52 protein-coding genes (2 of these 52 cut by a window edge) are annotated in these 57,671 nt (G+C 64.6%); 31 read left to right on the forward strand and 21 right to left on the reverse strand.

What is annotated here, in order from left to right:
• Nucleotides 1–220 carry the start of a tRNA (adenosine(37)-N6)-threonylcarbamoyltransferase complex dimerization subunit type 1 TsaB gene (tsaB, locus tag ABJ363_03275; protein MEP4377997.1) on the reverse strand. 503 nt of this gene lie to the left of the window's left edge, so 220 of the gene's 723 nt are visible here — the first part of the coding sequence; it begins with the start codon at nucleotides 218–220; its stop codon lies off the left edge, out of view.
• Between the two features lie 83 nt (nucleotides 221–303).
• On the opposite strand from tsaB, the gene ddpX reads away from it, so the two are divergent.
• Both ddpX and ABJ363_03285 read left to right on the forward strand, forming a co-directional pair.
• Nucleotides 304–885, forward strand: coding sequence for a D-alanyl-D-alanine dipeptidase (gene ddpX, locus ABJ363_03280; GenBank protein MEP4377998.1), 582 nt, complete (start codon nucleotides 304–306; stop codon nucleotides 883–885).
• A 116-nt stretch (nucleotides 886–1,001) separates the two neighbouring features.
• A complete protein-coding gene (locus ABJ363_03285) occupies nucleotides 1,002–2,054 on the forward strand; it encodes a polysaccharide deacetylase family protein (protein MEP4377999.1) in 1,053 nt (350 codons plus the stop codon).
• A 49-nt stretch (nucleotides 2,055–2,103) separates the two neighbouring features.
• Here ABJ363_03285 and ABJ363_03290 read toward each other — a convergent pair whose 3' ends face one another.
• Entirely contained in the window at nucleotides 2,104–3,108 is a 1,005-nt protein-coding gene (locus tag ABJ363_03290; protein MEP4378000.1) for a glucosaminidase domain-containing protein, read from the reverse strand.
• Nucleotides 3,109–3,235: 127 nt separating this feature from the next.
• On the reverse strand, nucleotides 3,236–3,790 hold the full coding sequence (locus ABJ363_03295) for a NifU family protein (GenBank protein MEP4378001.1): 555 nt from the start codon (nucleotides 3,788–3,790) through the stop codon (nucleotides 3,236–3,238).
• A gap of 310 nt (nucleotides 3,791–4,100) precedes the next feature.
• Between ABJ363_03295 and ABJ363_03300 the strand changes: the two genes are divergently transcribed.
• Nucleotides 4,101–5,324, forward strand: coding sequence for an adenylate/guanylate cyclase domain-containing protein (locus tag ABJ363_03300; protein ID MEP4378002.1), 1,224 nt, complete (start codon nucleotides 4,101–4,103; stop codon nucleotides 5,322–5,324).
• 38 nt (nucleotides 5,325–5,362) lie between these two features.
• Here the strand turns inward: ABJ363_03300 and trpS are convergent, their stop codons facing one another.
• From trpS to mutS, 6 genes are all read right to left on the reverse strand, one after another.
• Nucleotides 5,363–6,394 carry a tryptophan--tRNA ligase gene (gene trpS / locus ABJ363_03305; GenBank protein ID MEP4378003.1) on the reverse strand — a complete coding sequence of 344 codons (1,032 nt, stop codon included), beginning with the start codon at nucleotides 6,392–6,394 and terminating at the stop codon, nucleotides 5,363–5,365.
• A gap of 95 nt (nucleotides 6,395–6,489) precedes the next feature.
• The gene (gene murJ / locus ABJ363_03310) at nucleotides 6,490–8,037 is read right to left on the reverse strand and encodes a murein biosynthesis integral membrane protein MurJ (protein MEP4378004.1); all 1,548 of its coding nucleotides are present in this window, start codon (nucleotides 8,035–8,037) and stop codon (nucleotides 6,490–6,492) included.
• A 122-nt stretch (nucleotides 8,038–8,159) separates the two neighbouring features.
• Nucleotides 8,160–9,389 (reverse strand): MFS transporter, encoded by a 1,230-nt coding sequence (locus ABJ363_03315; protein MEP4378005.1) that lies wholly within the window; start codon nucleotides 9,387–9,389, stop codon nucleotides 8,160–8,162.
• 29 nt (nucleotides 9,390–9,418) lie between these two features.
• Nucleotides 9,419–12,175: a [protein-PII] uridylyltransferase gene (locus ABJ363_03320; GenBank protein ID MEP4378006.1), complete on the reverse strand. Its 2,757-nt coding sequence runs from the start codon at nucleotides 12,173–12,175 to the stop codon at nucleotides 9,419–9,421.
• Nucleotides 12,176–12,232: 57 nt separating this feature from the next.
• Nucleotides 12,233–13,495, reverse strand: a complete 1,263-nt coding sequence (locus ABJ363_03325; protein MEP4378007.1) for an MFS transporter — start codon at nucleotides 13,493–13,495, stop codon at nucleotides 12,233–12,235.
• Nucleotide 13,496: 1 nt separating this feature from the next.
• Nucleotides 13,497–16,226 (reverse strand): DNA mismatch repair protein MutS, encoded by a 2,730-nt coding sequence (gene mutS / locus ABJ363_03330; GenBank protein ID MEP4378008.1) that lies wholly within the window; start codon nucleotides 16,224–16,226, stop codon nucleotides 13,497–13,499.
• A gap of 181 nt (nucleotides 16,227–16,407) precedes the next feature.
• On the opposite strand from mutS, the gene ABJ363_03335 reads away from it, so the two are divergent.
• From ABJ363_03335 to phoB, 8 genes are all read left to right on the forward strand, one after another.
• Entirely contained in the window at nucleotides 16,408–18,756 is a 2,349-nt protein-coding gene (locus ABJ363_03335) for an NADP-dependent malic enzyme (protein MEP4378009.1), read from the forward strand.
• Nucleotides 18,757–18,844: 88 nt separating this feature from the next.
• Nucleotides 18,845–20,242, forward strand: a complete 1,398-nt coding sequence (gene phoR / locus ABJ363_03340) for a phosphate regulon sensor histidine kinase PhoR (GenBank protein ID MEP4378010.1) — start codon at nucleotides 18,845–18,847, stop codon at nucleotides 20,240–20,242.
• A gap of 249 nt (nucleotides 20,243–20,491) precedes the next feature.
• On the forward strand, nucleotides 20,492–21,457 hold the full coding sequence (locus ABJ363_03345; protein ID MEP4378011.1) for a PstS family phosphate ABC transporter substrate-binding protein: 966 nt from the start codon (nucleotides 20,492–20,494) through the stop codon (nucleotides 21,455–21,457).
• Between the two features lie 93 nt (nucleotides 21,458–21,550).
• Entirely contained in the window at nucleotides 21,551–22,933 is a 1,383-nt protein-coding gene (gene pstC / locus ABJ363_03350; GenBank protein MEP4378012.1) for a phosphate ABC transporter permease subunit PstC, read from the forward strand.
• Nucleotides 22,926–24,230 carry a phosphate ABC transporter permease PstA gene (gene pstA / locus ABJ363_03355; GenBank protein ID MEP4378013.1) on the forward strand — a complete coding sequence of 435 codons (1,305 nt, stop codon included), beginning with the start codon at nucleotides 22,926–22,928 and terminating at the stop codon, nucleotides 24,228–24,230. Before pstC ends, pstA begins: the two co-directional genes overlap by 8 nt.
• 61 nt (nucleotides 24,231–24,291) lie before the next feature.
• Nucleotides 24,292–25,098, forward strand: a complete 807-nt coding sequence (gene pstB, locus ABJ363_03360; GenBank protein ID MEP4378014.1) for a phosphate ABC transporter ATP-binding protein PstB — start codon at nucleotides 24,292–24,294, stop codon at nucleotides 25,096–25,098.
• A gap of 32 nt (nucleotides 25,099–25,130) precedes the next feature.
• Nucleotides 25,131–25,841, forward strand: a complete 711-nt coding sequence (gene phoU / locus ABJ363_03365) for a phosphate signaling complex protein PhoU (GenBank protein ID MEP4378015.1) — start codon at nucleotides 25,131–25,133, stop codon at nucleotides 25,839–25,841.
• Between the two features lie 35 nt (nucleotides 25,842–25,876).
• On the forward strand, nucleotides 25,877–26,584 hold the full coding sequence (phoB, locus tag ABJ363_03370; protein ID MEP4378016.1) for a phosphate regulon transcriptional regulator PhoB: 708 nt from the start codon (nucleotides 25,877–25,879) through the stop codon (nucleotides 26,582–26,584).
• On the opposite strand, the gene ald is transcribed toward phoB, so the two are convergent.
• Complete coding sequence (gene ald, locus ABJ363_03375) at nucleotides 26,581–27,696, reverse strand: alanine dehydrogenase (GenBank protein ID MEP4378017.1); 1,116 nt, start codon at nucleotides 27,694–27,696, stop codon at nucleotides 26,581–26,583. The genes phoB and ald overlap by 4 nt on opposite strands.
• 106 nt (nucleotides 27,697–27,802) lie before the next feature.
• Between ald and ABJ363_03380 the strand changes: the two genes are divergently transcribed.
• On the forward strand, nucleotides 27,803–29,635 hold the full coding sequence (locus ABJ363_03380) for an extracellular solute-binding protein (protein MEP4378018.1): 1,833 nt from the start codon (nucleotides 27,803–27,805) through the stop codon (nucleotides 29,633–29,635).
• A 7-nt stretch (nucleotides 29,636–29,642) separates the two neighbouring features.
• On the opposite strand, the gene ABJ363_03385 is transcribed toward ABJ363_03380, so the two are convergent.
• Complete coding sequence (locus ABJ363_03385) at nucleotides 29,643–30,431, reverse strand: ZIP family metal transporter (GenBank protein MEP4378019.1); 789 nt, start codon at nucleotides 30,429–30,431, stop codon at nucleotides 29,643–29,645.
• 33 nt (nucleotides 30,432–30,464) lie between these two features.
• The gene (locus tag ABJ363_03390; protein MEP4378020.1) at nucleotides 30,465–31,475 is read right to left on the reverse strand and encodes an adenosine kinase; all 1,011 of its coding nucleotides are present in this window, start codon (nucleotides 31,473–31,475) and stop codon (nucleotides 30,465–30,467) included.
• Between the two features lie 150 nt (nucleotides 31,476–31,625).
• Here ABJ363_03390 and ABJ363_03395 point away from each other — a divergent pair, with 150 nt between their 5' ends.
• From ABJ363_03395 to ABJ363_03410, 4 genes are all read left to right on the forward strand, one after another.
• Nucleotides 31,626–32,321, forward strand: a complete 696-nt coding sequence (locus tag ABJ363_03395) for an EI24 domain-containing protein (GenBank protein ID MEP4378021.1) — start codon at nucleotides 31,626–31,628, stop codon at nucleotides 32,319–32,321.
• A gap of 135 nt (nucleotides 32,322–32,456) precedes the next feature.
• Nucleotides 32,457–32,954 (forward strand): polymer-forming cytoskeletal protein, encoded by a 498-nt coding sequence (locus tag ABJ363_03400; protein ID MEP4378022.1) that lies wholly within the window; start codon nucleotides 32,457–32,459, stop codon nucleotides 32,952–32,954.
• Nucleotides 32,929–33,066 (forward strand): hypothetical protein, encoded by a 138-nt coding sequence (locus ABJ363_03405; GenBank protein ID MEP4378023.1) that lies wholly within the window; start codon nucleotides 32,929–32,931, stop codon nucleotides 33,064–33,066. Before ABJ363_03400 ends, ABJ363_03405 begins: the two co-directional genes overlap by 26 nt.
• 4 nt (nucleotides 33,067–33,070) lie before the next feature.
• Nucleotides 33,071–33,505 carry a hypothetical protein gene (locus tag ABJ363_03410; GenBank protein MEP4378024.1) on the forward strand — a complete coding sequence of 145 codons (435 nt, stop codon included), beginning with the start codon at nucleotides 33,071–33,073 and terminating at the stop codon, nucleotides 33,503–33,505.
• 38 nt (nucleotides 33,506–33,543) lie between these two features.
• On the opposite strand, the gene nth is transcribed toward ABJ363_03410, so the two are convergent.
• The gene (gene nth / locus ABJ363_03415) at nucleotides 33,544–34,179 is read right to left on the reverse strand and encodes an endonuclease III (protein ID MEP4378025.1); all 636 of its coding nucleotides are present in this window, start codon (nucleotides 34,177–34,179) and stop codon (nucleotides 33,544–33,546) included.
• 169 nt (nucleotides 34,180–34,348) lie between these two features.
• Here nth and ABJ363_03420 point away from each other — a divergent pair, with 169 nt between their 5' ends.
• Nucleotides 34,349–34,837: a DUF2244 domain-containing protein gene (locus tag ABJ363_03420; GenBank protein ID MEP4378026.1), complete on the forward strand. Its 489-nt coding sequence runs from the start codon at nucleotides 34,349–34,351 to the stop codon at nucleotides 34,835–34,837.
• Here the strand turns inward: ABJ363_03420 and dapB are convergent.
• The 3 genes from dapB to dnaK form a co-directional block, all read right to left on the reverse strand.
• Nucleotides 34,834–35,652, reverse strand: coding sequence for a 4-hydroxy-tetrahydrodipicolinate reductase (gene dapB / locus ABJ363_03425; protein ID MEP4378027.1), 819 nt, complete (start codon nucleotides 35,650–35,652; stop codon nucleotides 34,834–34,836). The genes ABJ363_03420 and dapB overlap by 4 nt on opposite strands.
• 89 nt (nucleotides 35,653–35,741) lie before the next feature.
• The gene (gene dnaJ, locus ABJ363_03430; protein MEP4378028.1) at nucleotides 35,742–36,878 is read right to left on the reverse strand and encodes a molecular chaperone DnaJ; all 1,137 of its coding nucleotides are present in this window, start codon (nucleotides 36,876–36,878) and stop codon (nucleotides 35,742–35,744) included.
• 97 nt (nucleotides 36,879–36,975) lie between these two features.
• Nucleotides 36,976–38,940 carry a molecular chaperone DnaK gene (gene dnaK / locus ABJ363_03435; GenBank protein MEP4378029.1) on the reverse strand — a complete coding sequence of 655 codons (1,965 nt, stop codon included), beginning with the start codon at nucleotides 38,938–38,940 and terminating at the stop codon, nucleotides 36,976–36,978.
• Nucleotides 38,941–39,132: 192 nt separating this feature from the next.
• Here dnaK and ABJ363_03440 point away from each other — a divergent pair, with 192 nt between their 5' ends.
• Both ABJ363_03440 and ABJ363_03445 read left to right on the forward strand, forming a co-directional pair.
• Entirely contained in the window at nucleotides 39,133–40,065 is a 933-nt protein-coding gene (locus tag ABJ363_03440; protein MEP4378030.1) for a DUF1848 domain-containing protein, read from the forward strand.
• Complete coding sequence (locus tag ABJ363_03445; protein ID MEP4378031.1) at nucleotides 40,062–40,973, forward strand: FkbM family methyltransferase; 912 nt, start codon at nucleotides 40,062–40,064, stop codon at nucleotides 40,971–40,973. The genes ABJ363_03440 and ABJ363_03445 overlap by 4 nt, the downstream gene beginning before the upstream one ends.
• Here the strand turns inward: ABJ363_03445 and grpE are convergent, their stop codons facing one another.
• Nucleotides 40,974–41,657: a nucleotide exchange factor GrpE gene (grpE, locus tag ABJ363_03450; protein ID MEP4378032.1), complete on the reverse strand. Its 684-nt coding sequence runs from the start codon at nucleotides 41,655–41,657 to the stop codon at nucleotides 40,974–40,976.
• A gap of 64 nt (nucleotides 41,658–41,721) precedes the next feature.
• Nucleotides 41,722–42,765, reverse strand: coding sequence for a heat-inducible transcriptional repressor HrcA (gene hrcA / locus ABJ363_03455; GenBank protein MEP4378033.1), 1,044 nt, complete (start codon nucleotides 42,763–42,765; stop codon nucleotides 41,722–41,724).
• A 218-nt stretch (nucleotides 42,766–42,983) separates the two neighbouring features.
• Between hrcA and rph the strand changes: the two genes are divergently transcribed.
• From rph to hemW, 3 genes are read left to right on the forward strand one after another with little or no spacing between them, the layout of a single operon-like run.
• The gene (rph, locus tag ABJ363_03460) at nucleotides 42,984–43,703 is read left to right on the forward strand and encodes a ribonuclease PH (GenBank protein MEP4378034.1); all 720 of its coding nucleotides are present in this window, start codon (nucleotides 42,984–42,986) and stop codon (nucleotides 43,701–43,703) included.
• Between the two features lie 29 nt (nucleotides 43,704–43,732).
• Nucleotides 43,733–44,344: an RdgB/HAM1 family non-canonical purine NTP pyrophosphatase gene (gene rdgB, locus ABJ363_03465; protein MEP4378035.1), complete on the forward strand. Its 612-nt coding sequence runs from the start codon at nucleotides 43,733–43,735 to the stop codon at nucleotides 44,342–44,344.
• On the forward strand, nucleotides 44,344–45,507 hold the full coding sequence (gene hemW, locus ABJ363_03470) for a radical SAM family heme chaperone HemW (protein MEP4378036.1): 1,164 nt from the start codon (nucleotides 44,344–44,346) through the stop codon (nucleotides 45,505–45,507). The genes rdgB and hemW overlap by 1 nt, the downstream gene beginning before the upstream one ends.
• Nucleotides 45,508–45,536: 29 nt before the next feature.
• On the opposite strand, the gene ABJ363_03475 is transcribed toward hemW, so the two are convergent.
• Nucleotides 45,537–46,916 (reverse strand): penicillin-binding protein activator, encoded by a 1,380-nt coding sequence (locus ABJ363_03475; protein ID MEP4378037.1) that lies wholly within the window; start codon nucleotides 46,914–46,916, stop codon nucleotides 45,537–45,539.
• Between ABJ363_03475 and rsmI the strand changes: the two genes are divergently transcribed.
• From rsmI to gshB, 5 genes are all read left to right on the forward strand, one after another.
• Nucleotides 46,910–47,848, forward strand: coding sequence for a 16S rRNA (cytidine(1402)-2'-O)-methyltransferase (gene rsmI / locus ABJ363_03480; GenBank protein ID MEP4378038.1), 939 nt, complete (start codon nucleotides 46,910–46,912; stop codon nucleotides 47,846–47,848). The genes ABJ363_03475 and rsmI overlap by 7 nt on opposite strands.
• A gap of 10 nt (nucleotides 47,849–47,858) precedes the next feature.
• Nucleotides 47,859–48,227: a YraN family protein gene (locus tag ABJ363_03485; GenBank protein ID MEP4378039.1), complete on the forward strand. Its 369-nt coding sequence runs from the start codon at nucleotides 47,859–47,861 to the stop codon at nucleotides 48,225–48,227.
• Between the two features lie 71 nt (nucleotides 48,228–48,298).
• Nucleotides 48,299–48,994, forward strand: coding sequence for a BON domain-containing protein (locus tag ABJ363_03490; GenBank protein ID MEP4378040.1), 696 nt, complete (start codon nucleotides 48,299–48,301; stop codon nucleotides 48,992–48,994).
• An 8-nt stretch (nucleotides 48,995–49,002) separates the two neighbouring features.
• Nucleotides 49,003–49,824 (forward strand): transglutaminase-like domain-containing protein, encoded by an 822-nt coding sequence (locus ABJ363_03495; protein MEP4378041.1) that lies wholly within the window; start codon nucleotides 49,003–49,005, stop codon nucleotides 49,822–49,824.
• 100 nt (nucleotides 49,825–49,924) lie between these two features.
• The gene (gshB, locus tag ABJ363_03500) at nucleotides 49,925–50,878 is read left to right on the forward strand and encodes a glutathione synthase (protein ID MEP4378042.1); all 954 of its coding nucleotides are present in this window, start codon (nucleotides 49,925–49,927) and stop codon (nucleotides 50,876–50,878) included.
• Between the two features lie 261 nt (nucleotides 50,879–51,139).
• Here gshB and ABJ363_03505 read toward each other — a convergent pair whose 3' ends face one another.
• On the reverse strand, nucleotides 51,140–51,745 hold the full coding sequence (locus ABJ363_03505; protein ID MEP4378043.1) for a VOC family protein: 606 nt from the start codon (nucleotides 51,743–51,745) through the stop codon (nucleotides 51,140–51,142).
• A 118-nt stretch (nucleotides 51,746–51,863) separates the two neighbouring features.
• On the opposite strand from ABJ363_03505, the gene ABJ363_03510 reads away from it, so the two are divergent.
• The 4 genes from ABJ363_03510 to ABJ363_03525 all read left to right on the forward strand — a co-directional run bounded on the left by ABJ363_03510 (nucleotide 51,864) and on the right by ABJ363_03525 (nucleotide 56,236).
• A complete protein-coding gene (locus ABJ363_03510; protein ID MEP4378044.1) occupies nucleotides 51,864–52,724 on the forward strand; it encodes an amidohydrolase family protein in 861 nt (286 codons plus the stop codon).
• 396 nt (nucleotides 52,725–53,120) lie between these two features.
• On the forward strand, nucleotides 53,121–54,647 hold the full coding sequence (locus ABJ363_03515; GenBank protein MEP4378045.1) for a YifB family Mg chelatase-like AAA ATPase: 1,527 nt from the start codon (nucleotides 53,121–53,123) through the stop codon (nucleotides 54,645–54,647).
• A gap of 202 nt (nucleotides 54,648–54,849) precedes the next feature.
• The gene (locus ABJ363_03520) at nucleotides 54,850–55,386 is read left to right on the forward strand and encodes a cupin domain-containing protein (protein ID MEP4378046.1); all 537 of its coding nucleotides are present in this window, start codon (nucleotides 54,850–54,852) and stop codon (nucleotides 55,384–55,386) included.
• Entirely contained in the window at nucleotides 55,370–56,236 is an 867-nt protein-coding gene (locus ABJ363_03525; GenBank protein MEP4378047.1) for an alpha/beta hydrolase, read from the forward strand. Before ABJ363_03520 ends, ABJ363_03525 begins: the two co-directional genes overlap by 17 nt.
• Nucleotides 56,237–56,668: 432 nt before the next feature.
• Here the strand turns inward: ABJ363_03525 and ABJ363_03530 are convergent, their stop codons facing one another.
• Nucleotides 56,669–57,671, reverse strand: the 3' portion of a protein-coding gene (locus tag ABJ363_03530) for a succinylglutamate desuccinylase/aspartoacylase family protein (protein MEP4378048.1). The gene runs 50 nt beyond the window's last position; the window shows 1,003 of its 1,053 coding nt (coding positions 51–1,053); its start codon lies beyond the right edge, outside the window; its stop codon occupies nucleotides 56,669–56,671.

Raw genomic sequence — 57,671 nt, forward strand, 5'->3', positions numbered from 1 at the left:
TGTAGCCGCCCGGCCCAATGGAGACGGCGATGAGGTCCAGGCCCTGAAAACCCGTGTCGGCCACAACGTCGCGTGCCATCGGCATCAGCGCCTCGGCATGGCCGCGCGCCATCGCCTCCCAACGGTGCCGCCCGACCGCGCCGTCGGTCCAGAGTGCCGCGGAACAGGCGTTCCCCGCGGCGTCCAGGGCCAGGATGGTCGAAGTGGAAGTCGGGTACATTGTCCTGCTTTACGGCGAATCCGTACAACGATCTACCATCGCGCGGCGGTCGCGGCAAAGGCGGCCTGCCGGAGGACATGCCCATGACTGACACCCCGACCTTGCCCGCGGCATATGTTGAGATCGACCCGCAGACCTATGATGTCGATATTCAACTGGCCTATGCGACGGTCGACAATTTCACCGGGCGCCCCGTCTACGCAAATGCCCATTGCTTCCTGCATGCGGACGCGGCGGCGCATCTGGCGCGCGCGACCGAACTCGCCGGCCGCCTCGGTTATCGGATGCTGATATTCGATGCCCTGCGGCCGAGCGAGGCCCAGTGGGTCTTGTGGAACCACACGCCCGACCCCGACTTCCTGGCCGATCCGCGGCGCGGGTCCCCGCACAGCCGGGGGGTCGCGGTGGACCTGACACTGATCGACAACAGCGGCGTGCCTCTCGACATGGGCACCCCGTTTGATGCGTTCACGCCCCTCTCCCATCACGGCGCCGAGGTGGCGCCCGAGGCCCAGCGCAACCGGCATCTGCTGCTCGGCATCATGTCGACCGCCGGTTGGGATTTTTATTCCAAGGAATGGTGGCACTTCCAGTTGTTCGACCCGCGGCGCTATCCGCTGGCGAAGGATCGCGACCTCGACAAGCCGATGATGGGGTCACAATGATACCGCGACGGCGGAAGACACGGTTTTTCACGGACCTTGCGGCGCAATTCCGCGGGACGGTAACGTTTCGGAAAGACGACATCCGGTCTCATGGTGCAGTGATTGTGGGGACACGCGTGACCAGACGGGCGATCGATTTGTACAAGCAACGCGCGAAAGCTGCGATTTCCTCGATCGTGGTCGCCGCAGCCCTTTGGCTGAGCCTGTCCGTGCCGGCGAGCGCGGCCGATTCGGCCGTCATCCTGATGTATCACCGGTTTGGCGAGAACGCCTTTCCGTCGACCAACATTCGCATCGCCCAGCTCGAGGCGCATATCGCGGAACTGACGTCCGGTCCCTACACCGTCATGTCCGTACCCGACATCGTGGCCGCGATCCGCGAAGGCCGGGAACTTCCCGACCGAACCGTCGGGATTACCATCGACGACGGGTATCGCTCGATCTACACCGAGGCGTGGCCCCGGTTCCGGCGCGCCGGTTTTCCGTTCACCGTCTTCCTCTCGACCGATCCCATCGATCGCGGGTTCCCCGACTTCATGACCTGGGATCAGGTGCGCGAGCTGCAGGCAGCGGGCGTGACGATCAGCGGGCACACCTCGACACATCTGCATATGGCCGCCAACTCGGTCGAACGCAACGAGACAGATATCGCCCATTCGAATACGCGATTCGTCGATGAACTCGGCGCCGTGCCCAAGCTGTTCGCCTATCCGTTCGGAGAAGCCAGTAGCCGGGTCGAACAAATCGTGCGCGCGGCGGGTTACACCGATGCCTTCGGCCAGCACTCCGGCCCGCTCGACGCCTCGTCCGGGCGCTATTACATGCCCCGCTTCGCATTGAACGAAGCTTTCGGCGACATGGACCGTTTTCGTCTCGTGGCGAATGCCTTGCCGATACCCCATAGCGACATGACGCCGGCCAACCCCACACTCACCCAGAATCCACCCATCTTCGGATTCACGCGCACTGCGGACGCACCGCAGATCAACGGCCTCGCCTGTTACGCCGCAGACCAGGGACAGGTCAGTGTCGAGGAAATCGGGCCGCGGGTCGAAGTCCGGATGAACGGTCTGTTTCCGACCGGCCGCGCCCGGATCAACTGCACCGGACTGGGCCGCGACGGGCGCTGGCATTGGCTTGGAATGCTGTACTACGTGCCCCGGTCCTAGGCCCCCGGGACGGCAGGATTCCTGGCGGCAGGCACCTCACAACCGGTACCTATCGCGATTCGATCCCCTCGAGATCGAACGGCTCGGTCGATAATTGTGCGACCTCGAAATCATCCAGCCGGTTTGTCCGGATCAACCCGAGCAGGGCATCGACATAGGCTTCGCGGCGCTCGGAATAGCTGACAAGTGTCTGCGCAAGTTCATGGGCATCGAGCTGCGTGTCACGTGCGCGCATCTGCGCGCGGACGACCCGATAGTCTTCGTAGGCATAGTGACGGTTGAGATTGAGCACATAGCTCCGCACGCTATCGAGCAGGCTCTCGAACGCACGAACCTCAAAACGTTCGCCATCCGCGCGTTCCTCGGGCACGAAGCCGGCGCCCTCGCTCCAGGCCCGCTGACCGTAGAGCGCATTGCCGTCCCGCGCGAAGCGCGACCGACCCCAGCCGCTTTCCTCGATCGCCTGGGCCAGTGCCAGCGTTGGCGAAACCGTATCCACCCGGCGCAACAGCGCGGCGAAGTCACCCGGCGCGGCGTCATACTTCTCCGCGAGCCGGTCGAGCCAGTTCTGGTCTTCGTCCGACAGCTCATGGCCCGACAGGATTTGCTCTTCCAGGTCGATAAGGCGCCGGCGCTCCTGCCGGACTTCTTCATTGGCTTTCAGAATCAGCGGGAGGACCGTGCGAATAAAGGTCTTCTTGCGCGCCTCCACGACCATCTGTTGGTCAAAATCCGCCGGCAGGGATTCAACCAGCAGGCGCGGCACACGTGAATCGCCACGCCGAACCTGCCGCAACGCAAACCCGGTCTCATCGAGCACGTTGTGCAGGGTCGCGGCGGATGCGACCTCAACCATATCGTCGTCGATGTCGGCGAATTGCGGACGCGTGAATGCGAAATCGACCTGCGGCAGGGCGACCCAGTCCAGGGACGCGCGCGCGGGTTGGTCGACCGAAAATCCGGCCACGGCACCATACAGCAAGGCGGCGGCGACAGCCGAGACCGTGAACGCGGTGCGCTTATGTTTACGGAAGTTTCGAATAATGCCCCTCATCTCACACGTCCCCCCACGGTGCCGCGGGCCAGAGGCGTGTTAACTTTTATGTGTATTAAATCTGTTCGGCAAGCCGCGTTTTCACGCCGGCCCGCACAACCAGTTCTCAATTTTCCCGTGATCGCCGCTAGGCGACGGCCTGTACCTCGTCCACTTCCGGCACGTAATGCCGCAGGAGGTTTTCGATACCCATTTTCAATGTCGCCGTTGAACTCGGGCACCCGGCGCATGCGCCCTGCATGGTCAGGAAAACCACGCCATCCTCGAAGCCGTGAAACACGATATCGCCGCCATCCATGGCCACCGCGGGTCGCACACGCGTGTCGAGCAATTCGACGATCTGTGCGACCACTTCCTTATTCTCGCCGTCGTCGACCGCATGCGCCGGGCCCGCAGCCTCGCGCATCACCGGGTCACCGGACGTGTAATGCTCCATGATCGCGCCCAGCACGGCCGGTTTCAGGACCTGCCAATCGGCTTCCGGCGCCTTCGTCACGGTGACGAAATCGCTGCCGAGAAAGACCGCTGTCACCTCGGAAACCGCGAACAGCCGCACGGCCAGCGGCGACGTTTCCGCGCTTTCCCGGTTGGGGAAGTCGGCGGTGCCCGACGCGAGCACGTCGCTACCCGGAAGGAATTTCAGGGTGGCGGGATTGGGCGTTTCTTCGGTCTGGATAAACATCCGGCACCTTGCCTCGTAGCCTGTTGAAACCACATTCATCGCGCGGCCCGGAGCCTGTGTTAACGAATCCAATCGGGTTTGTTAACGAATTACACGGTCCGGGCCTTGTTGGAGAGGGAATTTGGGCCGTTTTTCGGAATAATCAAGCCCTGATTTTCGACCCGAATGGTTAACGCGAGCGCCGGTTAAGGCTAGTATCCCAGCCCTGAAAGTGGCGAACACAGCAAGAACATCCTATGTTTGCTGCACTGCGGCGAACGCCTCGTCGAACCGGAACGTTGGAAGTCCCCCTGTGGATAGCGAAACACTTGTGTCTGAAAATCGCATAGCCGAGAGCCCGACATCGCGGTTGCCGGGTCCGAATTACGACTGTCCCGTGTTCGAATGGATCGAGAATTTCGGGCGCTACGCGGATTCGCTGCCCATCCTGATCGGCGAGGTCGGGCGGCGTTTCCAGGATTGCGGCCTGCCGCTGGCCCGCCTCAGCATCGTAATCCGTACCCTGCACCCCCAGATCGCAGCGGCCGGATTCGCGTGGAACGGCGAGACGGGCGAGATGGCCGAGTTCAGCGCGGACCATCAATCCCAATCGAGCGAATCCTATCAGCGCAGCCCCGTGCGCGTCGTCTTCGAGGGCTCCCCGGGCCTGCGCCGCCGGCTCCTTGATCCCGACTGCCCACGTGATTTCCCGATCCTCGAAGATCTCGAAAGGGTCGGGGTCACCGACTATGTGATCCTGCCGATCCCTTTCTCCACCGGTCAGACCTACGCCTGCTCATGGGCGACCAAGGCGCCGGACGGTTTCTCGGATGCGGCGATCGCGCGCATCTCCCAACTCATGCCCGCCTTCTCACTGGTGATGGAAATTCTTGCTGTCCGCATGATCTCGCGCAACCTGATGGACACCTATCTGGGCCACAGCGCGGGCGAGCGCGTACTCCAGGGCGAGATATATCGTGGCGTGAACGAAACCATTGAATCCGTCGTCTGGATCTCCGATCTGCGAAACTTCACCCGGATGTCCGACGAATTCGCACCGCCGGTGATGCTCGGAATTCTCAACGATCATTTCGAACGCGTGGTCGGCGCCATCGACGATCACGGCGGCGAGGTGCTGAAATTCATGGGCGATTCGGTGCTCGCCATCTTTCCCGTCAGCGCCGATCAGGGGCCCGGGCCGGCGGTCGACGCCGCCCTCGCCGCCGCCCGCGAAGCCACCGATCGAATCGCTGCGGGGAACGCCGCGCGACGTGAAAAGGGGCTGCCCGAGATCGGCTTCGGCATCGCGCTCCATCACGGCAACGTCGTCTACGGAAATATCGGCGCGCCCGACCGGCTCGACTTCACGGTCGTCGGACCGGCGGTCAACCAGACCGCCCGGATCGAGGCCATGTGTCGCAAACTCGGACGGCCGGTCCTCGCCTCCCAGCGGATCGCCGACGCATCCGGTGAGAATCTCGTCTCGCTGGGCTTCCATGCGTTGCGCGGCGTGCGCGAGCCCCAGGAAATATTCACCCTGCCCGAACACGCCTGACGCGCGCCGCCGATGTCGCCGTGCGGCGTCGCGTCGGCCTATGCGCCGAGGAAGCCGACGATCTCGTGGACGTCCTTGATGACCGGCGCGGCGATGGCCGCGGCGCGCTCTGCACCGTTCCGCAGAACCTCGTCGACATGATCAGGCGCGGCCATCAGGCGCTGCATCTCTTCGCCGATCGGGCCCAGCTTGGCGACCGACAGATCAACGAGCTCGCCCTTGAAGGCGCTGAACTGCGCGCCGGCGAACTTATCGAGGGTGACCGCCATCGACTGACCGGAAAGCGCGGCATAAATCGACAGCAGGTTGAACGCCTCGGGCCGGGCGCGCTCGGCCTCGCCCTCGACATGCAGCCCATCCTCGGCGAGTGAATCCGGCCCCGGGAGTTCCCTCGGGTCGGTCTTGGCCTTGCGGATCTTGCCGGCGATATCGTCGGCACCGTCGGTGAGATTGATGCGCGAATATTCCGACGGGTCGGACTTGGACATCTTCTTGGTGCCGTCACGCAGGCTCATCACCCGGGTCGCCTCGCCGAAGATCAGCGGCTCGACCACGGGGAAACAATCGGTCTCGAAATCGTTGTTGAACTTGATGGCGATATCACGGGTCAGCTCAAGATGCTGCTTCTGGTCCTCGCCGACAGGCACATGGGTCGCCTTGTAGGCGAGGATATCGGCCGCCATCAGGTTCGGATAGACATACAGGCCGACACTGGCATTCTCGCGCTGCTTTCCCGCCTTCTCCTTGAACTGGGTCATCCGGTTGAGCCAGCCCATCCGGGCCACGCAGTTGAACACCCAGGCAAGCTCCGCATGGGCGGCGACCTGGCTCTGGTTGAAGATGATCGATTTTGCGGGATCGATCCCCGACGCAATGAAGGCCGCCGCCACCTCGCGGGTATGGGGCGCGAGCTGTTTGGGGTCCTGCCAGATCGTGATCGCGTGCATATCGACCACGCAATAGATGCATTCGAAATCGGCCTGCAGGCCGACGAAATTCCGAATGGCACCGAGATAGTTTCCGAGGTGAAGATCACCGGTGGGCTGTACGCCCGAGAATATGCGGCTCATCGCAAGTTCGCTCCAGGGGGTGTGGACGCCCGAGGGTGTCAGGGAAGGCGCGGGTTATGGACCGCCGGTGCGCGACAGGTCAAGCGGTGCGGCATCTATCCGCGTCGAAACATCGCCCGCAGTTCGGACAGCGACGACGCGCGAACCACCTGCGCCAGCACGCCGTAGATCACCATGCCCGAAACCACCAGCAACACCAGCGCCGCGACACCCGCTGGATCGCTTCGTTCGAGCGGCGAGGCGAGCGCGCCGGCGAGCAGCCAAAGCGCGACGGCCATCAACATGGCCGCGAATGAAATGCGCCCGAGCCGCATGACCAGCCTGCGGTCGGGCTCGAGCAATTTCCGCCGGTACAACAGGGCAGCCAGCAACCCGGCGTTCAGCCAGGCCGATGCGGCCGTCGCCAGGGCGATTCCGACATGGGCGAAACTCGGCATCAACGACAGCGCCAGCGCCACATTCACTACCAGCGCCAGCGCGGCGATCTTCACCGGTGTCACCGTGTCCTCACGAGCGAAAAAGCCGGGGACCAACGCCTTGATCAACACATATGCCGGCAGTCCCAAGGCGAACGCCGCCAGCGCAGCCCCCGTGGCCGCCGCGTCCGTCGCGTCGAATGCGCCGCGCTGAAACAAGACGGTGACGATCGGGTCGGCGGCGACCAGCAGTGCGGCGGCAGCGGGCAGGGTCAGCAGCATCGCAAACTCGATGGCCCGGTTCTGGCTGTCACGCGCCGCATCCGTCTCGCCGGCCCGGAGCTGGCGCGACAACAATGGCAGCAGCGCCACGCCCACCGCCGCACCGACGACACCCAGCGGCAGCTGGTTCACGCGGTCGGCGAAATACAGGAACGACACCGAACCTTCGGGCAGTTCCGAGGCGAGGCGCACCCCGACCAAGACATTGATCTGATAAACGCCGGCGCCGAGGATGCCTGGCCCCATCAGCATGAACAGTCGCTTCACGCGGGGGCCGAATACCAGGCGCGGCACGACCGGCATCAGGCCGGTGCGCGCGCACACGACGGCCAGCCAGACGAACTGTCCGATGCCGGCGATGAGCACGCCCCAGCTCAAGGCCAAACCCGGGTCGGGCAGCCAGCCCAGAGCCACACCGGTCAGGGCGGCGATCAGAACAATGTTGAGCAGGATCGGCGCAGCGGCGGCGGCGGCGAATTTCTCGAGCGTATTGAGAATGCCGCCGAGCATCGCGGACAACGAGACAAACAGGAGATAGGGAAAGGTCAGGCGGGCGAAATCTACCGCCATTTGAAACTTCGCCGGCTCGTCCGCAAACCCGCCGGCGACCACGCCCATCACCGCGGGCATGAAGATTTCGACCAGCACGCTGAGCACGATCAGGATCGCCAGCATGACCCCGAAGACACGCTCGGCAAATTCCCGTGCCGCCGCGCGGCCCTGCTCGGTCAGCTCGCCCGCGAACAACGGCACGAAAGCGGCGTTGAAGGCACCTTCGGCGAACAGGCGGCGGAATATGTTGGGAAACTGCAGCGCCACGAAGAACGCGTCGCTGACCTGTCCGGCCCCGAGGAACGCGGCGATGAACATGTCGCGTATGAAGCCAAGAACACGGCTGCCCATGGTCCAGCCGCCGACCGTCGCTATGGCTCGAATGAGTGGCATGTAGCGCTCTTAACGGGAAACCGGGGCGAAGGAAAGGCGGGCACGTCCGAATTGGGGCGGCGGGCCTACAGGGCACAGCCTGGTGATCAATCGAGAGGTCGACCGGAACACCGCCGGACAGATCAGCGCGGCGGTTCGACGCGGGGATCGAGCAGGGTCGATGCGGGGGCGGGGACGATCGGCTCGAAACGGGACTGCTCCGCGCTCGGCACCGGCGGGTTGTCGCGCATCCGGAGCAACACGAACAAGAACAGAAGAACGCCCACCCCGGCCATGAAGGCGAACAGGCCGTGGTCTCCCAGATAACGCATCGCCAGCGCCCCCAGGACCGGCCCGATGGTCGCGCCGACACCCAGTACGAGCAACAGGGCGGCGCTCGCACTGACGCGGTCATTGTCGGAAATCCGATCGTTCAGATGCGCCGAACACAGCGGATAGACGACAAAGCTCATCCCGCCGAAAACGAAGCTGACGATCATGAACAAACGCAGGTCGCTAGCGGATATCAGGGCCAACGCCACACAACTCGCCGCCAACAGGAAACACGCCACCGCAATCACGGCGCGGCGATCCAGACGGTCCGAGGCCCAGCCGGTCGGCCACTGAAACGCCACACCCCCGACAACGATCACGCTCATCAGGAAAGCGACGGTGGAGGTCGAGAATCCGAGATTTATCGCGGCCAGGGGCGTCAAGCCCCACATCGCGCCGTTGACGAGCCCCATCCCGAACGCCCCGAAGACGCCGAGTGGCGACAGGGCAAACAATGCGCGCAGGCCCATACGCTCGGTGGAAATGGCGCCGGGGGCGGTCGAAGTTGTCAACGAAACAGGCACGACGGCCAGCGAGATCAGCACCGACGACAGGACGAACAACTCGAACCCGCGCGGGTCCGAAAGGAGGAGAAGTTGTTGCGCGGCGGCAATTCCGCCGAGATTCACGATCATGTAGAGCGCCATCACGGTGCCGCGCCGTTCGTTCGTAACCTGGCCGTTCAGCCAGCTCTCGATCACCATGTAGAGACCGGCGAAACACGCCCCGGTCAACGCCCGCAGAACAAACCAGGAGTAGGGGTCAACAATCGCCGCGTGAACGACGGCAGCCGCTGACGCCGTCGATGCAAACGCGGCGAAGCTGCGGATATGACCGACCCGCTCGATGACCTGCCCCCCGAAAAGGCAGGCGATGGCGAAGCCGCCATAATAGGCCGACATCATCAGCCCGATCTCGACGCGCGAGAAAGATTCGATCGCGCCGCGGATGCCGATCAACGTGCCCTGCAAGCCGCTCCCGAGCATCAGAAGCAGAACTCCGAGCAGGAGCGCGGCGACGGCAAACAGAACAGATTTCATCGTGGGCAAGGCCGGCTGTGTGTCGTGTTCTACTCGGCCGCCGTCTTCGCGACGGCCTTGTCTTCTTCGCGGATCGCATCGAGCAACCGCTTTCGGATTGCGGCGATCCGCGACTCATGGCTCACCTTCATGCCGAACCCGTCCTTGACATAGAAGACGTCGATCGCCCGCTCGCCGAAAGTCGAAATCTTTGCCGACGATATCTGCAGCGACAGGTCATACAGTGCGCGCGTAACCAGATAGAGGAAGCCCGGGCGGTCCCGGCCGTTGATCTCGATCACGGTGTGAGTCGCGCTCGCCTGATTGTCGACGATCACCCGCGGCGCCACGGTGAAAACCTTCGTACGCGCCGGGATGAACGTCCGCTCTGCCTCGGGCTCCGACCGATCCATCTCGCCGGCAAAGGCGCGTTCGATCTGGACCGTAAGCTTGGCCAGCGTACCCGACGCCGACAAGGCCGTGTCGTCCCGGTCCTGTAGCCAGAAGGTGTCGAGCGCCATGCCTTGCGGTGTGGTCAAAACCTTGGCGTCAACGATATTCGCATCAACCGCCGATATGGCCCCTGTGATCCGTGAAAAAAGCCCGGGATGATCTTGCGTGTAGACCGTCAGTTCGGTCACATCGATGTCGGCCCGCACCCGGGTGCGGATCGAAAGCGGCAGCTTCTCCTGCTCCGCGGTGCGCATCAGGCGGGCCTGGTGGGCCAGTGTATCCGTGTCGAAGGTCAGCCAGTAGCCGGAGTAGCCCCGGTCGAACTGGGCCTCGATATCCGCGTCCGTCCAATCTGCCAGCGCTTCGCGCAAATCATGTTTGGCGGCCTCGACCCGCGCCCCGCGGGCGTGCGTGCGCTGCCCGCCCGACATCACGTCTTCGGCCGCGTGATACAGCTCGCGCAGAAGCTCGGCCTTCCAGTTGTTCCAGACATTCGGCCCCGTCGCGCGCATGTCGACAACCGTCAGGCACAACAGCAGACGCAGGCGTTCGGGTGACTGAACCTGATCCACGAAATCCAGAATGGTCTTGCTGTCGTTGAGATCGCGCTTTTGCGCGACGTCGCTCATCACGAGATGCTCCCGCACCAGCCATTCGACCGTCTCGCTCTCCTCGGCATCGAGGCCGAGGCGCGGACAGACCCGCTTGGCCACACGCGCGCCGAGCACGGAATGGTCGCCGCCGCGGCCCTTCGCGATGTCGTGGAACAGGACCCCCAAATAAAGGGCACGCCGCGAGCCGATCTTGTGGATCACCTCGCTGGCCACCGGGTGCTCGTCTTCAAGTTCGCCGCGCTCGATCTTGGCGAGCAGGCCGATCGCCTGGATCGTGTGCTCGTCGACAGTATAGACGTGATACATGTCGTGCTGGGTCTGGCCCACGACGCGGCCGAAGTCCCGAAGGAACCGGCCGAACACACCCGCCTCGTTCATCCGCGTCAGCGCCTGTTCCGGTGAGTCGATCGACGATGCCATCTCGACGAACATGCGGTTCGCCTCCGGGTCTGCCCGGACGTTCTTGTCGATCCGCTTCAGGTTCTGGGTCACCAGGCGCAGCGCATGGGGGTGGATATCCAGCCCTTCATTATGCGCGACATGGAAAAGCCGGATCATCGACACCGGGTCGCGTTCGAACTGATCGTCGTCGGCGACGGTCAGGCGATCACGGTCGATCGTGAAACCCATCAAATCACGCGGGCGGCGCAGACGCGGCAGCCGGATGATCGGCCGGCTCATATTCTCCGCCTCGATCGCGGCGCAGAAGATGCGGGTCAGGTCGCCGACATCCTTCGCCACGATGTAATAATGCTTCATGAAGCGCTCGACACCCGACGCGCCGGCGCGGTCGGCATACCCCATGCGTTCCGCAATCGGCGTCTGCACGTCGAAGGTGAGCCGTTCTTCGGGCCGCCCCGACAAATAATGCAGGTGGAAACGGACGCTCCAGAGGAAATTCTGGTCCTTCGAGAAATTGCGTGCTTCGGCTTTCGTCAAGACGTCGCGTTCGACAAGGTCGCTTACGCTGTCGACCTCATAGGCGAATTTAGCGATCCAATAGAGGGTCTGGAGATCCCGGAGTCCGCCCTTGCCGTCCTTGATGTTCGGCTCGACGTAATACCGGCTGTCCCCCATCTTCTCGTGGCGGCTGTCGCGCTCGTCGAGCTTGCCCTTCACGAACTCCATCGCCGCGCCGGAAATCACCTGATCGCTGAAGGTCTTGCGGAACTCCAGATACAGCGCCTGATCGCCCCAGAGGTAACGCGCCTCCAGGAGCGCGGTGCGGATGGTCAGATCGCTCTTGGCGAGACGCACGCAATCATCGATCGACCGGGTCGAATGCCCGACCTTCAGTCCCAGGTCCCAGAGGAAGTAGAGAACATACTCGACGATCTGCTCGCCATGGGCCGTCTGCTTCCAGGGAAACAGGAACAGCAGATCAATGTCCGAGAAGGGTGCCAGTTCGCCGCGGCCATAACCGCCCACCGCCACGATCGCCATCCGGTCGGTCGCGGTCGGATTGGCCGAGGGATATTCGCGCAACGCAGCGTCGTGCACGATCCGGATCACCTGATCGAACAGAAAAGCGAGCTCGCCTTTCGCCGCATTACCATCAATCTCAACAGCCTCGAAGCGGGTTTGCACCTGCGTCCGGCCCTCTTCGATTCCCGCCTTGAGCAGTTCAAGAGTGACCCGCCGGCGTTCCGCAGCCGTGGCGATATCGGCGCAGGCCTCGAGGATCCGAGCCTCGAGCGCCGCGCGGTCAATTACGTCGCGTTGTCGTTTTCGTTTGGCCATACCCGTGCCGTTTTACACGGTCCGGCGCTGATTGAATATGGCGGGTATCGGATTGCGTTACGCCACGCGGGGTTTCCCCTCCAGCGCCGCCCGCAAACGCGCGCGTCTCGAGTAAGCGTAGGTGTAAACCGCCAGGCCGATCAGGGACCCGACAGTCACCGGCCAGCCCAGCCCGACCGCGTCACCGATGCGCCCCATGGCCAGCGCCCCGAGCGCGGGTCCGGATCGGAAGATCATGCCGAACAGGCTCAGCACACGCCCGCGCATCTCGTCGGGAACGGCAAACTGGACGACCTGCTGGATGGCGATGCCGCCGCTGGTCATCGTGAACCCCAACACGGCGAGGCAGACCAGCGCGAAGGGCAACCAGGTCACGTTGACGATCAGGAACACCGCGGTCCCGCCGACGAGGCCCGTCAAAAGTGCGATCTCGGTAATCCCGTCCTTGTTGCCGCGCCGCAGCATCCATATCGCGCCGACCATGGCGCCGATCCCCAGCGACGACGCCATGATCGAGAAACCGGTGACGTCGAGCAGGAACACGGATCCGGCCAGCGCGGACAATAATTCCGTCAACGGCCGAATCATGGTGCCGAGCGCCAGCAAGAGCAGCAGCATGGGCCCGATCCCGGGATGGGACGCGCCATATCGGACGCCGGCCAGCGCATCCCCGAGGAACGTGCCGCGCGGCGCCTTGCTGGCGGCCTGGAAGGGTACATCTATGCTCGCCAGCGCCCAGACCATGGCACCACCCGCGAAAATATTGAAGAAAAAGGCGAGGCCCGGTCCGCCCAGCGGAAGGAGAATCGCCGCCAGCGCAGGGCCGACAAACTGGGCTGCATTGAAAGTCGAGGAGTTCAGCGCGATCGCTGTCGAAATTTCAGACCGCGGCACGAGGTTCGGCATCAGGGCCAATCGAACCGGTTGCCAGAACGAGAAGGTGGCGCCCCGCGCAAGCGCCATGGCCAGCAGGAGCCAGATCGTCATCAGGCCGCCAAAGGTAAACAACGTCAGAAGAATCGAAATCACAACCAGGGAGGCCTGGGTGACGATGGCGATTCTCCGCCGGTCCATTCGGTCGGCCAGGACGCCGCCGATCGGACCGAAAACGAGCACCGGCAACGCGTCGGCGGCCGCCACGGCCCCGACCCAAAAGCTCGACCCGGTCAATTCCCAGGCCAGCCAGCCGATCGAGATCCGCACGACCCAGGTGCCGACGACATTGGGAATATGCCCGATCAGGTAGACCCGGAAGTTGCGATGGCGCATCACGTCGCCGACGGCGCCGAACCCCGCAAACGCCAGGGCGCGAAGAAGCAAGCTAATCATCCATCGCCGCTTTCAGCCGGTAGAGCAGTTCCAGCGCGGTCCTGGGTGTCAACTCATCGGGGCTGACCGACGCCAGGAGTTCCCGAACCGGATCGGTGACCGGTGCCACGGCGCCGGTATCGCCGGCAACCGCCGCCTGGAACAGCGGCAAATCGTCTGCCAGACGGGTCAGGGCGCCGGCCTGGTCGCCGGCCTCGAGCAGGCGCAACACCGCTTCAGCCCGCCCCACCACGGCGGGCGGCAGCCCGGCAAGCTTCCCGACATGGATACCGTAGGACCGGTCGGCGGCACCCGGTCCGACCTCGTGGAGAAAAACGATATCGTCGTTCCATTCCTTCACCCGCATCGTGTGGCAGGACATATCGGGCAGCCGCGCGGCGAGCCGGGTGAGTTCATGGAAATGCGTCGCAAACAATGTCCGGCAGCGATTCTGCTCGTGCAGATGTTCCACCGTGGCCCAGGCAATCGACAGCCCGTCAAAGGTCGCCGTGCCGCGCCCGATCTCATCGAGGATGACCAGCGCGCGCGGGCCCGCCTGATTCAGGATCGCCGCCGTCTCGACCATCTCGACCATGAAGGTCGAGCGGCCCCGCGCCAGATCGTCGGCCGCGCCAACCCGGCTGAACAACCGGTCCACAACCCCGATCTGGGCCGCGGCGGCCGGCACGAAGGAGCCGATCTGGGCCAGAATGGCGATCAGGGCATTCTGGCGCAGAAACGTCGATTTGCCCGCCATGTTCGGGCCGGTCACGAGCCACAGGCGGCCGGCGGCCGCGTCTTCGCCCGACAGATCGCAATCATTGGCAACAAAGGCGCCGGGTCCGTCATCGAGCATCGCCTCGACCACCGGGTGCCGGCCACCGGTGACCAGAAAACTCTGGTCTTCCGACAACACCGGCCGGGTGAATCGCGCGCCCACAGAAAGTTCGGCCAGCCCCGCCGCCACGTCGAGCTCGGCAAGCGCGCGGGCCGCGCCGGCAATATCCTCGGCCTCGGCGAGCGCGGCATCGGTCAGGGATTGAAAAAGTTCGAGCTCGATCGCGAGCGCGCGCTCGCCGGCGCGCGAAATCCTGTCATCGAGTTCGGACAGCTCGACCGTCGTGAATCGCACGGCATTGGCCATCGTCTGGCGATGGATCAGGCCGTATGTCTCCGCGGCGGCTTCCTTGCCGCCGTCCATGATGCGGTCGGCATGGGCTGACCCCAACTCAACGAAATAGCCGAGGACGTTGTTGTGCTTGACCTTGAGGTTGGCGACGCCGGTCTTCTCGGCATAGTCGGCCTGAAGGCCCGCGATCAGTTTCCGGCTCTCGTCGCGCAGTACCGTCTGCTCGTCGAGCGCGGCGGAATATCCCCCGGCGATGAAGCCGCCATCGCGTGCGGCGAGCGGCAGTTCGGGCGCGAGCGCCGATCTCAAAAGATCGATGAACGCGCCGTGATCGCCCAGCGCCTCGCCGACGAGATCAAAAGTCTCCGGCGCCCCCGTCATCGCGTCGAGACGCGTGCGCAACGCCACGGCGGCCTCGAGCCCGGCGCGCAGCGCTGCCAGGTCGCGCGGGCCACCCCGGCCAAGCGCGAGCCGCGAAAGGGCACGTTCCATGTCCGGGGCCGTGCGCAATGTAGCGCGAATATCCTCGCGCGCAGCCCCGTCATCACCCAGATACCCGACCGCATCGAGACGGGCCTCGATCGCGGGGACATCGGTCAATGGCGCGGCCAGCCGTTCGGCCAGGAGCCGCGCGCCAGGGCCGGTAATCGTGCGGTCGATCACCGAGAGCAGCGAGCCCTTGCGTTCACCCGACAAGGTCTGGGCCAGCTCGAGGTTGCGCCGGGTCGCGGCGTCGATTTCCATAACCGCGCCCGCGCTGCCCGGCGACGGCAGGCGTCGCGGTCGGGACAGACGCGGCATCCGGTCGACCTGGGTCAGGGCGAGATAGTCGAACAGCGCCCCCGCCGCCGCGATCTCGGCCCGGCCCGGCTCGCCGAATGCATCCAGTGTCCCCACGCCATAGGTCTCGGTCAGCCGGGTCTCGGCGTTCCCCGAATCAAACCGGCTGGCGGGTAGCGGCGTCAGCGTGTCGCGCAATTCGTCCCACAGGCCGGCACATTCCGGCGCGTCGAGAAGCCTGTCCGGCAGCAGGATCTCGCCCGGCGCAATCCGCGCCAGCGCCGCCGCCAGCAGATTGGTACCTCCGGCGGCCGGTATCGGCTGCATCCACACCTCACCGGTCGACATGTCGAGCCAAGCCAGGCCGTACGCGCCCCGTACGTCGGCACAGGCCGCCAGATAATTGTGGCGGCGCGAATCCAGCAGCGTGTCCTCGCTCAGGGTGCCCGGCGTGATCACCCGCACGACATCGCGGCGCACAATCGATTTCGACCCGCGCTTCCTGGCCTCGGACGGGTCCTCCATCTGTTCGCACACAGCGACCCGATGGCCCGCGCGAATCAGGCGCGGCAGATACTGTTCGGCGGCATGGACGGGAACGCCGGCCATCGGCACAGGCTCGCCATTCTGCTGTCCACGCGTGGTCAGCGCGATATCCAGTGACGCGGCGGCGGCAACAGCATCATCGAAAAACAATTCGTAGAAATCGCCCATGCGAAAGAACAGGAGGCAATCGGGATAGGATTCCTTGGCCGCATGCCACTGCACCAGCATCGGCGACGCGGGCGCGGCGGCTTTGGGGCGGTCTTCAGAAGCGGGGGCAGAACCTGGCATGACGATCCCCCATCATATACGCCGCCCGTGGCCGGTCCAAAAGCCCCCCGACCATCTGCGCGGTGGGCAATTTCTCCGGTCGTGGGGCGCATCCGATCCGGTGTCGCTTGACGCGCTGCGGGCGCACGGTTCAGGCTCAATTCGCGGGCTTATGTTTGCACACCAACCTCAGGCGAGAATCATGACCGACAAATCCAATGGCGAAGAAAAGAAGCTGTCGCAACTCGATATCGATTCCCTGCACATGCACAAGACCGGCAAGCCCGGCAAGATCGAGATTATCGCGACCAAGCCGCTGACCACTCAGCGCGATCTGTCCCTCGCCTATTCGCCCGGCGTCGCAGCACCCTGCATGGAAATTTACGCCGACCCGGACGATGCCTATGACTACACCTCGCGCGGCAACCTCGTCGCCGTGGTGTCGAACGGGACCGCGGTTCTGGGGCTGGGAAACATCGGCGCGCTCGCCTCGAAGCCCGTGATGGAAGGCAAGTCGGTTCTGTTCAAACGCTTCGCCGACATTGATTCCATGGACCTCGAAGTCGACAGCGAAGATGTCGACGAGGTGGTCAATTGCGTGCGCCTCCTGCGGCCGACATTCGGCGGCATCAATCTCGAAGACATCAAGGCGCCGGAATGTTTCATCATCGAGCAGCGCCTGCGCGAGACCATGGACATTCCGGTCTTCCACGACGATCAGCACGGCACCGCCATCGTCTCGCTGGCCGGACTGATCAACGCACTCGATCTGACAAACCGTGACCTCAAGGACATCACGATCGTGGTCAACGGCGCCGGCGCCGCCTCGATCGCGTGCATCGAACTGATCAAGGCCATGGGCCTGCCCCATGATCAGGCCATCCTTTGCGACAGCCGGGGCGTGATCTACCAGGGCCGCGAAGACGGCATGAACCAGTGGAAGTCGGCCCATGCGGTGAACACCAAGGCACGCACCCTGGAAGAGGCCATGGTGGGCGCGGATGTGTTCTTCGGCCTGTCGGTCGCGGGTTCGGTCACCAAGAAGATGGTCAAATCGATGGCCGACAAGCCGATCATCTTCGCGATGGCCAATCCGGATCCGGAGATCACGCCCGAGGATGTACGCGCCGTGCGTGACGACGCCATCGTCGCCACCGGCCGGTCGGACTATCCCAACCAGGTCAATAACGTGCTCGGCTTTCCGTATATTTTCCGTGGCGCGCTGGACGTGCGCGCACGCACGATCAACGACGAGATGAAGATCGCCTGTGCCGAAGCGCTGGCGGAACTCGCGCGCGAAGACGTCCCCGACGAAGTCGATGCGGCATACCCCGGCGACCATCTGATCTACGGGCCCGACTACATCATCCCGGTCCCGTTCGACCCCCGGCTGATCGAGCATATCCCGCCGCGAATCGCCCAGGCGGCGATGGATTCCGGCGTCGCGCGCAAACCGATCGAGGATATGGACCAGTACCGCCTGGAACTCGCCGGCCGGCTCGACCCGACCTCGTCTGTGATCCAGGCGACCTTCGAGGCGGTGCGCTCCAGCCCGCGCAGGATCGTCTTCGCCGAGGGCGAGTCCGAACGGGTCATCCGTGCGGCGATCGCCTATCGCAATGCCGGGCTGGGCGAGCCCATCCTCATCGGCCGCGAGAATGTCGTGCGCCAGCGTATCGAGGAGCTCGGGCTGACCGGGGTCGATGAGCTGCGTGTGCACAACGCCGCCCTCGAGGAAGACCGGGAGGCGTATATCGAGTTCCTCTACAGCCGTCTGCAGCGCAAGGGGATGATGCATCGCGACTGCGCGCGGATCGTCAACCAGAACCGCAACGTGTTCGCGTCCTGCATGGTCGCGCTGGGCGCCGCCGACGTGATGGTGACCGGCCTGTCGCGGCGCTTCTACACTTGTTTCAACGATGTCCGCCGGGTCTTCGATTCCGTGCCGGGCGAACAGATTTTCGGCCTGTCGATGCATGTCTTGCGCCACCGCACATTGTTCATCGCCGACACCTCCGTCCACGAGCGGCCCGACCCGGAAGTCATGGCGGACATCGCGACCCAGGCGGCGGCCAAGGCCCGGCAGATGGGCAGCGAGCCGCGAGTCGCGTTCCTGAGTTATTCGAACTTCGGCAACCCGCCGGTCGATCTGACCGAGCGTTCGCGCGAAGCCGTCCGGGTGCTCGACGAACGCGGCGATGCGGATTTCGAATATGAGGGCGAGATGACCCCCGACATCGCGCTCGATTCCACATTGCGCGAGCGCTACTACCCGTTCAGCCGCCTGACCGGCCCCGCCAATGTGCTGATCATGCCCGGGCTTCACTCCGCGCATATCGCCTCGCGCCTGATGCAATCGGCGGACGATGGGACCGTGCTTGGTCCGATGCTGATGGGCCTCGAGAAACAGGTCGAGATCGTACACATGAATGCGACCGTGAACGAACTTGTGACCGCCTCGGCGTTCGGCGCTTACGAATCCATCCGCCGCGAAACAAATGCGAAATCAAAACCCGCGCGCAAATCTTCCCCGAAAAAGGCGGCGGAATAACGTCATAGGGAATTGCCGGGCCGCCTCGCGTCAATTGCGTGCTCGGTAGGCGCGAACACGTTCACAGACTTTTCGGCAAGACCAATCCATGACACCCAAGGCCAAATATCTGATTGCCGCGGCACTCATATTCGGTGCCCCGGGCTGCATCGTGCTGGTGGCTCTGGCACAGCTGGACCTCCTGTCGCGCGGCGTCGCGATTATCGGCGCGGGCCTGATTGTCATTGGTGTGGCCGTGGTCGCCTTCCGGCCTTTGGGTCGTCTGCGACGAATCACAAGGCGCATGGATTTGTTGGTCAACCAGCCCGCCGAAACGGAGACCCCGGCCAGGTTGCCGGACGGTTTCGGGCCGGCGGGAGATATGGCCGCCACGTTGTTCCGTCTCGAGCGCAGCTGGGCGCGCGACCGCAAACAACTGAGCGATGGCCTCCGGGCCGCCCAGGATCTTTTCGATGCATTGCCCAACCCCCTCGTCACGCTCGACGCCCAGGCACGGCTGGTCTATGCGAACGCCGCCGCGCGAGCGCTCCTCGAAGGCCGGCATGGCGTCATCGACCTCGCGGGGCGGGATCTTTCCGCCGTCATCCGGCAACCCGGCATTCTCGAGGCCGTCGCCGAGGTCCTGGATGGCATGTCCACACGCACCGTGGAATTCACCTTCACAGACCGGGGTGACCAATCCTTCGAGGCGCGCGTCGAGCCGATCCGCAGCGAATCCACCAGCAATAACGATGCGCGCGCGCTGATTCTGATGCGCGACGTCACGGCGTTGCGCCGCGGCGAACAGATGCGCGCGGACTTCGTGGCCAATGTCAGCCACGAATTGCGTACCCCGCTCACCTCGCTCGTCGGTTTCATAGAAACCCTGCGCGGGCCGGCGAAGGACGACCCCGAGGCTCAGGCGCGCTTTCTCGATCTGATGGAAACCCAATCGACCCGCATGACCCGGATCGTCAACGACCTGCTTTCCCTTTCGCGCATCGAGATGAACGAGCACACGCCGCCGAACGACACCGTGAACCTCAGGCAAACGATCGCGACCGTCACCGATCTTCTGGCCCCGCAATCGCGTGCGCGCGATGTAAAAATCGAACTGGTGCTCGGCGCGCTCACCGAGCCCGTGGTGGGCCAGGCGGACGAACTTACCCAGCTCTTCCAGAACCTGATCGAGAACGCCATCAAATACGGGCGCGCCGGCAGCACGGTGCGGGTGGAAGCGACAGTCCGTAACGACGTCGTCAGCGTGTCGATCGTCGATCAGGGCGACGGCATTTCGCGTGAGCACATCTCGCGCCTCACCGAGCGGTTTTACCGGGTCGATACGGCGCGCTCGCGCGAACTCGGCGGCACTGGACTCGGTCTCGCCATCGTCAAGCACATCGCCAACCGGCATCGCGGCGAACTGACCATTCAGAGCGAACCCGGCGTGGGCAGCACCTTTACCGTGACCCTGCAGATTAGACACGATACCGACGCAACGGTCTGACGCCGCCACCCACGACGCGCCGCGCCTTCAGGACCTCGACGGGCCGGTTATCCGCTGCCGCCGACCGTGTCATGAAACTGAAACACAACTGTCATACACCCATCTTGCAGCGGCCATAAGTTCACGCCTGCGAACGAGATCGGGATGACCCCGCCGGGCGCATGAAACAACTCCAACCACGCACCACCCTCAGGAGAGGCATCCGTGAAAATCAAAACTTTGACCCTCGCAGCCGCGATCACCGTGGGCATGGTCGGCGCCGCCGAAGCCCGCGACCAAATTCGCATCGTCGGCTCATCCACCGTCTTCCCGTTCTCCACGGCGGTCGCCGAGCAGTTCGGTAAATCCTCCAGCTTCAAGACTCCGGTCGTTGAAAGCACGGGTACCGGCGGCGGCATGAAGCTGTTCTGCTCCGGCGTCGGCGAAGGTCACCCCGACATGACCAACGCGTCACGCCGCATGAAGAAGTCCGAGTTCGCGGCCTGCACGACAAACGGCATCGACATCACGGAAGTCAAAGTCGGCTTCGACGGCATCGTGATTGCCAACGCCAAGAGCGGCCCGGACATGAGCCTCTCCCTGGAGCAGGTTTTCCTGGCCCTCGCCGCGGAAATCCCTCAGGACGGCAAGCTGGTCGCAAATCCCCACAAGATGTGGTCCGACATCGACCCGTCGCTTCCGGCCCAGAAAATCGAAGTGCTTGGCCCGCCGCCGACGAGCGGCACGCGCGATGCCTTCGTCGAAATTGCCATGGAAGGCGGTTGCAAGACGCTGGCTGGTGCCGCCGATCTCGGCCTCAAGAAAAAGGCCTGCCACGCCGTGCGTGAAGACGGCGTCTTCATCGAAGCGGGCGAGAACGACAACTTGATCGTCCAGAAGCTCGAAGCCAACCCGGCGGCGTTCGGCATCTTCGGGTTCAGTTTCCTCGACCAGAATGCCGACAAGCTCAAGGGCGCCTCGGTCAACGGCACCGTGCCGGAATTCGAGGAAATTGCCGCCGGCAACTACCCCGTCTCGCGCTCGCTCTTCTTCTATGTGAAGCAGCAGCATGTGGGCGTCATCCCCGGCATCAAGGAGTTCGTCACGGAATTCACCAGTGAGAATGCCTGGGGTCCTGACGGTTACCTGATCGACAAGGGCCTGATTCCGCTTCCCGACACCGACCGGGCCGCGATGGCAAAGCAGGCGCAGGGCCTCCAGCCCCTGTCCATGTAAGCTTCCCAAGCCAGCCCCACCGGCGGCCTTCGGGCGCCGGTGGCCTTTCTTCAAACAGCCCGACAGCCCAGCCACACAGCAGTACGCCGGACCATGAACGCCCTTATTCTCATCGTTGTGCTGCTCGGCCTTAGTGCATTTGCCTATCAATATGGTCGCCGCAAGGCGCTTTCGAGCGTCCGCGGCAGCGCCGAAAACCTCCACTCGCTGCCGTCCTATCACGGTGCTTATGTCGCACTCTGGTGCGGGCTGCCGGCGTTAATTGTCGTCGCACTGTGGCTGATGCTGCAGACCGATTTCGTCGAGCGCATGGTCCTGTCCAGCCTGGCCGACAGCATTTCAGGCATGTCCGAGGGCCAGATAAGCCTTCTCCTCAGCGATATTCGGAACCTCGCGACCGGCGACATCACGAGCCGGACGCCGAGTCCGATGGTCCAGGCGGCCGCCGCGCGCTATGGCGAATTCCAACAACTCGGTTTTACGCTCATGACCGGGGCGGCGATCCTGCTGGCCAGCGGCGGTCTCTTCTTCGGACTCAAGGCCATCCAGCCCGCCCTGCACGCCCGCCCACAGGTCGAGCGGATCGTCCGGGCGCTTCTGCTCATCGCCTCGGTCATCGCCATCCTGACGACCATCGGGATCATTCTTTCCCTGATTTTCGAATCTATCCGCTTCTTCGGGCAGGTCAATCCGCTGGAATTCCTGTTCGGCTTGAGCTGGAGCCCGCAGACGGCCCTGCGCGCCGATCAGGTCGGCGGATCCGGCGCGTTCGGCGCAGTCCCCGTCTTCGCCGGCACATTGTTGATTACCGTCATTGCCATGATCGTGGCCGTACCCATCGGGCTGATGGCGGCCATCTACATGGCCGAATATGCGAGCCCGACCACCCGGTCCCTGGTCAAGCCGGCGCTCGAAATTCTCGCCGGCATCCCCACGGTGGTCTACGGCTTCTTCGCCGCCCTGACCGTCGGGCCGCTGTTTCGCGGCGCGGGCGAATCCATCGGCCTTTCGGTGGCCTCGGAGAGCGCACTTGCCGCAGGTCTGGTGATGGGCGTGATGATCATCCCGTTCGTGTCGTCCCTGTCGGACGACGTGATCAACGCCGTGCCCCAATCCCTGCGCGACGGCTCCTATGCCCTGGGCGCGACACAATCGGAGACCATCCGCCAGGTCATCCTGCCGGCGTCGCTGCATGGCATTGTCGGCGCGGTCCTGCTCGCCGTCAGCCGCGCCATCGGCGAGACGATGATCGTGGTCATGGCCGCCGGCCTGTCCGCCAATCTCACAGCCAACCCGCTCGAAGCCGTCACGACGGTCACGGTCCAGATCGTGACCCTGCTGGTCGGCGACCAGGAGTTCGACAGCGCCAAGACCCTGGCCGCATTCGCCCTGGGACTGGTGCTGTTCCTGGTCACCCTGGCGCTCAATATCGTCGCCCTGCGCGTGGTGCGAAAGTATCGGGAAGAATATGACTGATTTCACCGCCGAACGGCCGATCACCCGGAAGCCCGATTTCTCGGACGCCCATTTGCGCAAACGCTATCGGGCCGAAGCGCGATTCAGGCTGTATGGCATTGCCGCCATCTTTGCCGCGCTGGCCATGCTCACCATCCTTTTGGGTTCGATCGTCTCGGCCGGATCGAGCGCATTCACCCAGACAGAGATCGCGCTGGACGTGAGCCTGGACCCGTCGCTGATCGACCCTGACGGCACTCGTGAGCCCGCCGCACTCGCCAAGGGCAACTACCGCAAGATCGTGCGCGACGCAATGCGCAGCCAGTTCCCCGACGTCTCGGGCCGGCGGAACCTGCGCGCGCTCTACAAGCTTGTCTCCACCGGCTCCGATTTCACACTCCGGAAAATCGTGGAGGCCGACCCCACGTTGATCGGCACGACGCAGACCATCTGGTTCAAATCCTCGGCGGACATCGACCAGCTGAACAAGGGGTCCATTTCACGCGACGTGCCCGAAGGCGACCGCCGGGTAAATGACGCGCAGATCGGCTGGTTCGACACACTCGGCGAAGACAACCGTACCCGGCGATCCTTCAACACCACTTTCTTTACCGCCGGCGACAGCCGCGAGCCCGAACAGGCCGGTGTCTGGGGTGCGGTTGTCGGCACCATGCTCACGCTTTTCGTGACCCTCATTCTTTCCTTCCCGATCGGCGTGATGTCTGCGGTCTATCTCGAAGAGTTCGCGCCGAAAAACCGCTGGACCGACCTGATCGAGGTGAACATCAACAACCTGGCTGCGGTGCCGTCGATCGTCTTCGGTCTGCTCGGTTTGGCCGTGTTCCTGAATTTCTTCGGGCTGCCCCGCTCCGCACCGCTTGTCGGCGGCCTCGTGCTGGCCCTGATGACCCTGCCGACCGTGATCATCGCCGGGCGCGCGGCGTTGCAATCCGTGCCGCCCTCCATCCGCGAAGCCGCGTTGGGTGTCGGCGCATCGCCCCTGCAGACGGTCTCGCACCATGTCCTACCCCTGGCGATGCCGGGCATCCTGACCGGCACGATCATCGGTATGGCCCGTGCGCTGGGTGAGACCGCGCCGTTGCTCATGATCGGCATGGTCGCATTCATCGTCGATATCCCGCGCGGCTTCACCGATGCGGCGACGGTGTTGCCCGTCCAGGTTTTTCTCTGGGCCGATGCCCCCGAGCGCGCCTTTGTCGAACGCACATCGGCCGCGATCATGGTGCTGCTGGCCTTCCTGATTCTGATGAACCTCGCCGCCGTACTTCTGCGGCGGAAATTCGAAAGGCGGTGGTAGTATGACCGAGGCGTTTCATGTTGAAGGCAAACCACAGTCGGGCGAAGAAGGCGTAATTGGAATGAGCGAAGTAATCGAAGCGGGGGCGCCCGAAATCGAACCGACGCCCGCCCCCACAAAGGTGAAGGCGGACAAAGTCGACGTTTTCTATGCGGAGAAACAGGCGCTGTTCGGTGTCTCGCTCGACGTTCTGGAGAACCAGGTCACCGCGCTGATCGGGCCTTCGGGCTGCGGCAAATCCACCTTCCTGCGCTGCATCAACCGTATGAACGACACCATCCCGATCTGCCGCGTGACCGGCGACATCGCGATCGACGATCAGGACATTTACGACCCGGCCATCGATGTCGTGCAGCTGCGCGCCCGGGTGGGCATGGTCTTTCAGAAACCCAATCCGTTTCCGAAATCGATCTACGAGAATGTCGCCTATGGCCCGCGGATCCACGGCATGGCCCAGGGCAAGGCCGACCTCGATGATCTCGTCGAGTCGAGCCTGCAGCGCGCCGGCCTGTGGAACGAGGTCAAGGACCGCCTGGGCGAGCCCGGGACGGGCCTGTCGGGCGGCCAGCAACAGCGCCTGTGTATCGCCCGTGCGATCGCCGTGAACCCCGATGTCATCCTGATGGACGAGCCCTGCTCGGCGCTCGATCCGATCGCCACCGCGCGTATCGAGGAACTGATGGACGAGCTGCGCCAGAACTACACGATCGTGATCGTGACCCATTCAATGCAACAGGCAGCCCGGGTCAGCCAACGCACCGCTTTCTTCCATCTCGGCTATCTCGTCGAGTCTGGTGCCACCGAAATGATCTTCACCAATCCGGCAGACGAACGCACCCAGGACTACATCACGGGGCGGTTCGGCTAGTCCGGCCCCGGCCTTCAAACGGAGCGCATCTGATGAGCACCGACCATATCGTGACGTCCTTCGACGAGGAGCTCAGCCGGCTGAGCGACCTTCTCAGCCGCATGGGCGGTCTCGCCGAATCCCAGCTCGAGAATTCCATCGAGGCCCTGCAAAAACGCGATTCCTCGCTAGCAGAATCGGCCATCGAGAATGATCGCCGGATCGATCAACTCCATGTGGAAGTCGATGAGCTGGCCATTCGGCTCCTGGCCCTGCGCCAGCCCATGGCGACCGATCTGCGCCACATCGTGACCGCGCTGAAGGTCGCGCCCATTGTCGAGCGGATCGGCGACTATTCGAAGAATGTGGCCAAGCGCACCATCGCGCTCAATCAGATGCCGCCGGTCAAACCGCTTTTCACCATCCCGCGCATGGGTCGCCTGGTGCGCGAGATGATCAAGGACGTGCTTGACGCCTTCTCGAACAATGACGTCGCGATGGCGCGCGAGGTCTGGGTCCGGGACAAGGAAGTCGACGATATGTACGACAGCCTGTTCCGCGAACTTCTCACCTACATGATGGAGGATGCGCGCAACATCACGGCATGCACCCACCTGCTGTTCGTGGCACGCAACATCGAGCGGATCGGCGACCTGGCAACGAACATAGCCGAACTGATCCATTACCAGGTCGAAGGCCGCGCGCTCGATGAGGATCGCCCGAAGGCGGACGAGGCGAGCGTGACCGTCGTCGAGCCCAGCTGATCGCCCCCCAAACGTCGCGCCAGGCAAGGAACCCCGTGAACAACCTGCAACCCAGCGTCCTGATTGTCGAAGACGAGCCGCCGCTCGTCGAGCTTCTCTCCTACAATCTGGAGAAGGCCGGTTTCCAGGCACAAATCGCCCGTGACGGCGACGAAGCCATGCTGGCGGTCGAGGAACACAAACCCGACCTGGTGCTGCTCGACTGGATGCTGCCCTATGTGTCGGGCATCGAGATTTGTCGCCGCATCCGGCGCAACCCCGAAACCCGCGACCTGCCGATCATCATTCTCACCGCGCGCGGCGAGGAAGACGACCGCATTCGCGGGCTCGACGCCGGGGCCGACGATTATGTGGTCAAACCCTTCTCGCCGAGCGAGCTGATCGCACGCGTGCGCGCCGTCCTGCGCCGCACCCGGCCGGCCTTCGACAAGGATCAGCTGACCTATGGCGACATCGCCATGGACCTGACGACCCACCGGGTCAGCCGCGCCGATGCGCCGGTTGATCTGGGGCCCACGGAATTCCGGCTGCTGCGGTTCATGATGGAGCATCCCGGCCGCGTCTTCTCGCGCGAGCAGTTGCTCGATTCGGTCTGGGGCCACGACGCCTATATCGAGCCGCGCACGGTCGATGTGCATATCCGGCGACTGCGCAAGGCGATGAACCTGCCCGGCACGGATGACCTGATCCGGACGGTGCGGTCCGCGGGCTACGCCCTCGATCTCAAGAACGAATACGCCTAGACAAGAATCTCTTCCGCATCGGTGAGCGGCAGGGCCAGCGCGTCGGCGACGGCACGATGGGTCACCGCCCCACTTGCCACGCTCAGGCCGCCGCGAAGTCCCGCATCGTCGCGCAGCGCCCGGGAGAACCCCTTGTCCGCCAGCGCCAGCACATAGGGCAGGGTCGCGTTGTTCAACGCCGCCGTCGACGAACGCGCCACCGCGGCGGGCATATTCGTCACGCAGTAATGCACCACCTCATCCACGATATAGGTCGGCGCGTCATGGGTGGTGGGCCGCGAGGTCTCGAAACAACCGCCCTGGTCGATCGCGATATCGACGACGACCGCGCCCCGGCGCATACCCCGCACCGTGTCGGCCGTCAGCAGCTTCGGCGCCGCGGCTCCCGGCACCAGGACCGCACCGATCACCAGGTCGGCATTCAGCGCGAAGCGCTCGACCGCATCGACCGTCGAATAGATCGTGTTGAGGGTGGGGCCGAACTGCATGTCGAGTTCGCGCAACCGGTCGAGGGACCGGTCGAGCACCGTCACCTTCGCCTCCATGCCCATCGCCATGCGCACCGCGTTGGTGCCCGATACGCCGCCGCCGATGACCAGCACATCGGCTGCCTCGACACCGGGTACACCGCCCATCAAGACCCCACGTCCGCCCGCTTCCTTTTCGAGATAATGCGCGCCGACCTGGATCGACATGCGGCCGGCCACCTCGCTCATCGGCGCCAGCAGCGGCAGCCCGCCATGCCGGTCTGTCACCGTTTCATAGGCGATGGCCACCGCGCCCGCGTCGATCAGGGCCTGGGTTACGTCTCGCTCGGCGGCGAGGTGCAGGTAGGTGAACAGGATCTGGCCCTCACGCAGCAGGCCGAATTCCTCATGCTGGGGTTCCTTCACCTTGACGATCATCTCCGCCGCGCCGAACACCGCGGCCGCGTCCGGCGCGATCTGCGCCCCCGCCGCCATATAGTCTTCGTCGGCGAAGTTCGCACCCAGCCCCGCTGCGGACTCAACCATCACCTGATGCCCGTGATGCACCAGGTCACGCACCGACGCCGGCGTCAGGCCCACCCGGTACTCACGATTCTTGATTTCACGCGGCACGCCGATCAGCATCTCGCCACCCCATCACGTCTGTTTTCGGTTCGGTCGTAATTTCGACTCATGTCCCGCAGTATATTTGGGGTGTCGTATCAACACCCCAGTAAAGATCGCTTGAGCCATGCGCCAATTCCGCCCCTCCCCGTGCCGCAGATTCGCCGCCGCGCTCTTCTTGCTGACCGGGACGCTCGCCGCAAACGGCCATGCCGCCGCCGCGCCCGAAAGCGCCATCGCCATGCTGGGTACGACGAAATATGCCGCCGATTTCGCCCATTTCGACTATGTGAACCCGGACGCGCCCAGGGGTGGCAGCTTGCGTCTGCATGCCATCGGCAGCTTCGATTCCCTCAACCCCTACATCATTCGCGGCAAACCGGCGGCCGGCCTGCATCACGGTTTCGGAATATATTTCGAGACCCTGGCGAAACGCAGCCGCGACGAACCCTTCTCCCTCTACGGACTTCTCGCCGAGACCATCGAGACACCGCCCGACCGCGCCTGGGTGGAGTTTACGCTGCGCGCAGAAGCGCGCTTCTCCGACGGCGCCCCGGTCACGGTCGACGATGTCATCTTCAGCTGGGAGACCCTCAAGGCCAAGGGCAGCCCGAATGCGCGGGCGACCTGGGCGCGCGTGGTCACGGCCGCGGAAACCGGCCCCCGGCGCGTCCGCTTCACCTTCGTCGACAACTCCGACCGGGAGTTGCCGTTGCTCATCGCCGGCTTCATGCCGATCCTGTCGAAGAACTGGTGGGCGGGCCGCACCTTCGACGCGACCACATTGGAGCCGCCCCTGGCGAGCGGGCCCTACACGATTGCCGCCGTCGATCCGGGCCGGGGTCTGTCGTTCCGGCGCAACCCTAACTACTGGGGTGCGGAACTGGCGGTAAACCGGGGGCAGTATAATTTCGACGATATCCGGTTCGATTATTTCCGTGATGCCGCCATTGCGCTCGAGGCCTTCAAGGCCGGCAACTATGATTTCCGCTTCGAGGGCGACGCCGCGCGCTGGGCCACCCAGTATGACATTCCCGCCGCGCAGACCGGCGCGGTCGAACTGGACGTGCTGCACACCGGCACCCCGTCGGGGCTGAGTGCGCTGGCGTTCAACCTGCGGCGCGACAAGTTCGCCGACATCCGGGTGCGCGAGGCGCTGACCCTGGCCTTCGATTTCGAGTGGCTCAACAAGACGCTGCTTCATGACGGCTATACCCGCACCCGGAGCATGTTTTCCGGGTCCGACATGGCGCCGACCGCCCCGCCCCGGGGGCCGGAGCTGGCGTTGCTCGAACCCTGGCGGGGCAAGGTCCCCGATACGGTGTTCGGACCACCCTACGTGCCGCCGGTCACCGACGGTTCGGGCCGCCCCCGGGCGAACCTGAAACGCGCGGCCGAGCTTCTCGCGGCGGCCGGATGGCGAATAGAAAACGACACCCGCGTCGACGGCGACGGCAACCCCTTCCGGATCGAAATCACCATCCGCCGGCCATCCAACGAGCGCATCGCGCTCGCCTATGGGCGCAACCTGAAGCGCCTCGGAATCGCGACATCCGTCCGGCTGGTCGAATCCGCTCAGTTCCAGGGACTGATCGATTCCTATGATTTCGACATGGTCTTCGGCTTCTGGGGCGTGACCCTGTCGCCGGGCAACGAGCAGCAAAACTACTGGAGCGCGCAAACGGCCCGACAACCCGGCGGGCGCAACTGGGCCGGCGTTTCGGACCCGGCCGTCGACGCCATGATCGCGGCCCTGGGTGCGGCGCGCGACCGGGCAGAACTGGTCGCCGCGGCGCGCGCGCTTGATCGGATCCTGATGTGGAATCACTATGTGATGCCGCTCTATCACGATGCGGGCCAGCGCATCGCCTACTGGACGCGTATCCGGCGCCCGGCGACGGTACCCGTCTACGGGCTCAGGCTGGAAACGCTCTGGTTCGAACCCGGCGCGCGAAACTAGGCGGCCGCTACAGCCAGAGTGCGACCAGTGCCATGACCGCGAGACCCGCCGTCAGCGCCCCGAGCTTGGCCCCGCTCCGGTCATTCTCCCGGAACTCCGGCCCGATAATCTCCAGGGTCGCCACATAGACGAATGTCGCCGCCGCGAAAGCATCGAACAGCGCCTCGCTGACCCTGGCCGCATCCCCGTCGAGGATTTCCTGCAAACCGGTCCCGAGTAAAATCCCCAGCGGCGTCATCAACGCGAACACGACGAGAAGGCCCCAGACCGAACGCGCGGACGCTGAATCCCCGGCGGGCGTCCGCAGCAAGCCCGACGTCAGCGCGAAGGCCGCGCTTCCCTTGTGGGCCACGACCGCCAGCAACAATATGATCGAGTTCGCCGCCGAATCCTCCGCGCCCAACGCAGCGCCCGCGAGAATCGAATGAAACGACAGGACGACGAGCAGGATCATCGCCGAGGTGCCGCCCGCGTCGGACATTTTGCCATGCGTTCGCGCCTGCAGCCGGTGGCCCAGCCGGTCCACGGCAAGCACCGCGATCAGGCCCAGGGCGGCGATGCCGAACGGGGCCGGATAGTCGAGTTCGGGATAAAGGCGCGCAAACAGGTCGACCGAGTCCGGCAATACATGGATCAGACCGGCACCCAGAAAAACACCCGCGCCGAACAATGATCCCAGCGCGAAAAGCCGGTCGGCATGGCGGGATTGCTTGGTCCGCACGGCCGCAAAACTGCCGAGGAGCGCGGTCAACAGGATGACCAGAATGGCGACCGCCTTGATCGCGAGCAGGCTCATGTCCGAAAGATCCTCGTTCTTTGCCCCGCCACCCTATCCGGCGAGGCGCGCCGTCACCAGTTCCGCGAGACTGACCCGCGGTCGCGGCCCGACATGATCGATCACCTCCGCCGCCGTGATCGCGCCAATCCGCGCGCAAGTGGCCAGATCGCGCCCCTGAGTCAGGCCGAACAGGAAGCCCGCGGCAAACTGATCCCCGGCACCCGTCGTATCGACAACCTGCGCCACCGGCACGGCATCGACCACATGCACCTCGTCACCCGACACGACCACGACACCCTTCTCCGACCGCGTCAGCGCGGCAATGCGGCAGTCTTCCCGGACATGCTGGAGTGCATCGTCGAAGCTTCCGACCTGATAGAGCGACATGATCTCGTCTTCATTCGCGAACAGGACATCGACATGGTCTCGTATGAAGCCGCGAAATGAATCCCGATGCCGGTCGACACAAAACGGATCCGACAGGCTGAGCGCGACCAGCCGCTCGTTCGCGGCGGCGAGCGCGGCAGCCTTCAGGAAAGCCGCCTTGGCCTCGTCCCGGTCCCAGAGATAGCCCTCCAGATAGGTCACCTGGGCGCGCGCAATCATGTCACCGTCGATATCATCAGGATCCAGGTTGACGCTCGCGCCGAGAAACGTGTTCATGGTGCGCTGGGCATCCGGCGTGATCAGGATCAGGCAACGCGCGGTCGGCGGGCCGTCGGTCGCCGCCGGGGTATTGAACTCCGCGCCCACCGCGCGGATGTCATGGGCGAAGATATCCCCGAGCTGGTCATCGCGAACCTTGCCGATAAACGCGCAGTCCGCCCCCAAAGAAGCGAGTCCGGCCGCCGTGTTGCCGGCGGATCCGCCCGAGGTCTCGATCCCCTCCGGCATCGCCGCATACAGTGCCTCGGCCTGACCGGCATCTATAAGGGCCATGGTGCCTTTTACCATGCCGTGCGCCTCGATCACGGCATCGTCGGCCTGGGCCAGTACATCGACAATCGCGTTGCCGACGCAGACAACATCAAGCGCGCCTTCGGCGGGATGGGATTCGGTCATGGGAACTCCTGGCCAGACTTGGCGGCGGGATAGATCTGGGATGAAGCGCGCGAGTATAGCGACGCCAGAGGCTCACGCAATCCGCCGGCGCGGTGGATTTGGCGCTTTTCGAATGGTGTTCACGAACCCGAGACGTTATGACAAAGCACCATGATTTCAGCATTCTTCAAGGCACTCGGCGACTTCAGCGACCCGCGCATGCGCGCGGTTCTCTGGCAGTCGATCGGCCTCAGCATCATCACCGCCATGCTCCTGTGGGGCGGCCTGTCCTGGCTCCTGTCGAGCACCCAGTTGATCGGCAACGTACCGTTCGTCGGCGGCTGGCTCGAGACCGCCGTGGACTGGCTTGGCTCCATCGCCGTCTTCGTCCTCGTTATTCTGCTGCTGCCCGCATTCCTGGGTATCTACGCAAGTCTTTACATCGAGACCATCTGCCGGGCCGTCGAGGCCCGCCACTATCCGCATCTCGCACCGCCCCGCAATCAGTCGATCGTGGAGGCGGTGATCATCGGCCTCAAATTCGGCGGGCTGCTGATCGTCTTCAATCTGCTGCTGCTGGTGTTGATCTTCTTCCCGCCGATCTACTTCATTGCCGGCTGGGCGGTGAACGGCCACCTGCTCGGCCGCGAGTATCTGGAAATGGTCGGGTTCCGTCGCATGGACCCCACACAACTGCGCGACTACCGGCTCAGAAAGCGCACCCCGATCTTCATGTCCGGCCTGATGTTGGCGGTGGTCGTCTCGATCCCGGTCGTGAACTTGATACTGCCTTTGTTCGGAACGGCCATGATGTTGCACGTTTTCGAAGCAACCCGAGACCATGATTCTGTTAATATCGTTGTATAACAGCGCATTAAACAACATTGTGGACATTTTAATATAAATGCGCTATCCAAGCAATTGAGAGTCGCAATAATCTCGGGTGTGGGCTTCGAATCCCAGACCCGTTTGACGATTCTGGGGTCCAAACAGGGGGCAACCATGAGCGCAGATGCCGAAGACACCGGCGAGGATGCAGGCAAGAACAAGGCCGGTAACACCGAACCGCGACCGGAACTCGATCTGAGTTTCCTCGACCGCCAACCGGCGCGGGCAACCGATATTCCCAATTTCGGGGACCATCTCGAGCGGACAGACGACAACGAGCCCCGCCGCGTATCGGAGACCAAAACCCTGACGGTCGGGCGCGACATTTCGCTCAAGGGCGACATCACCGAATGTGATTCCTTGATCGTCGAAGGACGGATCGAAGCAAAACTCGATAGCGCCCGCGCGCTGGAAGTCTCCCGCGGCGGCCGGTTCGACGGCAGTGCCAAGGTCGAGACCGCGATCATTAGCGGGCGGTTCGACGGCGACCTCGACGTGGCGCGCGCGCTGCGCATCACCGCGTCGGGAAAAGTGACCGGCACGGTGTCCTACGGGCGCCTCGAGATCGAAAACGGAGGAGAAGTCGATGGCGATGTTTCGATACATCGCTAGGCTCGCCGGCAGCACAAGCAGCACGCAGACCACGGACGGACCGTCCCGTGTGGCCGTTCTGTCCGCGGCCGGCATCACATTCCTGGTAACGATTTTCGTCTTCTCGGCCTGAGTTCATGGTTTTTCGCGGCGCATTCATGCTGGCGGCCATGCTTGCGCTCACCGCTTGCGCCGACGCATTCGCACCTGCGCCTGCAGAGCGACAAACCACAACCGCGCCGCCACCCGCCCGCACGGCACCCGGGGCTACCGGGGTCGCACCGGCGCGTCAGGCACCATCGGCACCGGCACCCCGGATATCGGATTTGATCGGGCTTGCGACCGCGCAGATCGATGCGCGGATCGGGACCCCCGAACTGATCCGGCGCGAAGGCGATGGCGAGGTCCGGATTTACCACAACGCGGCCTGTATCCTGCATGTCTTCGCCTACCCGCGCCGCGCCGGCAGCGCGGACCGCCAGGCAACCCATATCGAGGCGCGCACACCCGACGGCCAGATCGTCGGCGACGAAGCCGACGACTGTCTGGCGCGCTTCACGAAAAGCGGATGAAACCGGCCGGATACGCGGCCGCCTGAAGGCGCCGAACTCTAGGCGGTGACCTTCGCCTTGTAGCGGCACAGATCCTCAACCGCACACGACATACAGTCGGGCTTGCGCGCCTTGCACACATAGCGGCCGTGCAGGATCAGCCAGTGGTGGGCGTGACGCAGATAGTGTTCCGGCACCCGCTTCATCAACCCATCCTCAACCTTGCGGACATCCTTGCCCGGCGCCAGGCCCGTGCGGTTCGACAGCCGGAAGATATGCGTATCCACGGCCATTGTCGGCTCGCCGAAGGCCGTGTTGAGGACAACATTCGCCGTCTTCCGGCCCACACCCGGCAGCGCCTCCAGCGCTGCCCGGTCCGCCGGGACCTCGCCATCATGCTCGGCCAGCAACCGTTCGCTCAGCGCGATCACGTTCTTCGCCTTGTTCCGGAACAGGCCGATCGTGCGGATGTGGCCGATCAGCGCGTCTTCGCCCAGCGCCACCATTTTCGCCGGCGTATCGACGGTTTTGAACAATTCGGCCGTCGCCTTGTTCACCCCGACATCCGTCGCCTGGGCCGACATCACGACGGCAACCAGCAGGGTGTACACATTGGTGTATTCAAGCTCGGTGGTCGGATGAGGATTCGCGGCCGACAGGCGGGCGAAAAACTCCTCGATCTCGTCTTTGGTCATGCGGGCCATAAAATCTCATCGTCGATCATGCAAGGCATGATGGGAAATTACCCTGTTTCCGGTCGCGGGGCAGCCACAGAACGCGGAACAATAACCAGGCCGATCACAAAGCGGCGACTGCGACAAAGCGTATCTTTTCGTGTCCCTTCCCGCAGCCTAGACTTCGGCCATGGATCATGTCCGTTCGGAGCCGATCTTCGATGCCGTGCTCACCCCGCACCGCAGCCTGAGCCCCCAGGGGGTCCGGTATCTGCTGTTCGGGCTGGCCGGGATGCTGAGCCTGGTCGGCCTGTTCTTCGCCGCCCAGGGTGCCTGGCCGGTGCTGCCCTTCTTCGGCTGTGAAATTCTGCTGTTCGCGTGGGCCTTTCGCGCCAATGCACGCGACGGACGGCGGTTCGAGCATCTGTGCCTCACCCCCGAGGCCATGACGGTCGCCCGCGTGCGCCCGTCGGGACAGGCGCATGAGCATAAATTCGCACCGCCCCACTGGTTGTCCGTGGAACTTTCACCGCGCCCCGGGGGTGACAATGAATTACGGCTCGCGAGCCATGGGCGGTCACTGTCGGTCGGGGGCTTCCTGACGCCCGAAGAACGTGGCGATCTGGCGAATGCACTGCGCGACGCCCTCGGAAAACTGCGCGCGTCCCGGAACGCCTAGCCGCCGCCCAGCCCCAGTACATCCATCATCGAGTAGAGACCCGGCTTCTGCCCACCGGTCCAGTTCGCCGCGCGGACGGCACCACGCGCGAAAATCCCCCGGTCGGTCGCCCGGTGGGTCAGCTCGATGCGCTCCCCCGCGGCCGCGAACACGACGCTGTGCTCGCCCACGACATCACCGCCGCGCAAGGTGGCGAAACCGATATTCCCGCGCTGGCGCTCCCCGGTGATGCCCTCGCGCGAAAGCACTTTCTCCGTGTCGAAATCGACGCCGCGTCCGCGCGCCGCCGCCTCGCCGAGGCTCAACGCCGTGCCGGACGGGGCATCGACCTTGTGCTTGTGATGCATCTCGACGATCTCGATGTCGAAGTCAGGATCGAGCGCACGTGCCACCTGCTCGGTGATCGCGAACAGGAGGTTAACCCCGCTCGACATGTTCGATGCCCAGACGACCGGAACCTTTGCGGCCGCCGCGTCGAGCGCGGCGCGATGCGCTGCCTCCAGGCCGGTCGTACCGGCGATCAACGCACAGCCCGCCTCGGCTGACATGGCGGCATGGGCGGCGGTCGCCGCGGGGACCGTGAAATCAATCACGGCATCGACACTGGCAAAAACGGCCGCCGCGTCATCGGTGATCGCGACACCGCTCTCGCCGACACCCGCCAGCAGGCCCGGGTCGGCCCCGAGATGCGTCGAGCCGGCCACTTCGCTCGCGCCGGCGAGCACGCAGCCGTCGGTTTCCGCCACGACGCGCACGAGCATCTGGCCCATGCGCCCGCCGGCGCCGACAATGCCAATTTTCCGTTGATCGACCATCTTCATCCACCCTCAACCGGCGGCATGCCGGAACGGCGGCGACCATAGCATTTCACGCGCCCGGGTAAACGCACCCCGGCGCAAAAGCGCTAGTCCTTCAGGTCGTCCCAGAACTCTTTCACCTTGGTGAAAAAGCCTTCGGATTCGGGGCTGTGTTTTGTGGACCCGCCGCCCGCATCCGAGAATTTCTTGAGCAGGTCGCGCTGCTCCTTGGTCAGGTTGACCGGCGTCTCGATCTGCGCCTGCACATACATATCACCGCGCGAATTCGCCCGCAGGACCGACATGCCCTTCGAGCGGAGCCGGAATTGCTGGCCGGTCTGGGTGCCGGCGGGAATGTTCACCCGTGCGCGTGCGCCATCAATCGTCGGCACCTCGATCGAGCCGCCCAGCGATGCCGTCGTCATCGGGATTGGCACCCGGCACTGGATGTCGGCCCCGTCGCGCCGGAAAAACCGATGCGGCCGGATGGTAACGAAAATATACAGATCGCCCGGCGGCCCACCGCGCAGCCCCGCCTCGCCCTCGCCCGCGACGCGGATCCGGGTGCCATCCTCGATCCCCGCCGGCACGTTGACCGACAGGGTTTTCTCCTTGTTCATGCGCCCCGCACCACCGCAGGAGCCGCACGGGTTGTCGACCATCCGGCCCGCACCATGGCAGGTCGGACAGGTGCGCTCGACGGTGAAGAAGCCCTGCTGCGCCCGCACTTTCCCCGCGCCCTGACAGGACGGGCAGGTGACCGGCTCGGCCCCGCCAGCCGCGCCCGAACCGTGGCACGAATCGCACGCTGCCGAGGCATTCACCCTGACCCGGGTTTGCTTGCCGGCGAAGGCATCCTCAAGACTGACGTCGAGATTGTATCGCAGGTCGGAGCCGCGGGTGCTGGCCTGCCGACGCCCGCCGCGGCCGCCCATGCCGAACATTTCATCGAAGATGTCCGCGAAACCGCCGCCCGAGAAATCGAACCCGCCGCCGCCTTGTCCGGCACCCGCACCGCCTTCGAACGCCTCATGCCCGTAGCGGTCATAGGCGGCGCGCTTGTCGTCATCCTTCAGGATGTCATAGGCCTGATTGATTTCCTTGAACTGGCGCTCGGCGTCCGCATTGTCGGGGTTGCGGTCCGGGTGCAGCTCCTTGGCGAGCTTGCGATAGGCGCTCTTGAGCGCCGCGGCATCCGCGCCGCGGTCTACACCCAGTGTTTCGTACAAATCTTTATCAGCCATGGACGTTCCCCACCCCTACACCGAATGAAGAGGGACGAACCCGCCGGCGGCCGGCGTTTCGGCGCCGGCCCCGGGTTCGAACCCCTCCAGGCCCCGGTTACGAGGCGGACGACTGATCCTTGCGGTCGTCGTCGTCTTCATCGTCGACTTCTTCGAAGTCGGCATCGACGATGGTCTCATCCGGGCCATCCGGGCCTTCGCCATCCGGACCCGCTTCCGCTCCGGCGGCGTCGGCCGCGGCCTCGTCCGAGCTCTCCTGCTCGGCCTTGTAGATCGCCTCGCCGAGCTTCATCGACGATGTCACCAAGGCCTCGAGCTTGGTCTGGATCAACTCGCCATCCTCGCCCTCGAGCGCCTCCTTGAGTGCCGCCACATCGCCTTCGATCTCCGCCTTGACCTCGGCCTCGACCTTATCACCATGCTCTTCGAGGCTCTTCTCGGTCTGGTGAACGAGGGTCTCGGCCTGGTTCCGGGCCTCGACCGTCTCGCGCCGCACCTTGTCGTCCGCGGCATGCTCCTCGGCGTCCTTGACCATGCGGTCGATGTCATCGTCGGACAGACCGCCCGATGCCTGGATGCGGATCTGCTGTTCCTTGCCCGTGCCCTTGTCCTTGGCCGACACATTGACGATGCCGTTCGCGTCGATGTCGAAAGTCACCTCGATCTGCGGCACACCGCGCGGCGCGCTGGGAATACCCACCAGGTCGAACTGGCCCAGCACCTTGTTGTCGGCAGCCATCTCGCGTTCGCCCTGGAACACGCGGATCGTCACGGCCTGCTGGCTGTCCTCGGCGGTCGAGAACACCTGGCTCTTTTTCGTCGGGATCGTCGTGTTGCGATCGATCAGGCGGGTGAAGACACCGCCCAGGGTCTCGATGCCGAGCGACAGCGGCGTCACGTCGAGCAGCAGCACGTCCTTCACGTCACCGGCGAGTACGCCCGCCTGGATGGCCGCGCCGATGGCGACGACCTCGTCGGGGTTCACCCCGCGATGGGGGTCGCGGCCGAAGAAGTTCTTCACCGTCTCCTGGATCTTCGGCATGCGGGTCATGCCGCCGACCAGGATGACCTCGTCGATCTCGCTCGACTTCAGACCGGCGTCTTTCAGCGCGGCGGCACAGGGATCGACGGTCCGGTCGACCAGATCCTCGACCAGCGCCTCGAGCTTCGCCCGGGTCAGCTTGATGTTGAGATGCTTCGGCCCGGCCTGGTCCGCCGTGATGAACGGCAGGTTGACCTCGGTCTGGGTGGAGGCGGACAGCTCGATCTTCGCCTTCTCGGCGGCTTCCTTGAGGCGCTGCAGGGCGAGCTTGTCCTCGCGCAGATCGATGCTCTGCTCCTTTTTGAATTCGTCGGCGAGATACTCCATGATCCGCGCGTCGAAATCCTCGCCGCCCAGGAACGTGTCGCCGTTCGTCGACTTCACTTCGAAGACGCCGTCGCCGATTTCGAGAATCGAAATATCAAAGGTGCCGCCGCCGAGGTCATAGACCGCGATGGTGCCCGCTTCCTTCTTCTCGAGACCATAGGCCAGCGCCGCCGCGGTCGGCTCGTTGATGATGCGCAGCACTTCGAGGCCGGCTATTTTGCCCGCGTCCTTGGTCGCCTGACGCTGGGAATCATTGAAATAGGCCGGCACCGTGATGACGGCCTGCTCCACTGTCTCGCCCAGATAGGTCTCGGCCGTTTCCTTCATCTTCTGAAGGATGAAGGCGCTGATCTCCGACGGGCTGTATTTCTCACCGCTCGCGCCGACCCAGGCATCGCCATTCTCGCCCTCGACAATTTCGTAGGGGACCAGGCTCTTGTCCTTCTCCGTCAGCGGGTCGTCGAACCGGCGACCGATCAGCCGCTTGACGGCAAAGATCGTGTTTTCAGGGTTGGTCACCGCCTGGCGCTTCGCGGCCTGGCCGACAAGGCGTTCCGAATCGTCGGAGAACGCCACCATCGACGGCGTCGTGCGCGCGCCTTCGGAATTTTCGATCACCTTGCCCGTGCCGCCGTCCATGACAGCCACGCAGGAGTTGGTGGTCCCGAGATCGATACCGATTACTTTCGCCATGAGTTCCTCACTTTTCAGCAGACCTGCCCGGCCCAAACGGCACCGGCACAGGCCCCTGTATTTCAAATGGGTGGGCCCACATCACGAGCCCTGTATTGTTCGACGCACATATAGGGAGGGCGCAACCCGTGTGCAACCGCTAGGCTGTGGCGTTTTTCAGGTTTCCGACCGCGATATTTGCCCCGACACGCCATGACGATCATCTCCGCGAGCTACAAGACCGATATTCCGGCCTTCTACGGCGACTGGTTCCGGGCCCGACGCATGGCTGGGTCGTGCGATGTGCGTAACGTGTGGAACGGCAAAACCTTCCGGGTTTCATTGCGTGACGCCGATTGCAGCGGCTTCGTGTTCTGGACCCGAAATGCCAAACCGTTTCTCGCGGAACTCGCACGAACCGCACAAACCCGCCCCTTCGTCGTCCAATACACGGTCACGGGCTATCCCCGCGCGCTCGAACGTGCGGTTGTGGCGCCGGACGCGGCCATCGACAATCTTCGTTTTATTTCAGATGTTTATGGATCACGCGCGGCGGTCTGGCGCTATGATCCGGTGGTGATAACCGACGCGACCCCGGCCGCCTGGCACATCGACAATTTCACCCGCATCGCCGGCGCGCTCGCGGGCCATCTTGACGAGGTCGTCGTCAGTTTTGCCCAGATTTACCGCAAGACCCGGCGCAACCTCGACCGCGCGGCGGTTGAAACCGGAAATAGCTGGGCCGAGCCCGACGACGCGGCAAGACGGGAATTGCTCGCACAGCTTCGCGATATCGCCGGACAAAACGGCCTCAACCTCACGGTCTGCGCGCAGCCTGCCCTCGAAATCGATCACGAACCGGCCCGATGCATCGACTCGGCACGCCTCGATGCGGTCGCCGCATTTTTGGGCCACCCGCCCGTGAGCGCCCGCACACCGCCGGCGAACAGAGCCGCAAGACCCGGCTGCCTGTGCGCCGAATCCCGGGATATTGGCGCCTATGAGACCTGCCCCCATGGTTGTGTTTACTGCTACGCGGTGAGCCGGCCCGAAAAGGCCAGACAGGCCCACAAGACCCACGACCCGAACGCCGCGATTCTGGGCCTCGCGACGGTAACCGCCCCGAAAGAGAATCTCCCGGCATGAACGCTCCCGCGACACCCCCCGCCCATCCGGTCGACATCCTCGATTTCCTCGACAAACAGGGCGTCATGTTACCGCCGCTGAAGATCGTCGATGTCGGGGCGATGGATGTCGGCGAAGGCGAGCCCTGGGCACGTCTGGTCGAATCCGGGGCTGCCCGCCTCGTGGGATTCGAGCCCAATGCCGACGAGTACAGGAAACTCACCGCGGCGGGCCGGCCCAACACGGACTACCTGCCCCACGCGCTCGGCGACGGCGCGGCCCACACGCTCTATGTGGGTGCGGTACCGATGACGTCGTCCCTGTTTGCACCCGACCCGAAGGTGATGCAGCAATTCCACAGCCTTTGGGAGTTGTGCGAGACGGCCGAGGAAATCCCGGTCGACACGGTCCGCCTCGACGATATCGCCGATGTGCGGCCGATGGATTTCCTGAAACTGGACATCCAGGGCGCCGAACTCATGGCGCTCGGGGCCGCCACATCGGCGCTCGCCGACACCGTTGCGATCCAAGTCGAGGTCGCCTTCCTGCCGATCTACAAGGACCAGCCGCTGTTCGCCGATGTGGATACATTCCTGCGGGCACACGGGTTCGCGTTCCACACGATGGTCGGCGTGGGATCGCGACCGTTCCGCCCGCTGATCAAGGACGCCAATCCCAACCGCGGCTTCGCACAAGTCATCTGGAGCAACGCACTGTACTTCCGCGACACGACCGATTTCCCGCGTCTGGTACATGAAAACCCGGACGCCGTGCTGAAAATCGCGATCCTCGCCCACGAGATGTATGGCGCCTTCGACCTCGCGGCGGTCGCCCTGCAGCATTACGGTGCCGCGCAAAAACAGGGCCTGGCGACGGCCTACATCCGCACGCTGACGGCGGCCGACCCCACGATCACCGCGCAGAAATAATCAGGAACCGGGTTCGGCGTTCGGGTCGGGTGCCGCTTCGGGTGCCGGCGCGGCCGCCGGCGGGGCCGCCGATTTCGCGACCCCGACCCGGGCGGGGCGCAGCAGCCGGTCGTGCAGCCTGTAGCCCGCCTGCATCACCTGGGCGACGCTGCCATTGGGCAAGTCGCTGTCCGGCACTTCGTACATGGCCTCATGCAGGTTGGGGTCGAACGGTTCGCCCGTCGGGTCGAGGCGTTCGATCTTGTGCGCCGCAAGTGCGCCCTGGAAATCATTCTGCACCGCGATTACACCTTCAAGCAGGGTCTGCAGCAGCTCATGCTCACCACGCCGCTCCTCGGGCACCGCGAACAGCGCGCGTTCCAGGTTGTCGCCGATGGACAGGATGTCCCGCGCGAACCCGGTCACCGCATAGCGGTGCGCGTCCTCGATCTGGCGTTCGGCGCGCTTGCGCACATTCTCGGTCTCGGCCATAGCGCGCAACAACTGGTCACGCAGCTGCGACACCTCGCCCTCGAGCTCGACGATGCGCGCGGCATGCTTGCCGCCGCCCCAGCGGTTGCCGTCCGCGTCGGTCGGCGACGGCTCGGCCGCCTCCGCCTCGCCGGGCGCCGCGGGTGCCGCGTCATTCGCAGGGGCGCCGGTCTCCGGGCTCTCGGGGGTACCGTTTTCGTTTTCTTCGCTCATCTGTTCGCTTTCTTTCCAGCGTGCGTGCCGGTCGTTGTAATTCGAAACCAGGGGATTGTCGCGCTTATCCGACCAGCCGGCCGACGATCTGCGCCGTGTAGTCCACCACGGGAATGATCCGGGCATAGTTGATCCGGGTCGGGCCGATCACGCCGACCGCCCCGACGATTTGTTGCTCGCTGTTGTGATAGGGCGCGACGACGACCGAACATCCGGCGAGCGAGAACAGGTCGCTCTCCGCCCCGATGAAGATCTGTACGCCCTCACCGCCCCGCGCCATGTCCAGGAGCTTGATCCAGGATTCCTTCGTCTCCAGCGCATCATAAAGGCTGCGCACATGGGCCAGGTCCTCGACGGCCTGCACGTCGTCGAGCAGGCGTTCCGCGCCGCTCACGATCAGGGCGGCCTCGGCACCGTCGCCGGTGGCGGTCGCCATCCCGGCCTCGACAAGCTTCTGGGTCACCACATCCAGGTCGCGGCGATGAAGCTCCAGTTCCGCCGCGATTTGCCCCTGGGCCTCCTCAATGGTCTTGCCGACCATGCGCGCAGACAGGAAATTCGAGGCCTCGACCATGGCCGACGCCGGCATGTCGTTCGGCATCTCGATGACCCGGTTCTCGACGCTGCCGTCTTCCGTCACCAGGACCACCAGCGCCCGGCCCGGCGCCAGCGAGACGAACTCGATGTGGCGCAAGGCCGAATCACTCTTCGGCGCCACGACGAGCCCGGCACAGTTGCTCAGGCCCGAAAGCACGCGGGTGGCCTCCGACAGCGTCTGCTGCACACTGCGGCCTTCGGCGGCGCATTGCGCCTCGATCGTCTGGCGTTCCGCCTCGGTCAGGTGCCCGACCTCGAGCAGCCCGTCAACGAACAGGCGCAGGCCTGCCTCGGTCGGAATACGCCCCGCCGATGCATGCGGCGAGAACAGCAGGCCGGAATCCTGAAGGTCGGCCATCACATTGCGGATCGTCGCCGGTGACAGCTCCATCCCCAGATTGCGCGACAGGGTGCGCGATCCGACCGCCTCACCCGTTTCCAGATAGGCGTCGATGATCTGCCGAAGAACTTCGGAGCTGCGCTGGTTGAGCTGTGGGATCGCCCGGCTCATCGACGTTGAATATCCGCTTTTGCGCGACCGGAATCGACGGTCGTCAGGTCCGCAGAACTTAGGCACGCCCCGGCGCCTAATCAAGAACGACGGCGACAGGAGATCAACGTCGGGCCGCCACGTGATTCCGCGTCTGGACGCAACCCCACCGCAAAGACTAACGTCGCCGCCTCACAACCGACCCTAGCCGCACTGGAACCCCGATGCCCAAATCCTCGATCCGCCCGTCCCGGCGCGCACCCGCCGAAATGCGCAAGGTGCGCCTCAAACCCGGCGCCGCCAAATATGCGGAAGGGTCCTGCCTGGCAATGTTCGGCAACACCCATGTGCTCTGCGCCGCCAGCATCGAGGAGCGCGTGCCGCCCTGGATGCGCGGCAGCGGCGAGGGCTGGGTCACGGCGGAATACGGTATGCTGCCCCGCTCGACCCACACCCGCACGGGCCGCGAGGCCGCACGTGGCAAGCAATCCGGCCGCACCCAGGAAATCCAGCGCCTGATCGGACGCTCCCTGCGCGCGGTCACCGACATGGAGATGCTCGGCGAACGCCAGATCAGGCTCGACTGCGACGTCCTGCAGGCCGACGGCGGGACCCGGACAGCCTCCATCACCGGCGCCTGTGTGGCACTGCACATTGCCTGCCAGGGCCTGGTCAAGTCCGGCGCCATCGCCGAGAACCCGGTGCGCGAGCTTGTCGCCGCCGTGTCTTGCGGCCTGTATCAGGACACCGCCGTGCTCGATCTCGACTATCCGGAAGATTCCAATGCCCAGGCCGATTCCAACTTCGTGCTGACCGAGCGTGGCCAGATCGTCGAAATTCAGGGCACCGCCGAGGAGCGCCCCTTCTCGCGCGCGCAGTTCATCCGGCTGCTCGACCTGGCCCGAGACGGCACCGAGGAATTGTTCGCCCATCAACGCAAGGCCCTCGGAATCAAATAGGCGTTGTCCTAAAAAAAGGCCCGCGCATCATGTCCCGTCGCTTCAATGACACCCGGCTGGTAATCGCCAGCCACAACGCCGGCAAGGTCCGTGAAATCGCGGATCTGCTCAAGCCGTTCGAGGTGACGGTGCAGAGCGCCGGCGAACTTGGCCTTCCCGAACCCGAGGAGACCGGCAGCACCTTCGCGGAAAATGCCATCCTCAAGGCCCGCGCATCGGCCGACGGCAGCGGGCAAGCGGCATTGGCCGATGATTCCGGGTTTTCCGTCGCGGCGTTGGGGGGTGCCCCGGGCATCCATGCCGCCCGGTTTGCCGAGCGCGCGGACGGGGTGCGGGATTTCGACTGGGCCATGGAACAGCTGCACGAGGCGAGCGTTGACGCCGCCGACGATCTCGCCTGGTTTACCTGCGCGCTCGCACTGGCCTGGCCCGACGGGCATGTCGAGGTCTTCGAAGGCAGGGTCGACGGCAGCCTGACCTGGCCGCCGCGCGGCGACCGGGGCTTCGGCTATGATCCGGTTTTCTTGCCGCAGGGCGCCACCGAGACCTTCGCCGAGATGGACCCGGACGCCAAACACGCGATATCGCACCGGGCGATTGCTTTCCGCGCCCTTATCGACGCCTGCTTCGCACCGGCCTGATGAACGACAGCGCGGGTGATATTGCGCTTTATGTGCACTGGCCGTTCTGCCTCTCGCTCTGCCCCTATTGCGACTTCAACAGTCATGTCCGCGACACCATCGACCAGGGCGCATGGCGCGACGGGCTGCTGCGCGAGCTCGAACATTATGCCGCCCGCGTGCCGGGGCGACGGCTGACCAGCATATTCTTCGGGGGCGGCACGCCGTCCCTGATGCCGCCGGAGACGGCGCGCGCGGTCATCGCCCGGGCCCGGGAGCTGTTCGCGCCCGACCGGGACATCGAGATCACCCTGGAGGCCAACCCGACCTCCGCCGAACTGGCGTCTCTCGCCGGCTTCGCCGATGCCGGCGTCAACCGCCTCAGCCTCGGGGTCCAGGCGCTGGACGACGCGGCCTTGTCCGCACTCGGCCGCACCCACGCGGTGGCCGATGCTCGCGCGGCGATCGCGAGCGCCGCCGACATCTTCGCGCGCTTCTCGTTCGACCTGATCTATGCCCGCCCGGGCCAGACGCCGGAGGGCTGGATGCGCGAGCTCGAGGGCGCATTGGCGCTCACGCGCGGGCATATTTCGGTCTATCAGCTCACCATCGAGGCCGGGACCCCCTTCTTTCTTGCCCAGGCGCGCGGCGATCTGCAACTGCCCGACGAGGCCGACGGCGCCATCATGTTCGAGCAGACCCAGGACGTGCTGGCCGCCGCGGGCCTGCCTTCCTATGAAATCTCGAACCATGCCGCGCCGGGCCAGGAATCGCGCCACAACCTCACATATTGGCACTACCGGGACTATCTCGGGGTAGGGCCTGGCGCCCATGGCCGCATCACAATCGACGGGGAAATTCGCGCCACCCGGCAACACCGCGCCCCGGAAATCTGGCTAAAACAGGTGCTCAAGGATGGCCATGCCACCCGGGAAAATGCGGTACTACCGCGTGATACCCGAATCGGCGAACTGGTGATGATGGGGCTGCGTCTGACGGCTGGCATCGACGCGGGTGAATTCGCCCAACGAATCGGCGCGCGCCCGGATGAAATCTTCGCCCCGGCGGCGGTCGAACGCCTTGTCGGCGCTGGCTATCTGGACTGGCGCGATGACGGGTTCAACGCAACCCCGGCCGGGCGTCAGCGCCTGAATGCGGTCGTCGACGCGCTTCTGAACTCGTGAACCGCCCCGGCAGAAACCGTCGCTAACGCCTAGTTCGTAACCGGCGGTGCAAAGCTGGTCGGCGCCGGGTCGATCTCCTGCGGCGCGTCGCGGCGCACTTCCAGCACCGCCAGTCCACGCTCAACCGCGCCGTTGTCCCGCAGGCGGAAAATCCCGTCCACCCCGGCAAACCCGTCGGGGTTTTCCAGCCGCGCGCGCCCATAGGGCTCGGGCACATCGCCGCGCGCCAGCACGGCCGCCAGCGCCACACCGTCATAGGCCAGTGTCGACAATCGGTCCGGTTTGCGCCCGAACAATTCGGCGAACCGCTCCACGAAACGCGCGCGCGCACCGGGCGGCGGCGCGGCAAACCAGGCGCCGAGCATCGCCGGCTCCTTGCCCAGCGCGGGGTCGTCCCAGACCCATGTGCCGAGCAGCTTGACCTGTTGCGGGTCCACATCGAAAAAGGCGAGCAGCGGGGCGATCTGGAGTACCTCCTCGCCCCCGGCCGGGAGCATCAGCGCCTCGAAGCCAACTTCGCCCAGGGTGTCGCGCGTCGACAGCCTTTCGAGCGCACGTTTCGAAAACGAATCGTCCCGCTCGGCGAGAAGTTGCCGCTCGGCCTTGAGCGCCTCGACCCGTTCGTCATAGCGCGCCAGAATCCGGACGGTCTCGGTCAGCGCCTCGACCCCACCGGGATAGAATGCGGTCGCCGCCACGCCGGCGCCGCGACGGGCCACAACGTCCGAGAGGATCCGCGACATGCGGCCCCCGAACCCGTCATCGGGCACCAGGGCCGCGAACTGACGCAACCCGCGGCGCGTGGCAAAGGCGACAACCCGATCGATCTGAGCCTCGGGTGAAAATCCCGCCGCATAGACCCCGTTGCCGGCGATCAGCTGATCATTCGAGAACGCGAACACGGGGATACCGGCCGGGCGGCTGACGCTCGATGTACCCGCAACCGCCTCCGAGAAAAGCGGGCCCAGCATCACGCGCGCGCCTTCGGCCTGGGCGCGCGCCGCAGCGGTGCGCGCGGTCTGGGCATTCCCGCCGGAATCGTATATTCGCAGCTCGAATTTCGGGACCGCAAAGTCGAACAGAGCCATCTGTGCGGCATCCGCAAGATCCCGGCCGATCGCCGCGGCCGGGCCGCTCAGGGGAATGATCAGCGCCGCACGCGTGATGTCGGGTGCCACTGCCGCCGGCGGCGGCGTCACCGGGACCGGCGTCACGTTCCGCGGCACGGCCGGCGCGGCGGCGGACGGCGCAGGTGCCGGCGTGGCTTCTTGCGTTTCGGCCGGTGGCGCCGCTACGTTGGATTGCGCGCACGCGGCCAGCAACAGGCCCGCCGCCGCGAATACGGCATACCGGCGAAAACCGGTAAAAAGAGGTGCGCGGGGGCGCAGAAGGACAACCGGTCGTGGCACGAAAAATCCTTCCTCAAACATCCCAAACGGATTCAGACGCGCGCGAACCTAACCGCGCGGACCGGCATGGACAAGCGCCGGATACGGCGCGGGCCGCACCGGGCCTCCATCTTGTCGCCACGCCGATCGGAAATCTGGGCGATATTACGCTGCGGGCTCTCGATGTCCTCACGGGCGCGGACGCAATCATCTGTGAGGACACCCGCGTCACCCGCAAGCTGCTCTCCCGATATGCCATCGCTACCTCCGCCCTCGCCTACAATGATCACAACGCGCGGCGCGTGTTGCCGGGCCTGATGGAACGCCTGAAAAATGGCGATTCTCTGGCCCTCGTGACCGATGCCGGCACGCCGCTTGTTTCCGACCCGGGTTATCGGCTGGTCGCGGCCGCCATCGAGGCCGATATTCCGCTTCACACGCTGCCCGGGGCGAGCGCCGCGCTCGCCGGACTTGTCCTGTCGGGTCTGCCGACCGATGGCTTCTTCTTCGCCGGCTTCCCGCCCCCGCGCCAGGCCGCCCGGCGGCGGCGATACGCCGAGCTGGCCGCCGTCCCGGGAAGCCTCATCTTCTTCGAATCGGCAAAACGCCTCACGGCGAGCCTGTCGGACCTGCACATCTCGCTCGGTGACCGCCCCGCCGCCATCGCGCGCGAGATCACGAAGCTGCACGAAGAAGTCCGACGCGGCACCCTGTCCGAACTCGCTGAACACTATGCACAAGCCGGCCCCCCGCGCGGCGAGATCGTCATCATTGTGGCCCCGCCCGTGGCGCAGAAAATCGATACCGAAACCCTCCGCGCGGCCCTGACCGATGCGCTCGGCGAGGTCAGCCTGCGCGACGCCGTGGCCCGGGTCGCTGCCGACACCGGCCACCCGCGGCGGGAAATCTACCGCCTGGCGCTCGAAATCACCGGCGACGGGGCCGATCGTTGAGCGCCCGGCCGTGACTGCAACAAACCACCGGCAGGCCGCCGAGCAACGCGGCCATCGCGCCGAACGCCGGGCCGCGCTTCTCCTGCGCCTCAAGGGATTCCGGTTGTTGGCGCGCCGCTACCGAAGCCCCGTCGGGGAGATCGACATCGTCGCGCGGCGCGCGCGGCTCTTGATTGCGGTCGAGGTCAAGGCGCGCAGCACCCTCGAGACCGCGGCCGATGCCATCGACAAGCGCCAGCGCGCCCGCATCGCGCGCGCGACCGACCATTTTCTTGCCGCAAACCCATCCTATTCTGATTTTCAAATTCGATTCGACGCGATTCTGGTCACACCCGGTAAACTGCCGCGCCATATCCCCGACGCATGGCGAATCGAATAGTCTGTGGCCACGCGCCTGAAAACCTTCGCCCCGCAGCCGGCGCCCGAACAACCGGCGCCAAGGAGCTCGACATGTCGACAGACAATACCCGGACCCCCCGCACAGACCCGCGCGCGGGCCGATCGCAGAACGGCCATCTGGCTGTTGCACTCGTCGCGGGGCTTCTTGCGCTCGTCGCCTGCACCCCCGCCGGAGTTGTCGTCGGCGGGGCCGCATCGGCCGGCGTCGCCGCCTCCGAAGAGCGCGGGATCAAGGGCGCGGCGAATGACACGCTGATCCGGGTCAAGATCAACGAAGCCTGGGTGTCGGAGGATTTTGACACCTTCAAGCGGCTCGAATTGCAGATCTACGAAGGCCGGGTGCTCGTGTCCGGCCGCCTGCCGAACCAGGCTCAGGCCGACAAGGCGATCCGGGCGGCCTGGCAACCCGAGGGGGTGCGCGAGGTGATCAACGAGATCGAGATTGCCGAGGGCGGCGGCATCAAGGACTTCACCAACGACACGTTGATCAATGCGCGCCTTGACGCCGACCTGCTGTTCGACGGCGAAGTGAACTCCATCAACTATTCCACCCGCTCGATTGGCGGCACGGTCTATCTTCTCGGCGTCGCCCAGGACCGGGCCGAACTCGACCGGGTGTTTCGGATCGCGCGCGACATCCCGAATGTAAAACGGGTGATCAGCCATGTGATCATGGTCGACGACCCGCGCCGCATCGCCTCTCCCGGCGGAACGTCGGAGAGCGGCAAGCCGGCCGCGAGCCAGTAGACATCCCTGTGGCCGGCGACACGGACCGGTTGCTGCGCGGCCTCGCCGGCCTCGACGATGCCCGGATCGATCTTGCGGATGCAGCACTCGCCCTGGCCGCGCGGGAGCGGCCCGGCGTCTCGGCTGACCGTTACCGCGCGCACCTCGCCGAGGTTGCGGCAGCCGTGGAAAAAGAATGTGCGGACGACAGCCTCGCAGCGAGACTTAACGCCCTGACCGGTGTCCTGCACGAGCGTTTCGGCTACATCGGCGACGCCCAGTCCTATGACGATCTCCAGAACGCCAACCTGATGCGGGTCATCGACCGGCGAAAGGGTCTGCCGATCGCTCTCGGAATCCTCTACATCCAAAGCGGGCGCGCCCTCGGCTGGGATATTTGCGGGCTGAACTTTCCCGGTCATTTCCTCGTCCGCCTCGACGACGGCCCTGCACGCCTGATCCTCGACCCCTTCGCCGGCGGCAAAGAGATCGACGCAGCCGGGCTGCGCGCCATGCTCAAATCGACCCTCGGATCCGATGCCGAACTCAGCCCCGCACACTATGCGCCCGCCAGCAACCGGGACATTCTCATACGCCTGCAGAACAACCGGAAGATCCGCCTTCTCAAGGCGCAGCAGTTCACCGAAGCGCTGGCGGTCGTCGAGGACATGCTTCTCTTCGCCCCGGGCGAAGGGGCGCTCTGGCACGAGGCCGGATTGCTCAACACTCATGTCGGCAATCTGCGCGCCGCCCTGATCGCCTTCGGGCATTGCCGCGACCTCACCGCCAATCCCGCCGACCGGGCCCGGGTCGACCAGCTCATCAGCGATATTCGTGGCCGCCTGAACTGAGCCGCCCGCAATGGCCGGCCCGGCGTTTGCCAAACGGGCGAAAACACTTAGATTAGCGGCGATCAGCCACCCGTATTCATCTCGCCGGAGCGCGACCCCCATGAGCCTAGCCGTAGCAATCCAGATGGATCCGATCGACGCCATCGATATCGAAGGCGATTCCACCTTCGCCCTGGCGCTCGAGGCCCAAACCCGCGGGCACGGCCTGTATCACTATTTGCCCGAGGATCTGTCCCTGCGCGACGGGCGCGCTGTCGCCAAGGCGCGGCCGCTCCTGGTACGCCGCGAGGCCGGTAACCATTTCAGCTTCGGCGCCGCCGAGACCCTCGATCTGGCCGGGGTCGATGTGGTCCTGATGCGCCAGGACCCGCCGTTCGACATGGCCTACATCACCGCCACCCACATCCTCGAGCATATCCACCCCCAGACCCTGGTGGTGAATGACCCGGTGTCGGTCCGCAACGCGCCGGAGAAGCTGTTCGTCACCCATTTCGACGGCGTCATGCCGCCGACCCTGATCACCTCGTCGCGCGAGGAGATCGCCGCGTTCCGCGCCGAGCACCAGGACATCATCGTCAAGCCGCTCTACGGCAATGGCGGCGCCGGGGTCTTCCACATCAAGCCCGACGACGAGAATCTGAACTCCCTGCTCGAGATGTTCGACGGCATCCATCGCGAACCGGTCATCATCCAACGCTACCTGCCCGAGGTGCGCCTGGGCGACAAGCGCATTATTCTGGTCGACGGCGAGGCCGTGGGCGCCATCAACAGGGTGCCTGCGGAGGGCGAGGCCCGGTCCAACATGCATGTCGGCGGCCGGGCCGAGAAGATCGGACTCACATCACGCGAGCAGGATATCTGCGCCGCCATCGGCCCCGCTCTGCGCGAGCAGGGGCTGATCTTCGTCGGCATCGACGTGATCGGCGACTACCTGACCGAAATCAACGTCACCTCGCCCACGGGTATCCAGGAAATTGATCGGTTCGACGGGGTCAACCTGTCGGCCCTGATCTGGGACGCCATCGAGAAGCGCCGCATCGATATCGCGGACTGACAGGCGCAATCAGGAAACCAAACGCCAGACGACCCAGCCAGAGATGGCCGGGTCGAGCCCCGGCATGACAATCGAGCAAGACGAAGCCGACAACATTAATCGTCATGCGCGGACTTGATCCGCGCATCTCGTTCGCTCCGGCACGGCCGGGTGGTTTGGCCACGAAAGTGAAAAGGCCTCATCCTGAGCGTGCCGCAGGACGAGGCCCTTATTGTTCATGCTCCGACGCGCCCGGCTTGGGGTGGGTCGGCGGTACGCCGGTCAGTTGACAGGGAACTCGCTCAGATCCGGCGGTACACCGTCGGGGCGCTTCAGCAGCACCTCTTCGGGTTCACCCGCCGCGAGGCGCGCCGAGAGCTCATCGGGATCGAACTTGATGCCGATCGGATTGTCCGTGAACTCGCCCGAATCGAAATACTCGCCGAATTTTTCCTCGGGAATGTTGTCGACCTGCAGCTCGATCTGGTTCTTGTCCGGGTCGAAATAATACATCGACGTGGTCGGGCCATGGTTGATGCAGAATTCCGGCGTGATGTCATGCTCGTCCTTCAGCCGCTTGTAGGTTGTCAGCAGATCGCCGAGATTCTCGTAGGTGAAGGCGACATGGTGCAGGCCGCAAACATTGTCCACATGCTCCTGCACGCCCGGCAGCGCCAGCACCGCAACCCGGTGATGCTCGGTATCGTAGGTCACGAAGCCAATCATCGGATTCTCGTACATGGCCTCGCCTTCCAGCACCTTCTTGTACCAGTCGAGGACCAGCTCGACGCGGCCCTCCTGAGTACGCAGCACCATATGCGCGAGTTTCGCTGGCGCAATCTTCCCGCGTTCCCGGGCCGTTTTCGGCATCTTCGCGACAGCGTTCATCTTCATCTCCCCGTTGGTGGCGTCTCATTGGCGAACGCACTTTCACGGGTATTGTTGCGCCGGAGGCGAAAAGATTCAATCGTGATCGCATCACGTCAAACAGGGGGAGAATTCGATTATGACCGAACGCCTGAAGTCACCGCCGCCGCGTCGCGACACCAAGACACCCAAACTCAAGACGCCGCCCGGTGCGACGGACACACATTTCCATCTCTACGGCCCAGGCAAGCGCTTCCCCTATCACCCGGACGCGCCGCTGCTGGTGGAGGATTCGACCCTCGACGACATGCTCAAACTGCACGAAACGCTCGGCATCGAACGCGGTGTGATCGTCCATTCGGTCGTCCAGGGCAACACCTATGAGTACCTGCTCCACGCCCTGTCACGCGAACCCGAGCGGCTGCGAGGCATCGCCCTGCCCGCCCCCGACATCACCGACCGGGAGCTCGAAATCCTCACCAACGCCGGCGTCGTCGGCGCGCGGTTTGCGTTTCGCGCCAACCCCGAGATCAATACCGACATCATCGCGCGCACCCACGAATTCGGCTGGCACCCGCAATTCTGGTTCCGCGGCCCCGACGAGGCGGCGGCCTGGCGCGACACCATGCTGGCCACGCCGGGCAATTTCGTGATCGACCATATGGGCTGGCAGCCCGCCGAACTCGGCATCGATGCGCCTGGCTTTCGGACCGTTCTCGACTGCATCGACACGGGGCGCTGTTGGGTCAAGCTCTCGGGCCCGATGCGGTTTACCCAGGAACCCCGACCCCCATACTCCGATACCGTGCCATTCGCCAGGGCGCTCATCGAACGCAACCCAGACCGGGTGATGTGGGGCTCGGACTGGCCCCACCCGGACCATTTCGAGGAAATGCCCAACGATGGTGACCTCCTCGACCTGCTCCTCGACTGGGAGCCCGATGAGGCACAACGGCAGAAGATCCTGGTCGACAATCCGGCCGAACTGTTCGGGTTCTAGGGCGTATCGGATGTTGAGACACATACTTTTCACGATATCCGCGATAGCCATCCTCGGGGTTTCCCCGCCCGCAATTGGCAATGGCACACCGCCGCCCGGAGTCTGGAAGGAAACCGTCGAACATGGCGGCGGTTGCCGCAAAAGTTCGCCGCCCGGGCAGTGCTGTCACATGGAAACGCGGACCGGAACTGTGCATTGTCATTGAAATTATGAAAATTGACAGCACTACAAAAGTAACCCCAAAAATATCTGTAAAAACAACGCTATAATTAACCGTATACCCGGTATGGCTCTACCGGCATACGGCTGTTCAAGCCGGTTTTTGTTCATTTTTTGTTCTGACCTGCGGAAAGAGGCGTTATAGTCGGCGTCCAAACCGGTGGGGATAATGAGATCATGGTCGCGCATGTCAGTACGGTCGCCTTCCAGGGCGTCGATGTGGTCGATGTGGATGTCCAGGTGCAGATGGGTACCGGCCTGCCTGCCTTCACCATCGTCGGCCTGCCGGACAAGGCGGTGGGCGAATCCCGCGAGCGGGTCCGGGCCGCCCTGCAGGCGCTGGGCCTATCCCTGCCCCCCAAGCGGATCACGGTCAATCTTGCACCCGCCGACCTGGCCAAGGAGGGCAGCCATTTCGATCTGCCCATCGCGCTGGGGCTCATGGCGGCCATGGACGTCGTCTCGGGCGATCTTCTGGCGCCGTACACCGCTTTGGGCGAACTTGCCCTCGACGGCGCCCTGGCGGCCGTCGCCGGGGTCCTCCCGGCCGCGATCGATGCCTCGGCCCGTGACCGCGGCCTGATCTGCCCTGCCGCCCAGGGTGGCGAGGCGGCCTGGGCCGGAGAGATCGATATTCTGGCCGCTCCCGACATGCTGGCGCTGGTCAATCACTTCAAGGGTACGCAATTGCTGTCCCGGCCGGTCACGCGGCGACTCGATCAGGCGCGGTCATACCCGGACCTACGCGATATCAAGGCCCAGGAATCCGCCAAAAGAGCCCTCGAAATCACGGCCGCCGGGGGCCATAACCTGCTGCTCTCGGGCCCGCCCGGGGCCGGCAAATCGATGCTCGCCCAGCGCCTGCCCGGCATCCTTCCGCCGCTTTCGCCCCCCGAAACGCTCGAGGTCTCCATGATCCATTCGATCTCGGGCGCGTTGCCGGAGGGCGGGTTGATGACCGAAAGGCCGTTCCGTGACCCCCACCACTCCGCCTCCCTCGCCGCTCTCGTGGGCGGCGGTGCGCGCGCCAAGCCCGGCGAGGTGTCCCTCGCCCATCGCGGAGTGCTGTTTCTCGATGAACTGCCCGAATTCAGTCGCCAGGCGCTGGAATCCCTGCGCCAGCCCCTGGAAAGCGGCCGTGCGGTGGTCGCGCGGGCCAATCATCACGTCGCCTATCCGGCCCGTTTTCAGCTGATCGCGGCCATGAACCCCTGCCGTTGCGGCCATCTGGACGATCCGGGCCTGGCCTGCTCGCGGGCGCCGCGCTGCGCAACGGACTATCAGGCGCGGCTTTCCGGGCCGCTGCTTGACCGGATCGATCTGTTCGTGGATGTACCGGCGGTTTCCGCGGCGGATCTGGCCCTACCGCCGCCCGCAGAGGGTAGCGCGGAGGTCGCCGCGCGGGTCGACCGGGCCCGCGCCGTCCAGACCGCGCGGTATGGGGATACGGGCGTTCTCACCAATGCGGAAGCTGACGGAAAATTACTCGAAGCCGTGGCCACACCCGACGCGGCGGGGGCGGAATTGCTGGCGCAGGCGGCCGACAAACTGAAACTTTCCGCCCGGGGGTATCATCGTGTGCTGCGGGTGGCGCGAACATTAGCGGATCTTGATGTAGACAATAAAACACCCCAGGAACCGACGATCGGGTGGTACTACATCGCCGAGGCCCTGAGCTACCGCCGGGTAGTGCCCGGGAATTGACCGGCAAGGCGCCGAAACGCGTCGTTTTCCGGTCTCGAAACCGCATTTCCAGCGACATCCGGGTCGGATCGCCGGCACAATTCCGTTTGTGATGCATGGACGTGCGGGCGCGCGACGGATACGATTGCGGGCTTCGTCGCGCGGCGGCCTCGTCGCTCGACCCACGAGATCATCGACATCATTCCCATTCCAGGAGGATAACTTGGCTGAATTGGTCCCAACACGCGCCGAGATCGAGGAAAAATACGTCGCCCGCTACGAAAATGTTGTCCCGAGCGCGGCGTTCTTCCTCGACACGGCACTTCCAGAATACGAACGACAGGTCAAGAACGTCATCGGCGCGGCGGCGGGCGAGGATCCATCCACCAGCCCGGCGATTGCGGCGCCGGCGGGGGTCAACTTCAACTATATCGTCACCGATCCCGGCAAGGGTTCGGCCCTCCATGACCACCCGGTCTGGGAAATCTTCGTGCCGGTCGACGGGCGCTGGTCGATCTTCTGGGGCACCGAAGACCGGCAGGAGGTCGAGCTCGGCCCGCTCGACGTGATCGCCGTACCGCCGGGTGTCATGCGGGGATTCAGCAATATCGGCGACAAGACCTCGATCCTGATCGCCATGCTCGGGGCCGACGATGTCGGCCAGGTGACCTGGGCGCAATCCCTGCTCGACGCCACGAAAGGCAAGGGCATCCAGCTCGACGAGAACGGCCAGCTGGTGACCGATGGCGCCGGGGACTAGTCGGGCCGGCGAGGGCGCTCGCCTGGAGCCCTACCCGCCTCAGGAACCGCTTGACGGACGGATGTATGAGTATCAGGCCGAATTGTTGGCGCGCGGCCTCGGGATCGTCGGCGAGGAACACGCCTATGGCCCTTCGCGGTTGCAACGGATCGAGGTCTTCGCGCCGCGCCGGCCGAACGGGACCATCCTCGTCGCGTTCCCCGGCGGCGGATGGACGAATGCCTACAAGGAGTTCATGTCCCACATGGCGCCGGCCATGGTCGAGAGCGGCGCCATCCTGGTCACCGCGGGCTACCGCCTTGCGCCCGATGATATTTTCCCCGCCTGTGCCGACGACTGCGGTGCCGCGGTCGTCAAGGCGCGCGATGCCGCCGCGAAGCTCGGGGGTGACCCGGACCGGATATTCCTGACCGGGCACTCGGCGGGCGGGCATCTGGCGGCCCTGCTCGCGGTCACGTCTTCCGGCACAGAGCCCACCGAAACCGGGGCGTTTGGTCTATCACCGGGCGATATCCGCGGATGCATGCCGATCTCCGGGAGTTATGACCTGACCCCTGCCGGCGGCTATTCGAACCGGCCGAGATTCCTCGGCCGCCCGGGCAATGAACGGCTCGCGAGCCCGATCCACAGGATCGGGGCGTCCGCGCTCCCCTTCCTCCTCGCAATCGGTGAGAACGACTTTCCGCACCTCGTCGCGCAGGCCGATGCGTTTGCGGCGGCACTCGACGCACGTGGCGTCGACCTGGAACGGATCACGCTGGCCGGCGAGGATCACTTCACCGCCGGCTGGGCGGGCATGCCCGGCAGTGTCTGGACCCGAGCCGCGATCGACTGGATGGCGCGGAAATAGGCCCTGATCCCGTTGCCGCGCGCTATTGGGCGAATACCGCTGCGCGACCACGTGAAAACGCGTCGGCGCCAACCGCGGGAAACACACGCGAATACGACCCCACAGGTAGCGGTACTACTTTTCCATAACCCGTGGTGACAAACGGGTAGTGCCATACAAGTAGTGCCAACGCAGACGGCGCGCAACGGTCCGAGAATACCACGAAGTACGCGTCCGATATGCCCTGATAAAGGGGTCCTGAAACAGCAATTTCGTCGGCGCCCAGAATACACCCTCGAGCGGGGCCATTTCGGCGCCGCAGACCGCGTCCGTTTGGGGCTGGACAACCCGAATTATGGAGATAACATGTCGGCACTACTTTCGCGCAAAGCCCTGGAAACAATAGGGTAGTGCCACAAAAGTAGTGCTTTGAAATTACCGCGCGGAGCCGCCCTAGAAGATCTCGTCTTCGTCGAAGATCGGGTCAGAAATCACATTCTCTTCGAGCGCGTCGATGGCCTGGCCGAGTTTCTTCGGCGCCGCCACGCTGGCCACATGAAACAGCGCATCTCCCTGGTTCACCACCGGCAGGTTCGTGCGGCCGATGATCAGGCCGGAAAGCGCCGACCGCACCTCCGTCTCGACGTCGCCGAAGGGGTCGGATATCAGGCCGAGAACATCGTTCTTCAACACAGAATCGCCGGTCTTGCGCAGCGACCGGAGGATGCCTCCCTCAGGCGCGCGCTGCCACTGGCTGCCGCTCGCCATGGGCGAATCGATAACCGTTTTCTTGATGGTCCGTGACGACGTCATGCCCGCATATTGCAGACACTGCAGAACGCCCTTCACCCCGACGCGTATGGCGATTTCGTCGAACCGCAAAGCCTCGCCTGCCTCATAGACCAGGATCGGCACGCCCTTGTCGCTCCCGGCCTTGCGCAGGGAACCGTCACGCTGGGGCGATTCGATGATGATCGGAGCGCCGAACACGCCGGCGAGCTCACGCGAGCGCACATCATTGGTGTTGATGCGTATCTGGGGCAGATTCACGCGATTCACCGCTGCCGAATGCAGATCGATGCCGAATTCGCAGCGCAACACGACATCGTCCAGGAACCGGTGGGCGAGCTGGCTGGCCAGCGAACCCTTCTGACTGCCCGGGAACGATCGGTTGAGGTCGCGCCGGTCGGGCAAATAACGACTATGGGAGATGAATCCGTAGGCGTTCACGATCGGCACCAGCAGCAACGTTCCCGCCAACCGCCGCAGCGCCGGGGTGCGGGCGATCCGGCGGATGATCTCCACACCGATAATCTCGTCGCCATGGACCGCGGCGCTGACAAACGCCGTCGGACCATCCCGGCGACCATGGATGACCTGCACCGGCAGGGCCATCGGCGAGTGGTTGGAGAGTACACTCATCGGCAGATCGACCGTCATCCGCTCACCGGCGCGA

The organism is Alphaproteobacteria bacterium (assembly GCA_039980135.1).
Classification (GTDB): domain Bacteria; phylum Pseudomonadota; class Alphaproteobacteria; order UBA6615; family UBA6615; genus UBA8079.

Coding starts and splice junctions, on each gene's coding strand:
- ABJ363_03335 (MEP4378009.1), top strand. CDS start 16,408: ATGACCGACAAATCCAATGGCGAAGAAAAGAAGCTGTCGCAACTCGAT.
- grpE (MEP4378032.1), bottom strand. CDS start 41,657: ATGAGCGAAGAAAACGAAAACGGTACCCCCGAGAGCCCGGAGACCGGC.
- ABJ363_03490 (MEP4378040.1), top strand. CDS start 48,299: ATGTCGACAGACAATACCCGGACCCCCCGCACAGACCCGCGCGCGGGC.
- pstC (MEP4378012.1), top strand. CDS start 21,551: ATGAACGCCCTTATTCTCATCGTTGTGCTGCTCGGCCTTAGTGCATTT.
- ABJ363_03400 (MEP4378022.1), top strand. CDS start 32,457: ATGAGCGCAGATGCCGAAGACACCGGCGAGGATGCAGGCAAGAACAAG.
- ABJ363_03345 (MEP4378011.1), top strand. CDS start 20,492: ATGGTCGGCGCCGCCGAAGCCCGCGACCAAATTCGCATCGTCGGCTCA.
- ABJ363_03290 (MEP4378000.1), bottom strand. CDS start 3,108: ATGAGGGGCATTATTCGAAACTTCCGTAAACATAAGCGCACCGCGTTC.
- ABJ363_03515 (MEP4378045.1), top strand. CDS start 53,121: ATGGTCGCGCATGTCAGTACGGTCGCCTTCCAGGGCGTCGATGTGGTC.
- ABJ363_03315 (MEP4378005.1), bottom strand. CDS start 9,389: ATGAAATCTGTTCTGTTTGCCGTCGCCGCGCTCCTGCTCGGAGTTCTG.
- mutS (MEP4378008.1), bottom strand. CDS start 16,226: ATGCCAGGTTCTGCCCCCGCTTCTGAAGACCGCCCCAAAGCCGCCGCG.
- ABJ363_03525 (MEP4378047.1), top strand. CDS start 55,370: ATGGCGCCGGGGACTAGTCGGGCCGGCGAGGGCGCTCGCCTGGAGCCC.
- hrcA (MEP4378033.1), bottom strand. CDS start 42,765: ATGAGCCGGGCGATCCCACAGCTCAACCAGCGCAGCTCCGAAGTTCTT.
- rdgB (MEP4378035.1), top strand. CDS start 43,733: ATGTCCCGTCGCTTCAATGACACCCGGCTGGTAATCGCCAGCCACAAC.
- ABJ363_03385 (MEP4378019.1), bottom strand. CDS start 30,431: ATGAGCCTGCTCGCGATCAAGGCGGTCGCCATTCTGGTCATCCTGTTG.
- ald (MEP4378017.1), bottom strand. CDS start 27,696: ATGCTGATCGGCGTGCCGCGTGAAATCAAGAATCGTGAGTACCGGGTG.
- ABJ363_03380 (MEP4378018.1), top strand. CDS start 27,803: ATGCGCCAATTCCGCCCCTCCCCGTGCCGCAGATTCGCCGCCGCGCTC.
- dapB (MEP4378027.1), bottom strand. CDS start 35,652: ATGGTCGATCAACGGAAAATTGGCATTGTCGGCGCCGGCGGGCGCATG.
- ABJ363_03445 (MEP4378031.1), top strand. CDS start 40,062: ATGAACGCTCCCGCGACACCCCCCGCCCATCCGGTCGACATCCTCGAT.
- trpS (MEP4378003.1), bottom strand. CDS start 6,394: ATGAGCCGCATATTCTCGGGCGTACAGCCCACCGGTGATCTTCACCTC.
- ABJ363_03390 (MEP4378020.1), bottom strand. CDS start 31,475: ATGACCGAATCCCATCCCGCCGAAGGCGCGCTTGATGTTGTCTGCGTC.
- pstB (MEP4378014.1), top strand. CDS start 24,292: ATGAGCGAAGTAATCGAAGCGGGGGCGCCCGAAATCGAACCGACGCCC.
- ABJ363_03505 (MEP4378043.1), bottom strand. CDS start 51,745: ATGAACGCTGTCGCGAAGATGCCGAAAACGGCCCGGGAACGCGGGAAG.
- hemW (MEP4378036.1), top strand. CDS start 44,344: ATGAACGACAGCGCGGGTGATATTGCGCTTTATGTGCACTGGCCGTTC.
- ABJ363_03320 (MEP4378006.1), bottom strand. CDS start 12,175: ATGGCCAAACGAAAACGACAACGCGACGTAATTGACCGCGCGGCGCTC.
- nth (MEP4378025.1), bottom strand. CDS start 34,179: ATGACCAAAGACGAGATCGAGGAGTTTTTCGCCCGCCTGTCGGCCGCG.
- gshB (MEP4378042.1), top strand. CDS start 49,925: ATGAGCCTAGCCGTAGCAATCCAGATGGATCCGATCGACGCCATCGAT.
- murJ (MEP4378004.1), bottom strand. CDS start 8,037: ATGCCACTCATTCGAGCCATAGCGACGGTCGGCGGCTGGACCATGGGC.
- phoR (MEP4378010.1), top strand. CDS start 18,845: ATGACACCCAAGGCCAAATATCTGATTGCCGCGGCACTCATATTCGGT.
- ABJ363_03410 (MEP4378024.1), top strand. CDS start 33,071: ATGGTTTTTCGCGGCGCATTCATGCTGGCGGCCATGCTTGCGCTCACC.
- ABJ363_03440 (MEP4378030.1), top strand. CDS start 39,133: ATGACGATCATCTCCGCGAGCTACAAGACCGATATTCCGGCCTTCTAC.
- ABJ363_03395 (MEP4378021.1), top strand. CDS start 31,626: ATGATTTCAGCATTCTTCAAGGCACTCGGCGACTTCAGCGACCCGCGC.
- ABJ363_03295 (MEP4378001.1), bottom strand. CDS start 3,790: ATGTTTATCCAGACCGAAGAAACGCCCAATCCCGCCACCCTGAAATTC.
- ABJ363_03420 (MEP4378026.1), top strand. CDS start 34,349: ATGGATCATGTCCGTTCGGAGCCGATCTTCGATGCCGTGCTCACCCCG.
- dnaJ (MEP4378028.1), bottom strand. CDS start 36,878: ATGGCTGATAAAGATTTGTACGAAACACTGGGTGTAGACCGCGGCGCG.
- phoU (MEP4378015.1), top strand. CDS start 25,131: ATGAGCACCGACCATATCGTGACGTCCTTCGACGAGGAGCTCAGCCGG.
- pstA (MEP4378013.1), top strand. CDS start 22,926: ATGACTGATTTCACCGCCGAACGGCCGATCACCCGGAAGCCCGATTTC.
- ddpX (MEP4377998.1), top strand. CDS start 304: ATGACTGACACCCCGACCTTGCCCGCGGCATATGTTGAGATCGACCCG.
- dnaK (MEP4378029.1), bottom strand. CDS start 38,940: ATGGCGAAAGTAATCGGTATCGATCTCGGGACCACCAACTCCTGCGTG.
- ABJ363_03405 (MEP4378023.1), top strand. CDS start 32,929: ATGGCGATGTTTCGATACATCGCTAGGCTCGCCGGCAGCACAAGCAGC.
- ABJ363_03510 (MEP4378044.1), top strand. CDS start 51,864: ATGACCGAACGCCTGAAGTCACCGCCGCCGCGTCGCGACACCAAGACA.